Source organism: Paenarthrobacter sp. 10L420 (genome assembly GCF_056395385.1).
Genome location: NZ_JBFTJK010000026.1, coordinates 1 through 45,906, shown reverse-complemented (window position 1 = coordinate 45,906; position 45,906 = coordinate 1). Strand labels below are relative to the sequence as shown.

Sequence of the window (45,906 nt, the reverse complement as noted above, 5' to 3'; positions counted from 1 at the left end):
GGGAACGACCCTCTACGACCTACTCGAATTCGGCTCGTATTCCGCGGTTGCGGTGCTTGCCCTGATAATGGCCGCCGTTTCGCTAGTCGGGCTCGGTCTTGCCTTCCTGCTAGGCGGCCGGGGCGCCCTGAAAGGCCTCTAGAGGGAGACTGAGTATTAATCCGATGGAAATCCCAAAGAAAAGGGGACTTCACAATGGAGTGGAACGAGATCGACAACGGGCTCGTGGATCCGAAATTCTACCGCGGAACGGGGTATCGTGCGGCGTTCACGAAACTTCGGGATGAGGTCCGGTCCGGTGGGTTCGGGACGAACGCTATGGCAAGCAACATTGGGCGATCACGCGACATGCGGATATCAGCGAGGTTCTCAAGAACGCACCAGACTTCAGCTCTCGTTGGCATAGCCGAGTACCACTCACATCGAAACGGCTGACCCCCGAGGAGCGACACGAAGCGGGGATCGACGTCCGCATCACGGAACTGGCCCCCATTCATGACCTGTACCGGCGTCCGATCAACAAACACTTCACCGTGGGACAGACCGAGAAGTTGCGCGACGACGTCGAGAGGATCGTGGACGACATCATCGATGCCGTCGCGGAAAAGCGCGAGTGCGATCTCGTCGAGGATATCGCCGCGGTGCTGCCTACGAGGATCACCCTGGAGCTGATCGGCGTGCCTAGGGAGGACTGGGACTAGGTGACTGAGGCATCAGGCAGTTCATGTCGTCCGGCGCCCCACGCTGGATGATCGACAATGATCCTGTCAAGACTGCTGAGCACGGTCATCGGAAGCTCTTGGACTATTGGACGAAGCTAGCGCTGGATCGCCGCCAGAATCCGAAGGACGACTTCGCCACCATCATTGGTGAGCTCGAGATCGATGGTGACAGGCTGAGCATTCACGAGACGAAGAGATGGTCTGTCGCACTCATCGGCGGCTGCTTGGAGACTTCCCGTAACGCCATGGCGGTCGGAATGTGGGAGCTGATGCGGCAGTCCGAGCAGCGCGAGATGCTTCGGAACGATCCGAGCGTGACGCGTAATGCAGTCGAAGAGGTGCTGCGTTGGGTCACGCCGACTAAGAACAAATTGTGGATTGCGACCCGGCATTTTGAGTTCTGAGGAAAGCAGATCAAGCGCGGAGATTGGGTTGTCTGTTACCGGGTGTCAGGTAACAGGGACGACCGAGTGTACGAGAATCCCCAGGCTTTCGACATCCGGCGCAAAGATACGCCGCACCTTGCCCTCGGCGCTGGGCCGCATCTGTGTCTCGGCCGTCCGTTGGCACGCATGGAAATCGGAACACTCATTCCACGAGTATTGGAGGCGTTTCCGGACATGCACGTCACTGTGGACGATCCGGCCTGGCTTCCCGGCACCAGTGTTACGGGATTCTCTGAACTGCCCGTCAAGTACACGCCAAGGCGTGTGCGCACACACGCCTTGGCCTGAGGAGGACATACGCGGCCAGCATCAACTTCCGAATTTCGAGCGATAACGTCAGGAAGGTAGATGCCGAAGACGGGCAGTCCGTCATGCGGGCCGCGGTGGCCGCAGACGTACCCGGCATCATCGGCGAATGTGGGGGCGATCTGTCGCGTGCCACCTGCCATGTCCAAGTCGCCGCGGAGTGGTGGGACCGGTTGATGCCACCCTCTGGAGATGAAGAGGATCTGCTGGATGTGGTAGACCCGCGTACCTATCACACTAGGCTCAGCTGCCAGAGCTCCCTGCGCAGGGTCCGGTGCCAGCGTTCGATCTTCCCGGTGCTCCTGGGCGGGTACGGCTGCTTGCCATTGTCCGTGAGCACCTCAGCCGGCAACCTGGTGGACCCGCTTGTCCTGCACGAACGCGTCGGCCACCGCGCTGCCGGAACGCGCCGCGAGCACCTCGGCGATGACGACGAAGCGGGAGTGGTCATCGATCCCTGTGTGCATCTTGCACTCGCGCCCGTCCGCGAGGTAGATCCCGCCGACCAGGTCCAGCTGCCATAGGTGCATCGGCGCATCTTCGCCTTCCAGCCGCAGACGGATTGCCGGGACACCCCGTAGCGCTGTGCCACCTCGGCCGCCCGGTACCTCTGCTCGGCCAGCCAGTCGCCGCCCTGCTGCTGATTCGAAATCCGTCGCGACACGACGCTCTTGCGGACAGTCAGCGTGTCCGGCGCCGCTTTCTTGACATCGTATTCAAGCGTGGGTAGCGTCAGTCTTTGTCATGCGAACGAGTCGCGACCGCGATTCCTCGCGCACTAGATGGGCGCCCGCTTCGACGTGCGTCAAACTCGGAGAGGGCGGCAATCTAATGGGGCGATTGGCAGACAAGGTGGCGATCATCACCGGCGCCTCTGGTGGCGTCGGGGGGGCCCTTGTGAAGCTCTTTGCCGATGAGGGCGCGAGAGTCCTCGCAACCGGACGCAACGAAGCGCGGCTAAATGAGTTGGTGTCGGACGTTAATCGACAGTTGAACAGCGAGCGAGTGCTCGGCGTCACGCATGACATTACAAACGAAAACGACTGGGCCAGCGCCGTCGCCCAGGCAGTTGATGCCTTCGGCCGATTAGACATTCTCGTGAATAACGCGGCGATCCCCGGCCGCGCGAGCGAGGAGCCGTGGAATTTCGACGCCGAAAACGCCACGACGGTTCTGACGACCAACATCATGGGTGCAATGCTCGGCATCAGGGCGGTCATGCCCGAACTGACGAAGTCCGGCGCGGGCTCGATAGTCAACGTGTCTTCTGCTGCCGCATTCGTGGGCGGGGTCAGTGGTGGATCGGCGGCCTATGCGTCGTCGAAAGCCGCAGTAGGTGCACTCTCTCGAGAGGTTGCTCTTGGCGTTGCCAGGGACGGCGTTCGAGTCAACACGGTGTATCCCGGTCTCGTTCGCACGCCCATCCTCGAGAACTTCCCAGAAGAGAGAATCGCTCGCACGCTGTCGAAGATCCCGATGGGATTCGCTGCGGATCCCATCGACATCGCGTATGGCGTGCTTTACCTTGCCTCGGACGAATCGCGTTTTATGACGGGCGCGGACCTCGTTATCGACGGTGGACACACCGCTCAGTAGCGGGGCGGCGACCGATCCGTGCTGCAACGTCATCCGTCGCCCTTGCATACTCGCGCGGCAATCCGTGCCTCTAGAAAGGAAAATATAGGAATGTTCGGCCTGAGCCAGGACCAAGTGGACCCAATCGCTACGAGTCGCACTTTGGGGCTCGAGAACTTCACAGCAAAAGCGATGCAGTGGCACCGTACTCAGGAGTACCCGGCGGAGAACATCACCCTTTTACGATAGGCGGGGCTGCTGGGGATCTGCGCGCCCAAAGAGTTCGGGGGGGTGGAAGGCGTCCCGAACTCGATGCATTGCTGGTGCCGGATGCGATCGGAAGCGTATGCCCGACCACTGCTGCGGCCATGAACGTCTTCGACGTGGGCCCCTGAGCATCATCACGAAGCACGGAAGCACGGAAGTCTTGACGATCTTCAACACCAGGGCCTCCTGCAGAGCGGCACGCGCGTAGTCGCGATACCAGCCGGCCAGCTCAACCAGCTCGGCCAGGATCCGGGACTTCCGGCACGATCGGCGTTCTTGTAGGCGAGGGCTTTCGTCTTTGTCACAGCTTGCCGTTCGGCCATCGTTAGTTCCATGAAAACGGGCATAACCAACATGCGCCGCCCGAGCCGTCCAGGGGCCTAAATAGATGCAACGTAATGCTCAATTAGCTCGTCAAAAGTCAGGGTGTCAAACTGGCCGAGGGTTCGGACGCTCTCGCCGAGTCCGATCATTAAGGCAGTCGCTGTTGCTGCGAAGCGGCGATCGGTTGAGTAATCACCAATGATATGCGAAATCGCGGCCAGGTACCGTTCACAAGTGTCTGCCCGACAGACGCGGGGTCCGGGGAGTCGCGCACTGCGACGGAAGTGTTGGCCCAGTGCTCCTGCATGCCGCGTTCGCGGCGGATGAGCACCCGAAACTCCGGCTTCTGCGGCTATTTCACGCACTCTGACGGCACGTTATCCGCGTTCACAGAAAAGGTGCGATGCCGAGCGGAGGACTGCGTCGCGGCTCGGGCCGCTCACGCTTCCACCGGGTCTTCCGAGCTTTGCTCGACAGCGGGCGCGGTGAAGTCCAGGGTGACCGAACGGTTGTCCACCGCGAGCTTTTGTGCCATCGCCTGCTCCGTCTGAGGTTCTAGCAGGGTCACGAGGTAGCGGCCCGCGGGGGGCAGCGGAAAGGCGTAGCCGCCGTCTTCGTCCGTCCAGGTGGTGGCGATATAGCCACCGCTGGCTTCGAGCAGGGTCACCACCGCTCCGGCGATCTCGTGACCGCCCGCGCTGGCTGTGCCGCTGATCATTAGCCGGTTCCGTAGCTGGAAGTTGTGCTCCAGGGTGCGGCCGTCGAATGCGAAGACCTCGGCCATCGGCGTCCAGCCAGCCGTGTTGGCTACCATAAGGTATTTTCCAGCACCACCAGGCAGGGCCACGGAATAGTTTCCCTCTGCATCCACGCGGCTCCAGTCCACAGGCTCCCCGCCAGGGTGGAGGACCGTAACTACGGCTGGGGTAAGGGGTGTCCTGTCGGGGGCCAGGACACGCCCTCGGACGACGAGCTCACCAGGAGCGCCAACAGGGACGGAAGGCCCCTGGGGCACAGCAGCATGTGGGATGAAGACCGCCGCCAGCATGGAGGCGGCCGAGGCAAGGGCGGCCATCAAGAACATGTCCTTGAAGGCATCCAAGGCGGGGAACCGACCAGCTCCGATCGTCATGGTGACCGAGGTGAGAACTGCGGCAATCGCAGCGCTGGAGGTCGAGGTACCGATAGACCGGACCAGGCTGTTCAACCCGTTCGCGGAGGCAGTTTCGGTGATGGGCACCGCAGCCATGATCAGGGTTGGCATGGCAGCAAAGGCGATAACCGTGCCCACACTGACCACCGTTGAACCGATGATCACCCAAGCTATGGAATCGTAGAAAAAGACGCGGCCCACATAGCCCACAATCATGACGACTGCCCCGGACATCAGCGCAGTCTTCCCGCCGAAGAGCCGGATGATCCGCCCCGAAATGGGTGCGAACAATACCATTGCAAGCCCGGACGGGACCATGCACAAGCCAGCGCTGATTACGCTCAACTCCAACCCGTAACCGGTGGAGGCCGGCAGCTGCAGCTGCTGCGTGGAGAGGAGCATGTTGGCGAATCCGGCGAACCCGATGAGCAAGGACGCCACGTTGGTCATCAACACCGGGGGGCGAAGAGAGGTCCGCAGGTCCACCATCGGCTTGCTGACTTTACGTTCATAGGGAACCCAAACGGAAAAAAGTATTGCGGCAGCGGTGAATAGCAGGAGAACCGGCTCCGAGCCCCAGCCCCAGGAACCGCCCTTTGACGCGGCCAACAACATGGCGGCCAAAGCCGCGGACAATAACAACGCGCCAACAAAGTCAAATCGGCCCGGCGTGCGGACCCTGGACTCAGGGACCACCAGGACCACGGCAAAGAACAGCAGCGCTCCGGTGCCGGCGCTCACCCAGAATATGGATGCCCAACCGAGACTCTCGTATAGGACCCCAGCAAGGGGCAGACCCAGGGCACAGCCGATTCCCATAGTTGCGCTCATCAACGCGATTGCCGTACCCATCTTCTCCTTAGGCAGCTCATCGCGCAGGATGCTTATGCCTACAGGAATCAGGGCCGTGGCGAACCCTTGGAGAATCCGCCCGATGATCAGCCATACAAACGAACCGCCTATGGCCGCCAACACCGAACCGGACACCATGATGGCCAGGCACACCCCCATCATCTTGCGTTTGCCGTACATATCCGCGGTACGCCCGAGAATGGGGGTTGCTACGGCGCTGGCGAGCAGGGTGGATGTCACCAGCCAGGAAGCGTCATCTGCAGTGATGCCCAGGATTCCGGTGAAATCTGGAAGGAGTGGAATCACCAAAGTTTGCATCAGCGCAACGACGGTGCCACTGAGGGCAAGGACTGTCGTGATGGATGAGGGGGATGGGTGTCTCGGTGTCAAGGCGGTGGGGTGCGGCATCTGTCGCTTTCGACTGTGGCAGGTTCTACCATCGGCGGTGAACGTGCGTTTTCTTTCTCCAGAGGATCATGATTTACCCGTAAGAATCAAGGTTTTTTGCTGTTCGTTCACGGCTTCTGCCCAGCCTGCGCGGATCACTTGTGAACGTACGAGGCTGCCATGTTCAGAAGGAGCCGCAGCTTGGGCTATGCCCGACTCCTCCGCACTTTGGATTGCGGCATACGCCAATGACCCGCGTCAAATGTTTGAAGCATCCGGGGGGCTCGAGGTATAGGTCACGCCCCAGGACGGCCGGCGGCCTCCGCCACCGGATGGCCATAAACAACATTTCCCGACTACCTCTACCCGGAATACAAAGGTGCCTTCACCTCCCTTCTAAAGGCTTTGTTCCAAAAGGCCGACTCAGCGTCAGTTGACCTCAGGTCTTATCCGAACCGTTGCGCCAAACCATGGAGGTCTGGCACACTCGTATTGTGAATACGAAACCATGGGGAAGCCAGGGTCTTGAGGCCAGCGTCGAGGGACTCGGCGCAATGGGCATGTCCGCTGCTTACGGGCGGCGTGACGATGCGGAGTCGGCTGCGACGCTACACCGGGCGCTCGATCTCGGCGTCAGCCTAATCGATACCGCCGAGATGTACGGGCCATTCCTCAATGAGCGGCTGATCGGTGAAACAATCGGCAGCCGCAGCGATGAGTACGTCCTTGCGACCAAGACCGGTTTTGAGATCAGCGATGACGGGAAGCGCGTCGGGCCGAACGGTTCGCCGGCATATCTACGCAAGGCGCTCGAGCGTTCGCTGCGTAACCTTGGCCGCGAGACCATCGACTTGTACTACATCCACCGGGTCGATCCGAGCATACCGATCGAGGAGACATTCGGCACGATGGGGGAGTTCGTCGAAGAGGGCAAAGTCCGCTACCTCGGGATCTCGGAGGCATCCCCAGAGACGATCCGACGCGCGCACGCGACTTATCCACTAACGGCCGTCCAGACCGAGTATTCGCTGTTCGAACGGGCCCCTGAGGTCAACGGTGTCCTTGACACTACCCGCGAGCTCGGCATCGAGTTCGTGGCGTACTCGCCGCTTGGCCGTGGTGTCCTGACCGGTGCGATCTCCTCGTGGGACGACTTGGAGGAGGGCGATTTCCGTCGTGTCAGCCCACGCTTTGTCGACGGCAACCTAGCGGCCAACCTGAAGGTCGTCGAGAAGCTGCGCGCGATGGCCGCGCGGAAGGGCATCACTCCGGGGCAGTTGGCTTTGGCATGGGTGTTGCAGCAGGAGGATGTCGTCGCGATCCCCGGTACCAAGCGTCGTACGTACCTGGAGGAGAACGTGGCCGCCGCCGAAGTCGTACTGACAGCCGACGACTTCTCGGTCCTCGACGAGATATTCCCCGTCGGAGTAGCCGCAGGAGAACGCTATCCGGATTACGCCCTCAAGGGCCTGACGATCTAGCTAGGGCGTGCGGATCGCAATCGTCTCGGCGTCCTCGTCCTAAACTACCCAGACCGAAATCGGACCCTACCTCGACCGATAAACTAACGGCCCTGTTACACAAACAACTTGACAGGTTCAAAACCATCAGCTGACCTGCGGAAATGCTGAATACGCCAAGAGCCGGGAGTTCTGGCAGCCACTTCTACTCCCCTTATGTAGAACGCCGTAATGAAGCTTTCGTCAAGCTCTAGACCACGGCGGGGAAGAGGTCGCCATTTACTAGTAAGGCGGTGGGGCCTGTAAAAATGGGGCTATGGACAAACTGGGGGCGGGGATGCGTATTGACAGGATTCCGTCTTGGAGGTTCGCGTGGCGTTGATCGACAGCGAGCCCGAGATTTTGGCGACGATTCGAGCTCCGGGACTCCCTGACTTTGAGCCAGACACATCAGCTCCTGCAGGCAGCCTTCGGGTAGGAGGACGCCCACTTGCACCGGTTTCTAACCGCCAACCCCTTCGCTCCGCTGCGGCCGCTCGACGGCGAATTCCTGGAAGTCCCGCAGTGGCTTCCAGGGCAGCAGTGTGAAGAGCTGGACGACAGGCCTGAGGAGGACTGCTCCCTGGCCAGCTCCTCGCACTGGGCCCTGGCGGAGGTTTCTACGAATACGACTTCGGTGACAGCTGGGTTCACGGGCTTGAGCTGGTGTCCCGCCGGCCCGCGGACGACGTTACTCCGCCGGCCCCGCTGATCGATGGAGCCCGGCGCGGCCCACGGAGACTCCGGAGGTTTTCCCCGGTTACGAGGAGATCATGGATGCCTGGCCGACCCGTCGCATCCCGGCCACGCAGAACACGCAGCATGGGTGGCTGACATGACCGTTCCGTTGAGCCCTTTGATCCCGCCTTCCTGGACATTGCTGCAGTGAACCAAGCGCTGGCTAGCAGTTCTGACGTTCCGTCTGCGGCAGGAAAAAATGCAGAACGATAGGCGCCGTCGATGAAGGAGGAGTTGTGCTCAATCGGCTGCATCAGTAAACCTTCTCGATGGTGTTGCCGGCAAGCTTGTTCTCGAGCAATCCCTTGACTCTCCTTCGAGTTCTACTCATGATCCGCGTCACGCTCACGACCGCTGACGCAGTTCCCGAACTCGACAAATTGGCTTGAATCCCTGCGTCTTTGGAATCGTAGTCAAGAATGATGCAAGAATGCTAAGGGTAGATGGAGAGGACTCCAAGACGGGTCCGGACGAAAGGTCAATTGTGGCGTATGAGCTTGAAGGAACGGTTGCACTCATCACGGGCGCCAGTAGCGGGATCGGGGCGGCAACGGCAAGACGCCTTGCGCGGGAGGGAGCGCAGGTGGCGCTGGTGGCCAGGCGGCGTGAACGTCTTGAGCAGTTGGCACAAATTATCAGGGGTGAGGGTGGTCGGGCCCACGCAATTACTGCTGACATAACATCCCGGGCTGGCGCAGAGTCCGCTGTCGAGCAGGTCGTTGCCACGTACGGTCGGCTCGATATCGTCATCAACAATGCCGGGGCAATGCTTATCGGCCCCTTCGCAGACGCACCGGAGGGTGAATGGGAGCGAATGATCGATGTGAATGTTCTTGGTCTCCTGTACGTCTCGAAGGCCGCTTTGCCGCATTTGATCAAGGCGGCGGCCGAGGAACCGCGACATACGTCGGATTTAGTCAACATCAGCTCCTCGGCCGGCAGGGTCGCCCATGCAGGCGCCGCTGTATACAACTTGACCAAATTTGGTGTGAATGGTTTCAGCGAGGCACTTCGCCAAGAGATGCGGCCCCTGCGAGTAAGGGTCAGTGTTATCGAACCGGGCAATGTTGACACAGAGCTTGCCTCGCACACCCGGCAGGGGTTGCGTACAGGAGTGCAGTCCCAATTATCTTCCATCGAAAGGCTCCAACCCGAGGACATTGCTGATGCCGTCGCCTATGTGGTCACCAGCAAACGTCGAGTCGCTGTCAATGAAGTCTTCGTGCGTGCCGCCGACCAAACCTGGTAAGCGAATCCCGACCTGAACTAGGAGATTAATCGTGTCTCCTAGGCGGCGCGTTTCGTCAACGTGCTGGGACTACGGCAAGCGGCTTGAGAGTATGGAAATGCATGGAAAAGTTTGCGGCTGCGAACCTCAATGATGGGGACCTACTTCTGGTGGTCCGCTTGGAGCTCGTCGACAGTGTGCCTGCTCTTTGGTGCCACCTTGAGATACACGTTTCCCTGGCCCTGAACCAGATACATGCAGAAACGCAATCTCGCTATTGCGCTGGGCCCGGGGTGTGGCTGGCGCCGCTGGCTGCTTTTGCCCAGCAGCCAACGGCGACCTTGGCTCAGCGCTCTAGCCGGAACCCAAGCTTTATTGTCACCTGCCCGTCCGCGACCTCGCCATCCTTCAAGTGCCCGCGGATCTCTTTGACCTCGAACCAATCAAGGTTCCGCAAACTCTTGGAAGCCTCATTTAACCCACTGCGAACTGCTGCATCGACACTGTCTCGGGACGTGCCAACAATTTCGGAAATGCTGTACGAGTGACTAGACATCAAGGCTCCTTTGACTTCTTCGATGCCCGGCTCTCGGGTGGTTGGAGGGACGCCGCGGACCTCCGTTGGGAATGGCGACGACGGTTGTCACTTGTGCCGCGCCATGCGAGTCAGGTCTCCCTTTCTGTGTTGGTGCCTGGCTGCTGTTTGCCGCGTCCCAGCCTTTCTAAACGGTCAATCGCATTTCAGGGACGGCGTCGTAGAGGGCTTGGGTGTAGGGGTGTGTCGGGTTTGTGAAGAGTTTCGCGGTTTCGCCGTGTTCGACGACGTGTCCGTCTTTCATGACGATTGCGCGGTTGGCGAGGTTTCGTACGACTCCGAGGTTGTGGGTGATGAACAGGAGCGAAACGCCGTCCTGGCGCAGGTTGTCGAGGAGGTTGACGATTGTGGCCTGCACGGAGACGTCAAGTGCTGAGGTGACTTCGTCGCAGATGATGATGCTGGGGCGGGCGGCGAGGGCTCGTGCGATTGCGACGCGTTGTTTTTCTCCGCCGGAGAGTTCGCTGGGGTATTTTCCGAGGACCTCGGATGAGAGTTGTACTCGTTCGAGTAGTTCGGTGAGTTCGCCGGTTGTGGCGCGTGTACCGCCGAGCATTTCCAGGGGACGGCTGATGATGGTTCGGATGGTGTGTGAGGGGTTGAGTGAGCGGTCGGGGTTCTGGAAGACGATTTGCACCTGCTGGAGTTGTTCTCGGGTGCGGTATTTTGCCTGTTTGGGAAGGGGCGTTCCGCGGAAGAGTACCTGCCCGTCCGAGGGCGGGTGCAGACCGGCGATGCACCGGCCGGTGGTGGATTTCCCGCTGCCTGATTCTCCGACGATTGCCACGCATTCGGCTTTGCCGATGCTGAAACTGACGTCGTCAACCGCGATGTTCTGGCGGGATCCGCCCCCGTATTTGGCGATGAGGTTGCGAACCCCGAGTTCGGGCACCCCGATGTCGGGGCGGTCCATCTCCTCACGGTTTCTCACTTCTACCCGAATGGAGTGGGGGTGGAAGCATCGAATGTATCCGTCGCCGTGGGCGGGGGCAGCTGCAGGAAAGTGTTCGCCGCACAGTTCCGTCGCGGCCGGGCAGCGGGTGCGGAAGAAGCATCCGCTCGGGCGCTCGCCCGGCTGCGCAGCTGTGCCTGGGATACCCTTGATGACGCGGCGAGTGATGACGCTGGGCACCGAATTCAATAGTTCGGCGGTATAGGGGTGGGTGGGATCGCGGAAGATCTGAGTGCAGGAGCCTACTTCGACGAGTCGCCCGGAGTACATGACGCCGACCCGGTGTGCGATCTCTTGGACCACCGCGAGGTCGTGGGTGACGTAAACGAAAGCGGATTCGCGTCGCGCGGCGAGTTGGGCGACGAGTTCGATGATCTTTTTCTGGGAAGTGGCGTCGAGCGCGGTCGTTGGTTCGTCGAGCACGATCACGCTGGGTCGTCCCACCAAAGCCATCGCGATCAGGATCCGCTGCTGCTGGCCTCCGGAAAGCTCGAACGGGTAGCGGTTGATGAAGCTTTCATCGGCGGGGAGTTCCACGTCGCGAATCGCTTCGATGCATCTGGCACGCGCCTCGTCTGCGCTGCCGCCGTGCACGGTGAGTGTTTCGACCATTTGCGAGATGATTGTGCGGCGCGGGCTGAGGCCCTTGCTGGGGTCTTGTGGCACGTAGCTGATCCGTGAACCGCGAACGGTCCGCAGGCGCTGGGGGTCGAGGGTGGGCATATCGATGTCGCCGACTCGGATTTCGCCGGCGCTGATCCTGGCACCAGCGCGTGCGAAGCCGAGAAGCCCCATGGCAACACTGGACTTACCGCAGCCTGATTCTCCGACGAGTGCGAAGATTTCACCTCGCGAGACCTCGAAGCTGATCTGATCGACGATCTCGATGCCGTGATCGGTCTCGATGCGAAGGTCACGCACCTGCAGAACGGGGTCTTCCTCAGTGTTCACCGGGCATAGTGGTAGGGATGCGTGAGCGCTCATTATCGGGTCCTTCCGCCCACGGAACGGGCGATTGAATCGGAAACTGTGGTGACGGATACGGTGAAGAGCGCGATGGCTATTGCCGGCACCACTACTGCGATGGGCTGAGTAAGGAGGCCGATCCGGTTTTCGTTGATCATGAGGCCCCAGTCCGCTGCCGGAGGCGATTGGCCGACACCGAGGAAACTGAGTCCTGCGTAGATGAGGGCTGCATAGCCCACCCGGGCACCGAAATCGGCGGCCAGTACGGAGCGGGTGTTCGGCAATATCTCCCGTACCGCGATAGCGAGTCGGCTCTCGCCGCGTGCCAGCGCAGCTTCGACGTAATCAGTCGAGGCCGCATCCAGGGTCGCCGCGCGTGCCACCCGGATCGCGCCGGGCACGAGCACGACCGTCAATGCGACAAGCGACGGCCCGGGGCCGGTACCAAGGCTGGCCAGGACGAGCAACGCGAGGATCAGGGATGGCAACGACAGCACGACATCGACGATCCACGTTATGACGAGATCGACTCTGCCGCCGATGGAACCGGCGAGGGTGCCGACCAGGCCTCCAACCACCAACGAGATAAGAGGAGCCAGCAAGGACAGCATGATCAGGGTGGCTCCGCCGCGCAGGAATCGGCTGAAAACATCGCGTCCGAGGTAGTCGGTGCCCAGCAGATGCGTGGAGTCCGGAGGGCCGAAAGGAACCCCCGCCACATCCGTGATGCCATACGGTGCCAGCAAGGGACCGACGATGACAACGATCAGGATCACCGCCATGCCAGCTACACCGAACCGTCCGCTCACCGTTCCGGTGGCGAGCCTGGGCACATTCCGCAACGCCCGCCATGCCTGCCGCAATGGTGTGTGACTGGTGCTGCCCGGTGTGGGCGCGTTCTTGGATAGGGTCGTCATCAGAAAGCACCTCCCCGGCGCAGTTGCGGGTTGAGCACCATCGCCACCAGATCGGCGGCCAGGTTGCTGAGAATGTACGCGGCGCTGAGCAGCATCGTGAGGCTGGCCACGGTCGTGATGTCGCGGGTGGATACTGCCTGGACGAGCATGGTTCCCACCCCCGGATAGTTGAAAACGGTCTCGATCACGACCACACCGCCAATGAGAGACCCCATCGCCAGACCGAGCACCTGCACCGAGGGTCCGAGCGAGTTCGGCAATACGTGACGGAGGAGGAGGGTGCGGGGCGGCACCCCCCGGAGCACGGCCATTTGTACGAAGTCGGACTGCAGTACATCGATGGTCGACGCCCGCACCAGGCGAGTCACCTGGCCGGCGCCGACGATCAGCATCGTGAGCACCGGAAGCACGAGGAGGTTCGGTTGCTCGAGCGCGGTCATCCTTGGGTTCAGGAGCGAAACGCTCGGCAGGATTCTGAGCCAGCTCGCGAAGATGACCACCAGGAACGTCCCGACGACGAATTCCGGCGTAGACAAGAGCCACATGGTGCCCGCGCCCACGACACGGTCGATCATCGTGTCTTTCCGCATTGCGGACCAGGTGCCCAGCGCCAACGCCACCGGGATGAGCAGGATTAACAGGCACCCTGTGAGAACCAGAGTATTCCCCAACCGCGATCCCACAAGATCCGCGACCGGCTGATGAGTTACCATCGAAACTCCTAGATCCCCGTGGAGCAGCCCCGTGAGCCACGCCCAGTAGCGCACGACGACAGGCTGGTCCAATCCCGCAGCCTGTAAGGCGGCCTGAAGCGCGGCCGGATCGCCCGCGTTAACCCCCAAAGCAACCTCCGCCGCGTTCCCCGGCAGCAGATTCGCACCGAGAAACACCAGAGCAGACACCGCCAAGAGGGTGATCGCGCCAGTACCGATCCGCACCAGCACATAACGCACCAGCGGAGGCAAAGGCACCGGGCCGCGCCGCCGCATCCTCGTCACCGGGGGCTTGGTCGCAGGCGGTGTAGTCACCGTGGCCGTCATTTATTAACCGTCACGTCGGTGAAGTCGTAATCGCCGAACGGAAAACGCATATTGTTTTGGAGCCCGGTGACACTCTTCGAGCTGGCGGTGACGATGTTGTAGAACGCGGGAATAATGTAGGGGTCCTCGTTGTACATTTTGGTTTGAGCTTCGATGAGATGTGTCCGCTGGGCAGCGGGGTCGCTTGTCGAGATCGCCGCCTCGTACGCACTCAGGAAGTCAGAGTCCCCCCAGCTTGTTTCGCTCGTTCCGGCGTCGATCGCCTGCCAGCTCATATGACCGTTGATCTGGGCGCTGATCGACCGAGCTCCCCAGATCGTCGGTGACCACTGCCTGTCATTCTGGGGGGTTCCGTAGAACTCAGCGGCCGGCATCTGCTTAATGTTGATCGTGACTCCTGCCTTAGCTGCTGACGCGGCAAAGAGCGTGACCATTTCGTTGGTACCCGGGCCGATGTTCGACGTCGGCAACGTAAGGGTCAGGTTTTCGTAGCCGGCTTCCTTGAGCAGTTGTCGAGCACGATCGGGGTCATAGGCGCGCTGGGGCAACCTTGCGAATTTCGGATCGAACCAGCCGAACAGGTCATTTCCGATCGTTGCGTTGCCGCCGTAAGCGTTGCTCACAACCTGCTGACGATCAATCAAGAGGCCCATCGCCTCCCGCACCCTAGGGTCATCGAACGGCTTGAGGTGGGTATTCATACGGATACCCACCCACGATCCGGATGGTTCGTTGGAGACCGTGAGCCCTGCGCCTTCAAGCTGCGCGATCCCGCTGAACGGAACCCCGGAGACCGCGTCGACCTGGCCGGACAGCAGCGCGTTAACACGCGTTGTTTCATCGTTGATGGAATTAATCTCGACCGAGGCCAGCTTGGCCGCACCGCCCCAATAGTCGTCGTTGCGCACGAACGTTGACTGCTGGCCCGGCGTGAAGGACTTGAACTTGAACGGCCCGGTACCCACCGGGTGCTCAAAACTCTTCGTGCCGCTCTTGATAATCAGTTCATTGACGTCGACAAGTGTCTCGGGGTAAAGGAAGTTCGGTACCTTGAGCGGGATCTCCAGGGTCAGATCATCGATCTTCTTCAGCTTTGGCCGGTCCACGCTCGACCACACATTGCTGGCCCAGGTCACCTTCTCGACGTTATAGTTCATCGTGTAGATGACATCGTCGACAGTGAGGGGCGTGCCGTCATGCCACGTCACGCCACCCCGGAGCTTTAGCGTCCAGACTGATCCGTCCCCGTTTGGAGTGAGCGACTCAGCCAGCATGTTCTCGACGATCTTGTCGCCGGCGCCCATCCGCACCAACGGCTCGAAGATCTGCAAGTCTCGCGCGATGCTTGCTTCGGCGTCCATATGTGTGGGATCCAGGGTTTCCATTGTCCCCGTGCCGAGTACTCCAACCCGGAGTATGCCATTACTTCCAGCCGACGTGGATGTCTCCGAACCGGATGCGCCCGGGGTGCACCCCGTCAGGGCGCCCACCCCCGCGAGCACAATGACGCCCGACACGGCCACAACAGCTAAGCGACGTCGGCCAACAGAAATCTTTGTCAGTGTAGATGAACTAGTCATGATTATCTTTCAGGTTTGATTGGTGCAATGTTTCGGTGAAGCCTCTACGAGAGGTGGCTGCGAGAGATGACCGGGCGTGGTCCGAACCCCCAGCAGCCGGCCCTCACGACCGCGCCGCGAGTGGCGTCAGCGTGGTTTGCGGTTTCGCTGTCTGGGCGACTCGGTAGTCCGGGCCGTATTGGTCGCGAGCTCCGAGATGTGCGCGGAGGGTGGTGCCTTCATAGTCCCGGTGGAACAGCCCGCGATCCTGCAGGATCGGGATGACCTGGTCAACGAAGGCGTCGATGCCGTCCCGGTACACGTCGATGCATAGCCAGAATCCGTCGACGGCACCTGATTCGAACCATTCCTGCATGTGATCGGCGGCTTCGGACGCGGTTCCGACCTTCGTGGGATGCTCGGCGAAGACACCTTGGGCGAGGATGTCACGCACGCTCCACCCCTCGCTCGCGAGAGTGTGCGCTCGAATGCTGCGCGCCTGAATCCAGCCTGGCGCGTCGGGGTTCGGCGGGCGGAGTGCGCCGAGTTCTGACGGTTGCAGGACCCGGTCCAGGTCTGCCATGGTCAGCGGCACCCCAAGCAGTTCACCCAGCTGCGGCACCCACTGTGGCAGGCGGGAAGCTACGAGCGATGCACGCCGGTCAAGAGCCTCACGCTTCGTCGGGGCGATGGTGGGACTAAACCCGGCCACGTACTTCACCTCGTCGGGGTCCCGTCCCGCTTCGGACGCGTACCGGCGGATCGTTTCCCGGTAGGCCCGTGCCTGCTCGATCGAGGACGCGAGGCCGACGGCGAGATCCGCGTAACGTCCGGCGAGTGCGAAGGAGTTATCTCCCAGACCGGACTGCACGATGACGGGCTGACCCTGTTCAGAGGGTGGGATATAAAGAGGCCCCCGTGAATTCACGTACTTGCCCTCAAAGCTGATCGGCGCGACCTCACCTGGCTTGGTGTATTCCCCGGTCTCCTGGTCGTGAACCCACGCCTCGCGACCCCAACTGGCCCACAACGACTGAACCAGCTCAATACTCTCCCGGGCCCGCCCATAGCGGTCCTCACCAGACAGCACCTCGGACCCGTGGTTCGCAGCGACATCAGGATAACCGGATGCCACCGCATTCCAGGCCGCGCGCCCATGACTGATGTAATCGACGGTCTTCAGCTGCTGCGCGAGAGAATACGGGTGGTTATACGTCGTCGATGCGCTTGCCACGAACCCGATATGCTCGGTCGCCCGCGCAAGAATAGCCATGTGGATCATAACGTCCGGTGTCATATCAGGCCCATAATGCTCAAAGTCTTCTACTTGGTGGTAAGGACCGTTAGGGAAGAAGAGGAACTGAAACTTTCCCCGCTCCGCCGCCCGGGCATACCTGATCCGTGTGTCATAGTCCAAGTACTCGACGGGGTCCACTCCTGGTGCACGCCACGAGTCAGGCTGGGTGCCGGACAAGTTGCCTAACTCCATACCAAGAATCATCTGTTTTGCTGTCATAGAAAGTCCTTTCCGCAGACGCGGCAGAGCGCTGGGCACGCGACCTAGCCACGCCAGCGGGTCATTGAGGGCCGCCGGGAATGTGAGATCCCCAGGCGACGGGAGATCTCGTAGTAGGACTGTATAGAGACATGGCCACGCAGCGTTATCGCAATGATGTCGTTTACTTTGTTCAATCGCGCCAAAAAGTTTCGATAGTTCCATCGGGCGGAACAACAGGGCGCAACAGAGCCTGTTACCGTGTCCTTGCAAATCCCATAATGCTGGTTTGACTTAGAAATCGATTTCACTGACAGCGGAGCCAGACCGGAACTCACTAGGGCTATGGCCGGTCCAGCGGCGGAAGGCATTGCTAAAGCTAGCGACTTCGCTATATCCGACCTGTCTTGCGATCTCAGAGACGGTTAGATCGGTGAAGGAGAGCAGGTCGCAACCTTCACGCATCCGCACCTCATCCCGAAGAGCGCGGAAGCTGATACTCTCCTCGCTGAGGTGGCGCTGCAAGGTCCGCGCGGGGATGGCCAACTTTGCAGATATCTGCCCGAGATTTAGACCGGCGTTGCCGGGCTGTCGGAGTAGCGCAAATACTTTGTCATGGAGCTGTACCGGGTTTGTCCAGCTCAGCCGGGACCGCTCGAGTCGCGTTACGTACTCTTGATGGACCATCTGGTTGGAACGCGGCAGAGGAGTGTCCAGCAGGCTTGTGTGCCAGACCCAACGGAGACCAGATCCGCGGCGTGATACCAGGGGCGCCTTCACAGCCTTTGTGAGGGCGACAGGCAACGGGTCAATGGGGACCTCCACTCGCTCGAAGGGGAGCGGCCCTTGCCAGATGTCGTTGTAAAGCATTACTCCGGTGATGATCTCGTTGATTATGGTGAAACGAAAAAACGCGGTCGTTGGGCCAATATGATGCGGCAGCCTGAATTCATAGCCTGTCCAGAACGGATCGATGTCAAATGCGATATAACGCCCGACTCCGTATCCCAACTTTGTACCTAAATTGCGGAAATGCCTCAAAGTCGGCGCCGTGATCATAGCCAGCCCGAACTCTCCCAACATATGGTACGTATACCGTCGGGCAGCCTCGACCCATATCTCAGGTTGTTCCGATGTTCGTGAGGCGAAGTGTTCCTGGAATACCAGTTCCTGGTTCCAGCCAATTTTTCCGCCCGGCACATCGATCACGTGCGGGGACAGGTTAGCGGCACGCAACGAAGGAGCTGGATCGAGTCCATACTCCATTAACACTTCGCACAGCTGTCGAACGTTCAGAGAGGCAACCTTGTGGGGTGATCCACTGGCAACCTGTCTTCCGGTTGAGGCCCGCTTAGGCAAGGTGCTCCGTTCCGGTGTGTTCGGTAGTTTCAGCTAAACCTCCGATGGAACGCGTTGAGGGGGAACATGCGCCGTAGTTCAGCGCCAAGCTGTCCATTACTCTCGTTTTGTGCACATCAGAGGAAACGGTGGCACGCATCAGGGGATGACGGCCGCTTCCCCCCCGGCCTACCGTAGCATCATTCTTGACTACGATTCCAGGAACGCAAGGCCTCGCTCGTCGTGCTTACGCCTGTTGTGAAGAGGACTGCCACTTTTGCCGGGGGTCGGGCGTCGGTGGTGGTCCTTGAACCGGCCGTTGAGCGCTTCGGTGAGTTCCGGGATCTTGTCGCGCGGTTTCCGTTGGCCAGCTGCGCAAGCACGGCGGGGTTGTCCTGACCATCGATGAGGGCTTGGAGCATCAATCGTCCCGAGACGCCGTTGATGTTCGAAGCCACTGACGAAAGCTTGATGCAGGCGTCCTCAAGGAGCTTCTCCAAGCGTTGTATCTCGCAGGTCCGTTCGCGGGTGATGATTGTCCGCGCACGGGTCAGGCACCGCAGTTCCCGCACCGGTGGCGGTGGCACAAATGATGCCCTCACGAGCCCGTGGGCTGCCAGATCCGCCAACCATGCGGCGTCTGAAACATCAGTTTTGCGCCCTGGCATGTTGCGGGCATCGCGGGCGTTGACCAGAACCACCTCCAGCCCGTCATCCTCGAGCAGGTAGTAGGACGGGCGCCAGTAATCGCTGGTGGCTTCCATCACCACCATGCTCACGCGCTCGTTGAGCAGATAATCGCGCAACTCCAGAATCCAGGACGTTACCGCAGCCCACGTCGTGACCGTGGTTCTCGTGGCATTGCTCGCGGAACCTTGGACCCTAAGGCAGACCTTCGCATCCTTCTTCGAAACATCGATTCCCGCGCAGCGGGGGTGGATGACTTCCACGCCCGATCACCTCCCTTGAACCGTTCTGTTGGGCAGGAAATGTCTTTGTTCCAGGGAGGGCGGGATTCAACAACAAGTTTGACATGGGTGCTCACCGCAACAGTCCACGGTCCCGCGGACAAAAGCTGTGCCCTCCACCACCAGATTGAGCGACAGGATCACAGGCACCACTAAACGGACGGGGTCAACCGAAACACACTCCCAAGTCTGCTCCGCCAACCCAACACCACGCCAGAGGCTCCCCGCGCACATATTTCCGTACCCACGGCGCGGCGAAGCCCCTGAATGACTGAACGGCCGTTACGGCACCCGGGCGGTGCAAGAGCCAGGGATTGCCTGGTTTGAAAGACGGGCAAAGAACGACTAGCCACAAACTCTCGACCACCTAAGATGTGTAAAACGAAAAACAAACAAAGCGCACTAAACGACTCAATGGGAACGCCGTGGCTATGAGCGCCGGGCAGAGAGTGGTCCGACCCAGGCTGGTATGGGCGGGAACGGCGGTGAAAGTCACTGCCTGTCCGTTCCGAGGAGCTCGACGCAGTCGCGCTCGAAGCTGTTGAGGGTGTTGGTCATCCTGCGGTGGGCTCGCGGTCAATCTGTCGAGTCGTGTCATGAGGCGTTTGTACGGTCGGCTTCGGCGATTCAGCCTCGTTGTTCGGCACCGCGGGTGAGTGCATCTGCATTAACGCGTTGCTCAACAAGGAACGGCGGTGAGCTGGTCTCGCGGTGGAAGCTTGGGCAATGCTCACAAATACTTGCGTAGGCGCAGGTGCCCTGGGCGGGTTCCCACAGGTAGAACCGTCCGGCCAGGGGGATTTCAGCGGCGGGGTGTCCTTCCGCTCTCTTCCGCCTGTGTGATACGTGTGAGAGGCAGGCTGGTCCTGCCGGTCGCTGGTGTGGGTGCTGTTGTTTGGCCAGACCAAGGGCCAGTTCGTAATCTTTACGCCCGGTGGGGCAGTCAGTCAAGGCCAGCAGCAGTACCTCAAGAATGCTCCAAGGTCGCTGGCGCAACGAACTTCCATGCGCATCCATTTGAGCGCTCAACGGCGCACCAGGCCTCCTACACATTTTGAGCGTTCAATATAGAGGAGTAAAGTGATGCGGGTCTCTTGTCAACGTTCTCTTCTCTCGGCCGCGGAAGTACGTGGCGGCCACGGCGCCACGACGGATGCGCCGCAGGTCCTGTTGTCACCGGAGGCAAGGTGGGACGGATGTAGGACCGCCAACATAATAATCGATTAGTTAATCGTGCGACGTCAGAACTTTGATGTGGCGCAACGAAGGGATTTACATGAAGATCGGAATTCTCGGGGCAGGATCCATCGGTGCTACGCTCGCTAGCAGGTTGAGCGAAGCCGGGCACAAGATCAAGGTTGCCAATTCCCGCGGTCCAGAATCCATCAACCCCGACATCGTGGCAGCAGGGGCCCGGGCGGTAGAGGCCCCCGACGTCGTCACCGACATCGACGTCCTGATCATTTCCATACCACTCATTCGAGTGCCGGAGATCAAGCCCCTCATCACAACCCTCCCTGCCGAAACGGTCATTGTCGACACCTCGAATTACTACCCTCGTCGGGATGGAGGGGTTCAGGCGCTCGAGGCGGGGCAGGTCGAAAGCCTCTGGGTCACCGAGCAATTGGGCCGTCCGGTTGCTAAAGCCTGGAACGCTATCCCTGCGGAATCCTTCGCGAAAAATGGGAAGCCGGCTGGGGATCCGGATCGCATCGCGATCCCTGTCGCCGCTGACCGTGATCGCGATAAGCAGGTAGCCATGGCTCTCGTCGAGGAGACCGGGTTTGACGCCGTTGATGCCGGTTCCCTCGCGGACTCCTGGCGGCAGCAGCCCGGATCGCCCAGCTACTGCACCAACCTGACGCGGCAGGAGATTCCAAACGCCCTTGCTGCGGCCGAAAAGGCACGGCTGCCACAGCGCCGGGACCTTGTTATTGCAGCCGTCACAGAACGTGCCGGGAGCCACCTGGCTGTCGGCGCCGATTACATGGTGCGTCTGAACCGAGTTATCTTCAGCTAAGCCGGGATCATATACTTTGACGTGCTTGGTAATTCCGCCAGCGTCGACGATCCAGTACGTCCAGGGATATCTGGCTCATGGCGAGTTCGAATGTTCCCGCCATGGGCCTCTTCTTCGTACCGCCGATCACCGGCCTTGGTTCTTGTCATCAAACGAGAGCACGACATTCGAGTTGAGTCCATCCATGGCTGGTCGGATACACGAACTTCGACCGCGGCATTGGCGCCTCATTCTTCCCCTAACGGCGCACGAGTTGCCTGTCAGTATGAGTTCGAAGGAAACCTTTAACCCACGTGTTCCCCAGGTGCGAGCAGCCGACAGTGGCCCCTCAGTGGACTACCGGATCATGGCCGCGGCCCGGGCACGGGATCCCGTGAATTCGCTCACACTCCCTTGGAGCATCCTCATCACCACCACAGAGCCGTTCTTGCTCGCCGCGCAGAGCGGGGGAGCGTGCGCCCGTCGCTCGAGGCTTCGATTTTGTTCTGTCGGCTTGTTCCATTGCGTGGGTCAAAAGCAACCGGGCTGATGAGGAGTCGTTGAGTCGTCTGCGCTAGCTCTTCGCGAGCGGCTACCGCGAGCGGGCGAGGAGTGTTAACCCTTTGGACGCCGTGGGCCAGCTGGTTCTGACCCGCTGGCGTCCTGACCGCAAATTTCATCAAGGAGGAAATGCATGGATAGTTCACCAAGAGTGCTGCCCGCCGATGCCCGCCGTGTTGTGGCGAAGGGTGATCTCGGTTATCTCGAGGGCGCCCGCTGGCACAATGGGGCGCTCTGGTTCTCGGACATGAGCCGTCGAAAGATCTGTCGCCTGTCCCCTGACGGGTTGGTCGAGGATGTCGCTGATGTACCCGGCCGACCCTCGGGCCTCGGTTTTGGCCCCGACGGGGCGCCGATGGTTGTTTCGATCGAGGATGGTCGGCTGCTTCGCGTGGGAAGCAGCGGGCTGGAGGAACTCGCCGACCTCGCGCCGGTCGCGTTTCATCCGAACGATATGGCCGTGGACCGAGAGGGCCGCGCGTACATCGGTCCGCAGGGCTACCCTTTCGGAAGCGATCCTATTGGCGTGGGCTTGATCATCCGCCATCCGGACGGCCGAATCGACACCGGCGGCCAGGATCTCATATTCCCCAACGGCATCGCCATCTCAGGCGACGGGCGAACCCTCGTGGTCGCAGAGTCGTTCCGGGCACCACGGGTGAGACTCACCGCGTTCGATGTGGCGGACGACGGTGCGCTGCTGAACCAGCGTGTGTTCGCTGAGTTCGGGTCACCGGACACAGAGTCTGTGGATGGTATCGGCATCGACAGCGAGGGTGCGGTATGGGCAGCCTTCCCGTGGATCGGAGAATTTCGGCGTGTCTGTGAAGGCGGCGAGGTCACCGACATCATCCGGATTGAGCCGGACACCGTCGCATATCCCGACGGCGGTGCTTTCGCTGTCGATGCGGTATTGGGAGGACCGGAAATGCGTACACTCTACCTGCTCATCTCGGATACAAGTCCCGAGCGACTCGTTAGTGGCTTCGATGCCACGGGCCGCATCGAAGCCATCGAGGTAGAGGTCGCAGGGATCCGGGACTAACGACGCACTCCTGAATATCAGCACAATAGCCCGAGACAGCGCACCGACGCCGTGGTTCGTGGACGGCACGACTGCTCCTCGATCGCCCTCAGCGGCTTCGACGCGTTGACTGTGAAGCGGTCCGAGCCGCGCAGCAAGCCGCCACTTCCACGAGGGCTTTGAGGATATGGCCGGGTAGGCCGGCAGTAATGTGCGGCCAAAGCACCTCAGCCGAGGGCGCACAGGCAGCCCAAGCCTCGTGACATACCCCCAGCGCTCATTCGGCACCGCCACCTGACCACAGGCCGTCCTGCGCACGGCATTACGTGCCTCCCACCGCTTTCATAGGGCCTAACAGCAAGGAACAGACCCATAAAATGTTAGCTCGACGAGCGGGTAGACGTCAGTCCCGGCGGTGAAATGCCGGGGTACCGCCGCCGGTTTGCACCAGATCTCGACCATACCCGGCCCGGCCTGGCCGCCGAACGCGGGAACGGTGAGGCTAACGGAGAGGGCATCGAGCGTGGCCTTCTCTGTCTCGCCAACGTTGGTCAGGAACTTGGCACCGGTGGCGAGGGCTGCGAGGGCCACTGCGAGCACAAACACGAACATTAAGCGCCAGGCGAAGTGCTCCAGGATCAGGCCCGAAACGGTGGGCCCATGGCCGGGGCCACCGAGATGGCGATGCTGTCTGCCCATCACAGCCCTGCGCTTGGCGATCGGAACCAGCGTGAGGATGGGTCATCAACAGCGGCAGCATTGATGGCGGTTCCGCCCGCCTGGACGATGCTCGCCAGCAACAGCCATGGTCAGCATAAACCCGGCGGAGAGCCACTGGACGATGGGTGCGTCCGCCATGAGCCGCTGGAGGGCGACGCGCATGATGGTCTCGTTGAGGATCACCACAAACGTCTCCGGCGCGGCGGGCTTGGTTGCTTAGGTGCTGACAGACTGACCATTGCCGGACGGAGAGACTTCGGTTACATGGGTGTTCCCCCAGGGAGTCTGGTTGAGCGCGTTTTGGTGGATTGATTCTGGCAGCTTTGGTAGCTGGACCCTGCGCGCAGGAGCGCGATGTATTGACCATGGACGTTAGGGACACTCGGCGTGGTTAGGTGACAAGAAGAAGACCTCCGAGTGGAGTGGGGCTTGTCTAAGAGTCCGCTTCACAAGGAGGTCTTCAATGTCCCATGCTAACGCGATCTTGAATCCGAAGGGCCGGCTCCGGCTGGCTCAGTGCATTGTCGATGGGAAGTTGCCGCTGCGGCGGGCCGCTGAACGTTTCCAGGTATCGGTCACGACAGCGGCGCGGTGGGCAGCCCGCTACCGTGAGCACGGTGAGGCAGGCATGCAGGATCGTTCCAGCCGGCCGGTCAATTCCCCGCAGCGGACACCGGCGCGGCGGGAGCGGCGGATCATCGCGATCCGGGTCAACCGCCGCTGGGGACCAGCCAGGATCGGCTTTCTGCTGGGCATCCACCCCTCCACCGTGCACCGGGTCCTGTCCCGGTTCGGGCTGGCGAGGTTGTCGTGGCTGGACCGTGCCACCGGCAAGGTGATCCGCCGTTACGAGCATGCCCATCCCGGGGACCTGGTCCACGTCGATATCAAGAAACTCGGGCGGATCCCTGACGGCGGCGGCCACCGCAGCGTCGGCAGGAGCCTCGGAAACCGAAATAAGACAGGTGCCGCGGCGAACCGGCGACCGGGCTACGCGTTCCTGCACAACGCCGTCGATGACCACTCCCGGCTGGCCTACACGGAGATCCTGGCCGATGAGAAGAAGGAAACCGCTGCCGGGTTCTGGGAACGCGCCAACGCCTACTTCGAATCCTGCGGAATCACGGTCAAACGCGTCCTGACCGATAACGGCTCCTGCTACCGCTCTTACGCGTTCAAGGACGCCCTGGGCCCGGAGATCAAGCACAAACGCACCCGGCCCTACCGTCCCCAAACCAACGGCAAAGTCGAGCGCTACAACCGCACCCTGCTCGATGAATGGGCCTACTCCCGCCCGTACCGATCAGAGACCGAGCGTGTTGCCGCCTTCGCGGACTGGCTCCATCACTACAATCATCATCGAGGCCACACCTCACTCAAAGGTCAGCCACCAGCCAGCCGCGTCACCAACCTCCGTGGGCAATACACCTAGACGATATGTAGGGGGGAGGTAGAGGCTCCCGCTACATATCCGTCCAGAGTCGTGCGTTAGGGCAGTGTCAAGCCAATCGCCGCGCTGAGGAGCAAGCCTCAAGCTACGACCGTCGGAACCGAGCAGCTCTGGCGGCGGACTCCACCAGAGCTGCGTCAGCCAGCAGCGCGGCGGCTACTATTACACTTCTACTTCGTGAATGCGTTCAGTTGAAATCATCCATCAGGGACATAAGGATTTCCAGACGAGCTAGGTCCCCTTGATGTTCGAGCGATGCCTGCGCCTGAAGATCCACCAGGGTAGTAGCGCCGGAAGCGAGTCTGGCGAAGTCGAGTTTGGCCATGCGCAAGCTCAGATCACAGTCGTTGGGACCTGTTACTTGCCGATAAGTCAACACGCCGCGCCCGACAGACACTCTGAAGCTTTCCTCGGAATCAGTGAGGGACAACGCAATAGTAAGGGCGAAGTCCTGCGCTTTTGGCCCATTGAGGCGAATCGCCATGTAGTCCAGAGACATCTTTGTACTAATAGCTGCAAGTAGCTCGTCCCTGGCGTGCCCCGCGACGGGACGCTGCCGGGCTAATGGATCTCCCAGTTCACGCGCACCACTGAGATAGAAATTCCTCCAGACGCCACTTTCCGACAGGTATGCCAACCTCTCGAAGACCCTGGCCTGTAATGCGCGTCCTGCGGAGTGCGAAGGGGCGGCAGCTAGTAGTTGTTTCAGCAGCTCTGCGGCCCATCGCAGGTCTCCGGCCTCCAGGGCAGTCTCCGCCTGTTCCAGAACTACGGCAGCACCACCTATAGCGTTGACATACTTCTGGCCCATCGCTGCTGGCGGTAGTGAGTGCAAGTTTGCCGGATTGCCGTCAAACCAGCCCAAGTATCGTTGCCAGACGCCTTTGACGTTCTGATTCAGTGCGCCGTAAGTGCCCCGATTGGGGGAGAACTCTCCCAGCGAATCCGGCAGTTCGATCATCTCTGCTGCATCGAGCATGCCATAGCCGTGATTGGCAAGCCTCAGAGTTTCATCATGGATATAGCGGTAGAGATCACGCTGCAGCTCAAGGTGTTGGACGACTTTAGCCGTTCCCCACACCGGCCATTGGTGAGTGAGGAACATGACGTCCGAGCGATCCCCGAAGCTGGCTAGGGCGTCGTCAATGGCCCGACTCCAGCCCAGAGCGTCACGAACTTCTGTACCACGCAGGGTATAGATATTGTGCATCGACTGACTGACGATCTCGGCCATGCACAGCGCCCGGTGCCGGGGAAGATAGCAGATCATCTCTGCTGGCGCTTCCGTGTCTGGAGTGTAATGAAACTCAAACGGCACACCGTCCAGAGTCATCTCGCGCACGTCGTCAATAAAGACGGTTGGCTCTATGAGCGTCATGGTCCCTGTGGACGCTCCTGCCCCCAATCCTGTGCCCACACCCCCCTGCGGACCGCGCGGCAGAGAAAAACCAGCCTGATGTCCGGCGCGGCGGAACATGGCTGGGCCTGCATATAGGCTTTCGCCGACTGCATGCTCCCAGAAGCCTGCGGGAGCCACTAAGGGGATTTGGCCGCTCTCGACCTCATCGGCCTTAACAACGCCTCTAATACCACCGAAATGATCGGCGTGGCTGTGTGAAATGATGACTGCCGTCACAGGCCGGTCCCCGAGGTGGGAGCGCGTGAGGGCAAGTGCAGCTGCAGCTGTTTCCACACTCATCAGTGGGTCGATGATGATGAATCCAGTGGCTCCAACCACAACCGTCATATTCGCTGCATCGAATCCGCGCACCTGAAATATGCCGTCTGCGACTTGATACAGCCCATGCCGCGTGTTCAATTTGGAAACACGCCAAAGATTTGGGTTGACACTCGCTGGTGGCTTTCCCTCTAGAAATGCATAATCGTCCACTCTCCAAACAACACGACCGTCGGCCGCCTTAATTATTGGCGGATCGATGGTTCCGATGAATCCCCTGTCCGCATCCGCGGTCGCGTCATCTTCGGTCGGCCATCGTACGTCTAGGCTCCCTGCTCGGATGTCGTCGGAGATTTGATTAGCCACTGGCTTCATTCCTATCTGTTCGGGCGGTATTGCAATGCGCAAGTACATCTAGCTCGAGACGAACGTCAGGAGCTAGATGTACTTGCCTAAAGTGTTCTTGTTGTTCGGATATCAGCGGTCTTCGAACTTATGCCAGTGAAGAAGGCGCTTCTCGATGCGTCGGATGGCGGCAGTCAGCAGCGTGGTGAACGCTGTTAGGACCACCAGTACCGCAAAGAAATTGTCTGCCTGGAACAGGTTTGCGTAATAGGTCATTCGCGAGCCGAGACCATTGCTGCCGGATACTATCTCGGCGGCGATGACGCCGAGGAAGGAATAAATGAGTGCCAGCTCAAGCCCGGAGATAATCACTGGGACGGCGCGCGGCAGCTCAAACTTGACCAGCCTTGTCCGCCTTGAAGCTCCAAGGCTCCGTGCCAGCAGCATGGAGTCGCGGTCCGGTTGGGACATTGCCGTCAGCACCGTGGTCACCATCACGAAGACGACGACGGTAACGGCCATAGCAATCCGGGGGCCCATCCCGAGCCCGAGCCAGGCAACAAAGAGCGGCACAAGTGCGATGCGCGGCACGGAGTTGAGAGCGTTGAGTACCGGCTGGCAAGCCTCACGCAGGAGCTTCGAGCTGCCGAGGGCAACTCCAATAAGCACTCCTAAGGTGACGCCGATCGAGTAGCCGATCCCAACTTCAGTGAGCGTGTAGCCGGCATCAGTCCACACCTGTGACGTTGGCAGGATGCGCTGGAGTGCCTGGGCGACGTCCGTCGGCCGGCTGGCAAAGAGCGGATCGACCCATCCGTTGGCCGCACTCAACTCCCACGCGGCCAGGATCAAGGCGATGATCAGAATGCGGAGTGCAAGGGGCGACTTCCAAAGCGGGCGTGAATTATTGGGGGACTTTGCCGAAACTTGCTCGGTCGGCGTAGCAGTACTGATACTCATGCCTCCCGCACCTCCTCTGCGAGAGTCTGCCAGATAGTCTCATGCAGCTCGTTGAAATGGCTATTGGCCCGAAGGGCCACCGCGTCGCGCGGGCGCGGAATATCGATCCGATATGTTTCACGGATAGTGCCCGGTCGGCGCGACATGAGAAGGATCACGTCTGAAAGGGCAATTGCCTCAGCGAGATCATGAGTCACCATGACCGTCGTGACAGGTTCCTCCTGAGCGTCCAGCATGCGAAGCAGCTCTTCCTGGACGAGCACACGGGTCTGTGAGTCCAGTGCGGCGAAAGGTTCGTCCAGAAGCAGCAGCTTGGGACGGGTCACCAGTGCCCGGGCCAGGGCTACGCGTTGACGCATGCCCTGCGACAACTGGCCTCGGTAGGCATGGAGGTAGTCCCCGAGCCCGACTATCTTGAGCATTTCGGCTGCGCGGGCCCGCCGCGCGGCTTTTTTGACGCCTCGGAGTTCCAGCGATAGGGCGACGTTGTCGGTCGCGTCCCGCCATGGGAGCAGTGCATCTCGAGCGAATGCCATGGCGATCTCGGGGCGACCGGCCGCGGGTGGCTTGCCCAGCACCGAGATGGTGCCGGATTGCTGTTGTTCCAAGCCCGAAATGACGTTCAGCACAGTCGTCTTTCCACACCCGCTCGGACCCACAATGCTGACGAACTGGCCTGGCGCGATATCGAACGATACGTCGTTGACCACCCGCATCGCGGCACCGTGAGCGTTAGGGAAGGCGTGGAAGAGATTGGCCACGCTGATGGCCGCCGTCGACGCTCTGGGCTCGACCGTCTGAGTGTCCATGTTCCGATTCTCTGCTTGAGCGGATCCCACTTCAAGACTCATTTCTCCGCCACCAACTTTTCGACGGCAGCATCGTCCTGCGGCACCACCGACGCAAGTACCGCGGAGGCTGTCAGCGGCTGCGTTCCTTCGGGGAAGAGGCCGTTGTAAACCTCTACATCTCGTGGGCTCACCACTGGGCTGAGCGCCTTGATCATGGGAGCGAGGTCCCCTTCTGCTACCTGTACTCCGGCGATTTCGCTGAAGTATTTGCCGGCCTCGGCCTTATTCGCCGGATTCTTAATCCACGCGACCGCCTGCGCGATCGACCGGGCGAAGGCCTTGGCCTTTTCGGGTTTCTCTTCCAGGAACTTGTCGGACATCCATGCTTCGCTGGTGGTCGCGCCAATCAACTCTTGTGGACCGGTTGTCTGGAAATCCCACAGGATGTGACCGAGTCCCTGCTTCTCTGGACCGTATGATCCTGCGAGATCGGACTGCATGACGTCAATCTTCCCGGCCTGCATCGCGGCACGCTGGGGTGGCACACCCGGGAGCGTCTCGTACTGCATCGGGGCGCCCGCACCATCGACATACCGCTTGAAGAGGCGATCCGTGAAACCGCCAGGGGCCGCAATTGCCGCAGTCCTCCCTTTGAGTACTTTGGCCGATTCGGGATACGGCGCACTCGATTGCGGTACGCGATTGCTGACAAGCACCGTGCTGCCGCCTCCTGCGGTGAGTCCGACGACCGCCTTGGCCTTGACGCCAGAGACCACGGACTGTGTGCCCAGGAACATCGGAATTCCGACTGCGTCAATCTTCCCGGAGGCAAGGGCTGCGAGCATTGCCGGGGCAGCAGTCCCGTCGCTAACGGTGACCTTCAAGCCGTTGTTCTCGAAGAATCCTTGGTCCTGCGCGACTTTCACGGGGATAGTCTGCATGGTCTGCGGGAATGTCTGGAACGAGAAAGCGGTGGGGCCATCTGCCGACGCCTTATCGTTGCTCGGGGCGCATGCGGCAGCCGAGAGCGCCGTGGCCGCAAGTGTGACCGTGAGCGTCAGTAGATTCATTACTTTTCGGGTCTTCATTAACCCTCTCCTCTGGTCTGAATTTGAGTCGCCCCTATCGAATAGATCGCCGCGAAGATGGAATTGGGGCGGAAGCTCAGTCAGGCGACTTTGGCACTTTGACGAGCAATTGGGCGTTCAATATAAAACGGTAAAGTGACCCAGGTCTCTTGTCAAGGCTTCTTGTTGCCTCGTAGCAATTTTCGAGAAGGAGCCGCTGTCTCTTAGCACTCCTGCGGCAGTGGAGGTTGGCCGCGTGGTGGATGTTCAACGATGGCTTCGGCCGGAGTATCGCATCCTTTTCACGCCCTCCGTACAACAAGCATTACATCGTGGAGCAGAAGAACTCTTCCAGATTCCCGCGAGCGGGTTGGCTGTCGCCCTGCACTGCGATCGCGGACCGGGGATGTTCAACCGGGCGTGTGAGCCAGGTCGGGCCTCGGCGGAAAGCAGCACTAATTGAACGCGCAATATGTCAGACTTAAGTCTGCGGAGGCGAGCGAGACGTGCTCAAATGCACAGTGAGGTCCGCGCGTCTTACTTGCGCAGCTAACGAAGCTCTCGTCAGGCCGATCAGTGTTGGCACTGTTATGAGCGATTGAAGTCAAACTCGCTGCATGGTGAAGCCCATGGAACCCGGGGGGGTGAAGGGCAACTTGGTTCCGAAGCGCCGTGACGGTATCTTCGCTTGATGTGAGGATCAGGAACTCAAGGAGAATTTCCTCTCTTGGGAACAATGACCGGAATGGCACCTGAGATCGTCTTGCTCCCGCCCTTGCCGGTAGGCATCAAACAACGGGTAAACATGGTCATGCGGCCTCCTGGCCAGCGGTCTGCCTGTTGCCCCTCGAGCAAAATAAAGCGCCAGTACTTACGCGGAGTTCAGGATCGATGGTGATCTCCTGGGCGACTAACGAAGACTTGGCCGGAGCCCTTGGTCCGACGCCATGGGATACGATGGTTTTTGCTTGGATTGGGCCAGCGACGTGCGGACTAGGCCGCCGCGTCCAGAACGCTTCGTATCTTGGAGAAGAAGATGGATCGCACTGCTGACAAACGCCCTCACCTTTCCCTTCGCTGCCGGACTTCCTGTGTTCCTCTCAGGCCTGGCGGGGATCAGGCGGGTGTGGTGTGACGACACGCCCTCGTACGGCATCGCGTAAACGACGACCTGGCCGCCCACAGGGCGCGGTTTGGGAAGAAACTCGTCGCCATATCCTCGAAACCTCACTCTTACGCTTTTCCACTGGAGGATTCGGGGACACTGCAGTGAGTGCTCTGGCGGGCGACGCTGGTGTCGCCTCTGCGCTCATCTACTATTACTTTGGCTCCAAGAGTGGGTTGTTTCAATCTGTCGTTGAGACCGCGCGGATGAGACTCAAAGAGAGGGTGATCGCACCCATCCTTGCCGTTGTCGCCCACCAGGGATCCTTGGAGGCGCGCCTGACCACGCTCGTGAGCGTCCTCGCTCATCGCGGAGGCGACGACATCGGACTTCACCGGCTCATCCTCGCCGGGGATCTTGAAGCGGATATCCCCGAGGTGCTCGCAGTCCGCGAGACCATCGGTGAAGACATTCAGCGTCTGTATTGGGCGGTCGCCGGCCTCCAAGAACACAGCCCAGAAAACGACGGTGAGCGCCAGCTCGTCGGCGCGATCGAACTACTGGTCCTCGGCATCTGGTTGTTTGGGATGCGCAGGCAGGGCGTAGAGCGACTCCCGATTGTCGTCCAAGCGTTCAAGGACCTCCTTGCCGGGACCCTCTTCGAGGCTGACCACGAGGACGAGCCGCGGGGGAGCATGGAAACGCGCGAGGAGAGGCGGAGGTCATCCGAAGCACTCGATGATGACGCAGCACTTAGGGAGCGCCTAGCATCGATCGCACTGCAGCGGTTCGCATCGAGCGGCTACGGGAAGACGTCCCTGAAAGAGATCGCGACATTGGCCGGCGTGACCAGCGGCGCAATTTTCCATTACTTCGGCTCGAAAGCAGGCCTCTATCGAGCGGCCGGCGCCCTCGGGATCCAGCGCATGGTGGACCGATCTGCATTTTCAGCCTTGGCCGATGTACGCGGCGTGGGCAGCCAGCGCGGGCGTGTAAAGGAGCACTTCCAATCGATAGGCGCGACCGTGGAGGACCTCGTCGACAACCACTGGATGGGGTTGCGCGTTCAGATCGATGCTGAACTTTATCCCGCATTGGTTGAGATGCGGGACGAGTGGGCAGACGCACTTGAGCAGCACTACCACTCGGTGACCGGAGGCCGTGAGCCCACCTCGGGTTCTGGAGAGAAAGCGCCGGCGCAGGAGCCTTTGCCGGTACTCCTGGACGTGCTTACTCTCGGGACATCCTGGTATACCGTTCGCCACGGGACTGATGCTGTCAAGTCCGCGCTACTGGGCCTCGAGCGACTGATCGGCGGGGAAGGCTGAAGTTCCCTTCGCGCGACACTGCGGCGGCATAGGACCGGCAGCCAGCAGTCCACCGTCTTGCCTGAACAAGCACTATCAGGCAACGTATCCGCGCGTTATTAATGCACCGCCCGCAAGGGGCTGGATTCATTTGGCTGGGGGAAACCGGCTGGATATACACGCTTCTGGCCAAGTAATACCAGCAATTTCTAGTACCAGCAATTTCTGTCCCGCGGCTCAGTCGTCGCGGGTTCAACGTCGAGTACCTCACCCATAGACATCGCGCCTATGTCACCTACCTAGCCACTGGGCCAGTCTGAGTTTGGCGGTCATGACTCGGAAGGCGAGGGTTCGAGCGCTGAGCCGAGGGATCCAAACCCGAAGACGAAGCATCCAGCTACCAGTGCTGCGGCACTGCTCTTGGCCTTACGAGTGACTGGCAATACTGACTTTCGTGGGATCGCTTTCTGTGTCGATTGCGTGCCGATCTGTGAGGCGCTTCGGGGCAAGGGAGGCCCAAATGAGGACAAACACGGCTACAACCAGGGCGGCCCCCACAAAGATGCCATCAAATGTTTCCTTAGGAACGAATCCATCGGCACCGGGTACTAGTACGTTCAACACAATTGCGGTCGGTATCGTTCCGGAGACGTACTGGATAATGCTTTGCATGCCAATGGTCACCGCCATGTTGTCCTGGCGCCCGGCGGCCGCGACGAGTGAGTACCCGGTGGTCAAGCAGCTCAGTGTTGCGAGGGCATAGCCGAAGACCCACACCCAGGACATCCAAACCGGGCCGTTAGCGAATGCGAAACCGAGAAAGACACCAATCGAGGCGGTTCCGGAAATGATCAGAACGATCTTCGGACCCAGCCGGTTGAGTCCCCATCGAGTCCAGAGGTATCCCAGCGCGGAGCCGGGAATGATCGCGAGCAGCACGTACGTAGAGTCGAGGGCAGACAGACTGTGGCCGTACCCAGAGGACATTGGGGTCTGCAACTTAGCCGGCAGCGCGAGAAAAATGCTCACCCCGACCACGCTTACCAAGAAGATCCCGGAATATCCGATGATGGCCTGACGTCGGTCCATGTTGCGGAACGACATCAGGGGGTCCTGGCTGCGTCGCTGCTGAATCGACCAGAGAGTCAACGTCACGGCGCTCACGCCAAACGAGCCGACCACGGTGGGTGAAGTCCAGCCCAGGGCTGGTCCCTCGCTGATTCCGACCAGCAGCGCCGTGACCCAAATGCCGAGCCCCAGCGAAGCGAACCAGTTCAAGCGACCGACATAACGGGAAGCAGCGGGCGTTTCAGATGAGACAAGGGCAAGCACCAGCAGCACCGCGTACAGGGCGAAACTCACCCAGAAAACGCTCTGCCACGGCAATCCCAACCCAACAACAAAGCCGCCCACAACGAGTGCGATCGGTGAAAAGATCGCCATCACGAATGAGAGTCCTAACGAAACAATTCGGATCTGCCGAGCGGTAGCCCGTGGGCGCAGGAGCCCCCAGCTCAGAGGAAGGGTAACAGCGAAGCCCAAAAGGAATCGGCCCGCCACGAGGGGCCAAAAACCATCACCAGTCGCAGCCAAGGCGCATCCCAGCAGTGCTAGGAAGCTCAGTGCAATAAGGACCTTGCGATGCCCATAGATGTCGCCCATACGTGCAGTGAGGCCGACAGAGATGGCACTGCCGACCATCATTGCGTTAAAGACCCACCCGATTTCCGACCCCGAAAGGCCGGACTCTGCCGCTATCACCCCAACCAGCGGAGGGAGGGTGCCCCACTGGATGTCTACGGTTACGCCGCCGAGCCATACTAGTGCAACTAACGAAGTGAATCGACCGGCAAGAGCCTGGGCCGATAGAAATTGTGTCATCTTTGACCACCCGTGTTTTTGGACCCAGTAATCTCTGGAGTCATCATTTTTGAGTCAGTTGCGCAACGAAGCGAACCCCATGCGCGTGCAATTTGAAGTGTTCAGTGGAGCAACGGACTTCGGAGCGCTTACACTTCCCGGCCCGGCGTGACGCAGGTACTGGCAAGCCGTCTCGCGGCTCATCCCGTAGTCACGGGCAAGGACGGCTTTCGGTACACCGCGACCGCTGAAGAAGTTCGCGCCGGAGAGATTCCCTCGACTTTGGCATCGTAGTCAAAGGCGGTGCTCCAATGCAATACCCGCGTGGGTGCATCGATCTCACATCTGACGGCTACAGCTGGCAGGCTTGACACTTGCTTGCGCGCCGACGTCAGGTTACGATTGTCTGAATTCGATTCCATGATGACTAGTCGTTGACTTATTCGCCGCGCTTCGAGGAATGGTTCGCCATGCGGGTCTTGATGCGAATGATAAGACAGGGCTGAGGTAAAAGGCATGGGCTTGCTCAAGAACGACGTCGCATTTGTGACGGGAGCTGCTCGCAGTCAATGGCGTTTGCACGCCGTCGGCAATGTGTCAAGACGCCGTTGATCATGAACCGGGCGCTGTTCAACGTGGTCGCGCCGTACATTGACAATCCTGGCGTCGACGATGTGCATGGTGCCTTCTCCTCCCTCAACGCATTCTGACCTGCCGTGGATCGAGTCCAACGAGGTGTCGGACGCGGTCGGGTGGTTGTCATCGGATCACGCCAAGTTCATCACCTGCGTCGCGCTTCCTGTCGACGCCGGCAACATCGTCAAGAAAGGCAACTGATCTATATGATCGAGCGCGATTCCTTCTTCATCGACGGCGCCTGGCGCGCCGCAAAGTCAGACCGTAGCTTCGAGGTGATCTCGCCGCGCTCAGAAGAGCTCGTCGGACGTGTCCCTGCCGCCTCACGGGAAGACATCGACGACGCGGTCGCGGCAGCGCGCCGGGCCTTCGACGACGGCCCGTGGCCCCGGATGAGTCCTGCCGAGCGCGCCGACTACCTCATTCGCATCGCCACTGGCATCGAGAAGCGTCAGCATGAGCTGGCACCCCTGATCTCCGAAGAGCTGGGTTGTTCCATGCTCCTCTCGCAGTACTACATGACGGTAGCGCCCGTGATGAGCTTTAACTATTACGCTGAGGTGGGGCGGACGCTAGAGCTCGAGGAAGTCCGGATCAGTGATCTCACGAGATTCACCGGGGGATCAGCAGGCGGCCCCACGGTCCCGATGGCCGGCAACAGCCTCGTCGTGCGCGAGCCCGTTGGCGTGGTGGCGTCGTTCCCCGCCTACAACTTCGCGATTCCGGCGATCGGACAGAAGCTGGGTCCAGCACTGATCGCGGGCTGCACCGTGGTGATCAAGGTCCCTGAGCCCACCCCGCTTGCCACATTCGTCTACGGGGAGATCTTCGAGGAAGCAGGTCTGCCGCCCGGCGTCGTGAACATCGTTGCTGCCGAGGCGGCCGAATCGGCGTACCTGGTTGAGCACCCCGGCGTCGACATGGTCAGCTTCACCGGATCGGATGCGGTCGGCGCCAAGATCGCGGCAGCCTGTGGTGCCCTGGTGCGGCCGGTCCTTCTGGAGCTCGGAGGCAAGTCTGCAGCAATCGTTCTGGACGATGCGCGGCTGGAGGACGTCGTACCTGCGCTGGTCGGTGGCAGCGTCGGTGCCAACTCGGGACAGCACTGTGTTGCGCGGACCCGGTTCATCGTGCCGGCCGAGCAGTACAACGCGTACGCCGAGGCGCTCGCGCAGGCGTTCTCGTCCCTCAAGATCGGCGACCCTATGGACCCGGACACGGTGGTTGGCCCGCTCGTAACCTCTCGGCAGCGTGATCGCGTCGAGTCCTTCGTCGAGGAGGCCCGTGGTGAAGGAGCCACCGTGGCTACAGGAGGCCGTCGCCCCGCCGACATGTCCGTGGGCTGGTACTACGAGCCCACGCTGATCACCAACGCTCACAACGACATGAAAATCGCCCGCGAAGAGGTCTTCGGCCCCGTCGCCGTCCTCATCCCGCACGACGGCGAGGAAGACGCCATCCGCATCGCGAACGAGACCCCCTACGGCCTCGCGGGATCGGTGTTCACCGCCGACGACGCCCATGGCTTCGAGGTGGCACGGCGCATCCGGACAGGGACCTTCTCTGTTAACACCGTCACCGCCGATCTGGGTTCGCCCTTCGGTGGGTACGGCAAGTCAGGGATAGGACGCGAACACGGCCCGACCGCCGTGGACGAGTACCTCCACAGCCGCACGATCTCGATGGAGCCTGGCAAGCAACTGCCGGATGCGGTGACAAATGGGGTGCGCCGCGGTGACGGACCGGGAAGCCCTGAAGTGTAACCACACCCGTTCGGAACAGGACGACATTGGGAGGCAGAGTGGTAGAACCAACCCTAGCCACCCGAAGCCCTGTCCGTCCCCAGCCAATACTTCACAGATCAAGTCAATTCCGCCTCAGCGGGCCAATCGAAAGGGCCACCAGTGGCAATCTTTTTTAAAGCAGCAAACCTGAGCGTCTCTCCGGAGGCCGCCTGGGACATCGTGGATCGCTTCATGCGGGCCGACATCCGTGTGTTCAGCTTCATCGAAGAGAATCGCATCGAGGGTCCTGTGCGAACCGTAATCTCCAACGGGGGAGGCCTCGAGCAGCCGGAACTGAACATCACGATCGATCCTGAGCACATGTACGCTTCTTACACGGTGCTCGAATCGTCATTCTGGAAAGGCACCTATCACCATGGGTCCATGCGGGTCTTCGACACCGGTGACGGTCGCTGCCGGTTCGAGTGGATCACTGACATCGCTCCGGATTCGTGGGCGGCGGAACTCGGCGGTGAGTACATGGACATGCTGTGGTCTGATCTGGTCAAGGTCCTGGAGACCGGTGAGGAAGCACCGCAGCCCGAGGTTGCCGGCGCCTAGGTGTACTAAACCGGTTGGTTGGGACGCGGCTGGCGGGTGAGGCGCTTTTGAGTGCGGTTTGAGGCCTGGCCCGATTGTTGTGCTCGATGAAGTCCTTCTGAGAGGAAGGGCCAAGCGTAGGCCCACTCTTCCAGGAGGATGCGGTTTGGGGCTGAAGCGAGTTACGCGGTCTGCGGCGGGGAAGCGTTGGGGGCAAACCGATTTTCGCGCTGGTTCTCGGAATTAAGGACAACATAGGCCTCCGGGTGCCGACAGCCACCAGCGGGAACCGCAGTTCGCTTGTTAGAAGGCGTGGCCCGTTCAAGAATTCTGTGCAGGACAAGGCTCGGCCGGGCCAGCACATGCTCGACGCTTACTCCTTTCCGCGCATGTTAGCCGTTTCCACGCTTTCCGTTACCCGCAGTTGGGTTCCGTGGTGGAACTGCATGCCCCTAGGGCAGCCCTTGAATGATTGCCTTGGTACCGGAGATGTCAATAGTGATCAGGCTTTCTGCCATGCGGACATTTGTGATTTGCAGGTCGCCGTAGGATTCGGGGAGCGCGGGACACAACCAAAGGCCACCGCGAGAGACGTCGGCGTAATAGCCGATCAGCGCCTTGATCAGCATGATGGGCGTGGTAGTAGCCCAGGCATGGGGGAGCATGCTGTGGCGTAAGATATGCGTTCATCAAAGTGCTCGCGGCTGAATCCGCAACACAGCTCCGGCAGCCTCCTTTCCGAGTATTCGGCCGCCTCAAACAAGGCTGTGGAGATCCACTGCACCTGCTCGATGTAGCCGTAGCGAAGGAGTCCGGACGCGATGATCGCGTTCTCGTGGGGCCACACCGATCCGTTGTGGTACCTTGCGACGTTATAGGTCCCATGCTGGCCAAGGTTCGTAAGCCGCAGCCGCTGAACATCACCGGGGACATGTGCCGTTCAGCCAGCTGCGCGTTGTTCATCATCGATGATGCCTAACAGCAGGCATTGCCCCATGTTTGGAAGCACTCGCTTCAACCGGCCGCTTCTTCCGTCTACGGCGATGGCGTAGTAGCCGGAGGTCGGGCAACCAGAACTGCTCGTTAAACTGCTTCTTCAGCCGCGGCCCCGAAGTCCCGGTACTCGGCCGCAAGACCCTTGTCACCGGCGTCGTACGCTATCCAGGAGCTAGGTAAATAGGCGCCGTAGACGTAACCCTGAACTTCGCAGAGCGCACGCGGGGAATGAGGCCCGCGGTGGTATCGGTGGCATATCTCCGGCAGCTTACTTCACCGAACAACGCGACAAACTTCGGTGTCGCATCAACGCTGCCGTAGTAGGCGGACTTGCCGCCAAGCGTCAGCGCGTTGGAGACATCGAGCCTTACCTCGCGCAGGATCTTCCCTGGCACCTCCTCGCTCCGCTCATCCACGAGGCTGCCTTGATGGTCCGCCCGCAACTGAACGGTACTTAAAGCCAGAGACGGATCCACAGGCAATGCCATAAGTGCCTATAGTGAGTCCCAGCCGAACCGTGCCATAAACCACGGTTCACCGGCGGCGACCACGACGCTCTCCGGCTTGTGGGGATCCTCAAAACGGAGTGACCCAAGAACATCGTAACTTCGGGGAAGGGACCGCTCCATTGATTGGTTGCCCACGTGCACCATTGGAATTTTGGACACCCATTGCCGCCGGCGAAGGTCCCGTGGAGACAAACGGCTCTCATCAGGCGGAAGAATGCTTGCCACTGATCGGCTTCCTTGCTGCTGGAAGATCTTTCGGCAGGCGCTGGAGGTTGCCCTTCGCGGACAGGTTGCCCCAGTGGTTTAGGTAGTCACCTGCGTCGTAACCGATGACCCGGAGCATGGCCCTAGCCCGCGGTTGGGCGCGGTCGCTAACGACGAAGGTTGTGGAGCCTGAAGCCTCGATTGGGTCTGATCGAGGGGTGCCCGAAATCGTCCTTCCGTCCTCAACTCGCGATTCTCTCGACCTAGTTCGCTGCCTGGGCTTGTTCCTAAGGCGTCAGATCGGGCTCCTTCAATACTTATTCGAGGACCGCGGTCTTGAGGCCGCCATTAGTCCCACAGCAACACAAGCCAGAACCGCTGGCTGGGAAGATAGATTACGCCAGGCGTGGCGGGTCCCTCGTTGGACCAGACAGTCGCCACGAGTGAGCAGCTCGCGCCTTCCCTCGTCCAGTTCAAGCACAATCTCACCCTCGACGACGAAAATGTAGTCATAAGTGGAAGACGTGTGGAATGACGCATCACCATCAGTCTCGTGCGTATCTGCAATACCGAGAAGGTCTCCAGACGACTCACCCTCGCGGTCGGCTACATCGGTAACCGACGAATCAGGCGGAAGCGAGAAGACCGGGAAGCGCGTCCCCCGGGGCCTGGGAAGTTGGGGGAAGCCACTGGTTCCGCGGGATCGTGGAAGCCAGGGATACCGTCTGATGTACCCCAGACCTGCCACAGCGTTCCAGTGCGCTCCTTGCCCTGGTCCCCGACTGGAGTTCGTACGAATACGGGCTCTATCGTGTCGGTCGAACGGAACCTGGAAATACCGGCACTATCTACTTCAGTTATGAATGCCCTGATCGACTCAATCACGCTGAGTCTCCAATTTTAGATTCAATGCCTATTTCTGGACTTTCTGGGCGAAGCTGATGTCAACGGCGTCAGCGGCAGAGACAGTCAGTGTTCCTTGGGTGTTTGCGCAAGGCATCCGACGATGCGTCGGAAGTTAGATAGCTGTCCGGGAACAGGTGTTCCAGGCCGGAGATCGTTTCGTTATAGACCTTGTCGTCCATCTTTGGTCCGACAAGTTTCTTCAGCGATGCCGCATCCTCGGGCGACAAGCCCTTGAGCATGGCCTGCTGCGTTTCATGGAAGGCGTCGAGGAAGGACTGAATCATCTCTGGGTGATTCTTGATGGTGTCCGCAGTGGTCAGGATGCTCTGGTAAGGAACGGCCCGGAGGGCCTCGATGCCCTTCATCGCGGGCAGGTCCCAGATCACGCCGACACCCTGGGCTTTCGCTCCGGCCGCCGCTCCTCCAAGACTGCTGGCGATTCCATCCATGCTTCCGTGGGACAGCGCTGCGAGCTGGGACGCGACGTCGGTCATCGGCGATAGGGTGATGTTGTCTCGCTCAGGATTCAACCCGAATTCTGATAGCAGGTACCGGTACGAGGTCACGACGGCTGACCCGGAGCCGAATGTGGCCAGGGTCAGTCCCGCGACCCCTGTGATCTCCACCACGTAATGGTAGTACGGATTGGATACGATGTCAAAGACTAGTCAATACGAATTCAAATGCCCCTGCGTTTCGGTTAAGATGGCGCGTACGGCGTTCGCCGCCACATGCTGACCGGCTAGGATCGGGCGCACAGAAGGGACCGTAAACATGTCAGAACGCACCATCCGCACCATCGCGGAAGGTTTCACCTACCTTGAGGGACCTCGGTGGCACAACGGCGAGCTGTGGTTCGTCGATTTCTATACGAATAGTGTCAATCGCGTCGATGCCGCAGGCGCGACTCAGAAGATCTGCGAGGTAGAGGGGCAGCCTTCCGGCCTCGGATGGCTTCCTGACGGCCGAATGCTCGTTGTGTCGATGAAGGACAAGCGTGTCCTGCGAATGGAAGAGGATGGGGTACTGGTGGAACACGCCGATATTTCTGACCTTTGTCCCGGCCACGCAAACGACATGGTGGTTGCGCCCAATGGGAACGCCTACGTCGGTAACTTCGGTTTTGATCTTATGGCCGGGGCCGATCACGAATTCACGACTTTGGTCCTGGTCCGCCCCAATGGCGAGAGCGAAATTGTGGGGAAAGATCTTTCGTGCCCTAACGGAATGGTCATTTCCGCCGACGAGCAGACGCTCATTGTGAATGAACTCTTCGGCAACCGTATCTCGGCATTTGACATCCTTGATGACGGAACTCTGGGCGCGCGCAGGGATTTCGCCAATTTCGGGGACCTTGGCGGCGAGCCGAGCGTAGCCCGAAGACTCGAACTTTCGAGGATTGTCCCTGACGGTTTGGCACTCGATGCCGAGGGCGCGGTGTGGATTGCTGACTGCGTCAATCAGCGTGCATTGCGCATCCTTGAGGGCGGGGAAATCGTTGATGAGGTAAGCACCGCTCCCAACGGAGTTTTTGCCGTTGCCCTGGGCGGTGACGAAGGGCGCACTCTCTTCATGTGCGTCGCCCCCGACTTCAACTCAGCAAAGCGCAGCGCCGCGAGGGAGGCGTTCATGGCGGCCGTGGACGTGGAAGTCCCGCACGCTGGAACACCTTAAGGCCCAATACGCAAACCTGCATTCACAGAAACGCAAACCGGGACCATCAACCCAGGCACTGTTGAATACCTATTGGCCAACAGAAGGCCGGCACCCCAGTGAACCCACGAATGACCGCTATGTCTATCGTCGCTCATGCCCATCAATTTGTCGTGGGTGGCGATACGCATGCCCAAAATCATGTCTACGCCATCCTCGACGCGACAACTGGATAGGCAGTCATTCCCGATCACCGCAGCCGAGATCAATCGGGCCATCACTTGGGCTGCACGCCGTACCAACGCTGACGCGGACACCCTCTGAGTCATCGAAGGAGCCGCATCCTGCGGTGCGATCCTCACCTGCACCGTGGCTACCAACGAGTTCCCAGTTGCCGCGGCCCCATGGGATGTATGCCAATAGGAGCCGCGGCGTGGGCAAGTCAGATGTCCTGGACGCTCCCCGGATCGCCATGGCCGTTCTGCTCCTGCCGGTGGACTGGCTACCCCGACCACGCCTTCATGACGGCGTCCCAGAGCGTGCGGATCCTGGTCGCGGCGCTGGGATCCATGAGCAAGGGCCGGACCCGGTCGGACAACGCGCTCAAAGGCTGGTGCGCGGCAACGACTTGGGCATCGATGCCCGCCAAAAGCTTACAGACGCCCAGATCACCGAAGTCTCAAAGTAGCGTTCCCGCGAGGAAGAGCTTTCCTTGTCCATGGCCCGTTTCGAGGCCGTGCGGCCTGGCCAAAGACGTTCTGGCGCTGGATGAGCAACTCACGGCCAACGAGAGCCAGCTGGACGATCGGGCGAAGGTCAGCGAGGCCGCACCGCTGCTTGAGGAGACGGGGTTCAGGGCGATAAGAACTGCGAAGTGCCTCGGCGCGTGGCTTACGTGGGCACGCTGGGTCACGAGCTGGAAGCCCCCATCCATTGCCTTCACGATCACCTTCGAGAGCCAAATCAACAAACAAAGCCCCAGGCGGGATCCACCGGTAATCTGACACCCTCAAACAGCGCCATCACGATTCGAGTGTTCGCTGATCCAATCAACGCATCGGAGATAGCCGCGTCAGGCAGCAGCCCGGCGCTCGTCCAGGGCAACTCCGCGGATGGCTTCACTTCAAGAGGCCACCGCGCCTTTAGGTGTTGAAGACGCGGTGCAGTTGAACCATGTAGTCCTCACCTCTCACGGAGGTAGGGTCGTTCAGAATTTCACGGTTCACCTGGATCATCAGGTCACGTCGAAGGATAGACCGCGATTTGTCGGCTGCCGCAAGGGCCTCCGCGATCTTCTCCTTGGGGAAGTCCGTGCAGTAGACGGGAGTGCCTGGCTGCTGTCGCCACGATTGCTCGAGTTGGCCCGCGTCGAATGCATCGAAGCCTGTCTCCTCGACCAGCGACATGACCAAGGCGCGCTGGGCGTCGCTGTCGCTGGCGACGGGAATGGCAAGACGGTCTGGATGACCCACGGGCGCTTCTTTGGAGTCGAACGAGCCAGTGTTGATGGCGTTCCACGCCTTGTTCACCTTGCGGCCGAACTGCTCGCTGACCCAGAGACTCTGCACCTGCCCCTCGTCGACCGCGGCGATGTTTCCGTCGCGATGGGGGTAGTAGTTCGAGGTGTCGATGACCACTGCATCGTCGGGAAGCTGTTCGATCAGCGGCCTGAGGTCAGGTATCCGCGCAAAGGGGACCGAGGTGATGAGGACGTCGACTCCATCGACGACTTCGCTCGCTGTGACGGCCGTTGCGCCGCTGTTCAGCGCGTTGGGCGGCACCGTTTCGGGGCCACGGGAGTTGGCGACCTTGACCTGGTGACCCGCCGCGGCGAGACGGTGGGCCAGGGTCGTGCCGATGTTGCCGGCACCCAGAATTCCTATACGCACTTTTTTCTCCTTGCTAGTGATCACTCTGATGAAGAGATACCGATTACGACGCGGATCGACGCCGCAAAGTTATTTGGTGAAGAGCCAAGATCGCCCGGACGGTGAACTCGTCGCGCCACAGAAGGTATGAGCACCACTACCCTTGTGGCGTTCTGTACCTTCTATGTGGTCCCAATCCTGGAAGTGCACTCGCGATCGCTGTACACCAACGACGACGTCTTGATCCATGAGTTTTCTATTTGGTTGTGCTTAATTGTTGGGGTCCAGTTGTGTGACTTGATTGCCAGGCGCCACAAAAATCTTGGAATCGCATCCACCAAAATATGGTATCGTATCCAGAAGCGAAAATCGAGCTCCTGATCTATGGGTTCGACCGCGCCATCCTTCACCTGTTGGGCGCCGCGCAGGCGGCGGCCGGGGCGTGGACTCCGGTGGCCGAGATGGACGCCAAGTACGTTAAGTGACTGCCTGGTGATCATGGATTCACTGGCAGGCAAGAACCTCGCTGGGCCGGGGCGGCAGCAGAGCTTGGTCTGGTTGATGCCGTACTCCCGGAACACGGGTTCCTGGCGGCGTCGCTCGTTTCGCCGCACGCGTTCTCGCTACCGTTCAAGGAGAAAAATGAATCGCAGTACTGATGTTGTCATCGTCGGGGCCGCTCGTACACCACAAGGCAGGCTGATGGGCCAGCTCGCTGCACTGTCCGCCGTTGAACTCGGCGGCGCTGCGATCGCAGGGGCGCTGGACAAGGCGAAGATCGGTCCTGACGCCGTTGACGCGGTCATCATGGGACATGTCCTCCAGGCGGGAGCCGGACAGAACCCTGCCCGGCAGGCTGCCGTGGCAGGAGGTATCCCGATGAGCGCTCACGCAGCAACCGTCAACAAGGTCTGCCTCTCCGGGCTGAGCGCCATCATCGATGCTAGCCGGATGCTCCGGCTGGGAGAAGTCAAGATGGTAGTCGCCGGCGGCCAGGAGTCCATGAGTAACGCCCCGCACCTCTTGCGGGGTTCCCGAGTCGGGCACCTTTACGGTGACACTGCGCTGATCGACTCCGCGGCCCATGACGGCCTTACGGATGCCTTCGACCAAGAGGCAATGGGACTGGCGACAGACCGGGCCAACGATGCCTTGAGTATCCTTCGTGCCGATCAGGACCAAACCGCCGCCGACTCCCACCGCCGGGCCGCGGCCGCCCAGGCCGCCGGGCTCTTTGACGCCGAGATCGTCCCGATCAGGGTGTCCCGGCGTGGCGGAGAGGTCGAGCTCGTAGGAAGCGACGAGGGCGTGCGCGCCAACAGCACACCTGAATCGCTCGCCGGTCTGCGGCCGGCCTTCTCCCAAACCGGCACGGTTACCGCAGGCAACGCCTCCCCGTTGAACGACGGTGCCGCCGCCGTCGTCCTGACTACCCGCAGCTATGCAGAGAGCCATAGCCTCAGGATCCTTGCGACCGTCGGTGCCCCGGGACAGTGCGCAGGCCCGGACACCTCTCTGTCAGACAAACCTGCCCGCGCTATCAACAAAGCCCTTGAGACAGCAGGCTGGACCGTGGAAGACCTGGACTTCGTGGAGATCAACGAGGCTTTTGCCTCCGTAGCCCTGCACTCGGCCGAGCAGTTAGGTCTCACCATGGACAAAGTCAACGTCAACGGGGGAGCGATCGCCCTCGGCCATCCCATCGGCGCATCCGGTGCCCGGGTCGTCGTCTCCGCCGTGCACGAGCTCCTGCGCCGCGGCGCTGGTAAAACAGCCGTGGCGCTGTGCGGCGGCGGAGGCCAGGGCGAGGCACTGCTGCTATCCCGCTGACCTACTGCTTTTCCCCCTGGTTCATCGTGCTGGAACCCATCAAGCCGTCGGTCGTACAGCACATCAGTGTCCGCCCGTAGCGGTCGATGGGCAGGCAGCTCCAGGTCGAGATCATGAGTCTCCTTTGGTGACTTCGATCAGGTCCAGCAGTCGATGTCCTCACGTGTCAACGTCCTTGTTGACTGCCACTGGTACGTAATGCAGCAAGCCAAGGGAACGAGATTAGCTCGGCTGCTTCCTCAGGCCTAAGTCGACCTAATGGGATCTTCGCAATCACACCTCCAGGACATCTGGGTCAGCGTCGCGAAGACAAGCTCGATTTTCAGTTCTGGATACGATACCATCAAGCTCGTGGATGCGATTCCATTCGTTTATTGATGATGCAGCTGGTCGCGTGGTGAGTGACGTGTGATTGGCGGAGAGGAAGGCGCCCATGGCGTCGACAACTGACGACTGGTCAACGGACATAGCGGAAGTGCGAGACGACGACGTTCTCATTCGCGGCCACCTGCTGACCACGATGATTGGCAAGCGCAGCTTCGGTGAACTGGCATACCTCCTCATCAGCGGCCGGTGGCCAACGAATGGCCAGGCCCACGTCCTGGAGGCCATCATGGTTTCGGTCATGGAGCATGGCATCTCACCAACGACCACGGTCACGCGAATGATGGCCTCGTACGGGAATCCTATCCAGGTAGGAATCGCTGCTGGGATGCTCACCATCGGTGATCACCATGGCGGCGCCGGAGAACAGATCGCCGGGTGGCTCCGGGAAGCCGTAGCCGG

At 60.4% G+C, this 45,906-nt stretch carries 37 protein-coding genes and 3 pseudogenes; 18 read left to right on the top strand and 22 right to left on the bottom strand.

The genetic code is table 11. From position 1 onward, the window contains the following. Positions 1-533: 533 nt before the first annotated feature. Genes AC1DD5_RS23315 through AC1DD5_RS23305 form a run of 3 tightly spaced genes read left to right on the top strand, consistent with a single transcriptional unit; the run spans position 534 to position 1,456 of the window. On the top strand, positions 534-701 hold the full coding sequence (locus AC1DD5_RS23315; protein ID WP_477520187.1) for a hypothetical protein: 168 nt from the start codon (positions 534-536) through the stop codon (positions 699-701). A gap of 23 nt (positions 702-724) precedes the next feature. Further along, a complete protein-coding gene (locus tag AC1DD5_RS23310) occupies positions 725-1,126 on the top strand; it encodes a hypothetical protein (RefSeq protein ID WP_477520186.1) in 402 nt (133 codons plus the stop codon). A 9-nt stretch (positions 1,127-1,135) separates the two neighbouring features. Then, entirely contained in the window at positions 1,136-1,456 is a 321-nt protein-coding gene (locus tag AC1DD5_RS23305) for a cytochrome P450 (protein ID WP_477520188.1), read from the top strand. A 271-nt stretch (positions 1,457-1,727) separates the two neighbouring features. Here the strand turns inward: AC1DD5_RS23305 and AC1DD5_RS23300 are convergent. Beyond that, positions 1,728-2,013, bottom strand: a pseudogene (locus tag AC1DD5_RS23300) (DDE-type integrase/transposase/recombinase); the annotation flags it as partial. Between the two features lie 301 nt (positions 2,014-2,314). Between AC1DD5_RS23300 and AC1DD5_RS23295 the strand changes: the two are divergent. Next, positions 2,315-3,070 carry an SDR family NAD(P)-dependent oxidoreductase gene (locus AC1DD5_RS23295; protein ID WP_477522867.1) on the top strand — a complete coding sequence of 252 codons (756 nt, stop codon included), beginning with the start codon at positions 2,315-2,317 and terminating at the stop codon, positions 3,068-3,070. Between the two features lie 773 nt (positions 3,071-3,843). Next, positions 3,844-4,191 carry a ferredoxin-thioredoxin reductase catalytic domain-containing protein gene (locus AC1DD5_RS23290; RefSeq protein ID WP_477520184.1) on the top strand — a complete coding sequence of 116 codons (348 nt, stop codon included), beginning with the start codon at positions 3,844-3,846 and terminating at the stop codon, positions 4,189-4,191. Here the strand turns inward: AC1DD5_RS23290 and AC1DD5_RS23285 are convergent. Beyond that, positions 4,080-6,053, bottom strand: coding sequence for an MFS transporter (locus AC1DD5_RS23285; protein ID WP_477520183.1), 1,974 nt, complete (start codon positions 6,051-6,053; stop codon positions 4,080-4,082). The two genes, AC1DD5_RS23290 and AC1DD5_RS23285, sit on opposite strands and share 112 nt — an antisense overlap. 473 nt (positions 6,054-6,526) lie before the next feature. On the opposite strand from AC1DD5_RS23285, the gene AC1DD5_RS23280 reads away from it, so the two are divergent. Then, on the top strand, positions 6,527-7,513 hold the full coding sequence (locus AC1DD5_RS23280) for an aldo/keto reductase (RefSeq protein WP_477520182.1): 987 nt from the start codon (positions 6,527-6,529) through the stop codon (positions 7,511-7,513). A gap of 1,186 nt (positions 7,514-8,699) precedes the next feature. Then, entirely contained in the window at positions 8,700-9,518 is an 819-nt protein-coding gene (locus tag AC1DD5_RS23275; RefSeq protein ID WP_477522866.1) for an SDR family NAD(P)-dependent oxidoreductase, read from the top strand. Positions 9,519-9,843: 325 nt separating this feature from the next. On the opposite strand, the gene AC1DD5_RS23270 is transcribed toward AC1DD5_RS23275, so the two are convergent. The 8 genes and pseudogenes from AC1DD5_RS23270 to AC1DD5_RS23235 all read right to left on the bottom strand — a co-directional run. Further along, the gene (locus tag AC1DD5_RS23270; RefSeq protein WP_477520180.1) at positions 9,844-10,053 is read right to left on the bottom strand and encodes a dodecin; all 210 of its coding nucleotides are present in this window, start codon (positions 10,051-10,053) and stop codon (positions 9,844-9,846) included. A gap of 166 nt (positions 10,054-10,219) precedes the next feature. Next, positions 10,220-12,028: an ABC transporter ATP-binding protein gene (locus AC1DD5_RS23265; RefSeq protein ID WP_477522865.1), complete on the bottom strand. Its 1,809-nt coding sequence runs from the start codon at positions 12,026-12,028 to the stop codon at positions 10,220-10,222. Further along, entirely contained in the window at positions 12,028-12,927 is a 900-nt protein-coding gene (locus AC1DD5_RS23260) for an ABC transporter permease (protein WP_477520178.1), read from the bottom strand. Before AC1DD5_RS23260 ends, AC1DD5_RS23265 begins: the two co-directional genes overlap by 1 nt. Then, positions 12,927-13,967 carry an ABC transporter permease gene (locus AC1DD5_RS23255; RefSeq protein ID WP_477522864.1) on the bottom strand — a complete coding sequence of 347 codons (1,041 nt, stop codon included), beginning with the start codon at positions 13,965-13,967 and terminating at the stop codon, positions 12,927-12,929. The genes AC1DD5_RS23260 and AC1DD5_RS23255 overlap by 1 nt, the downstream gene beginning before the upstream one ends. After that, positions 13,964-15,352: an ABC transporter substrate-binding protein gene (locus AC1DD5_RS23250; protein ID WP_477522863.1), complete on the bottom strand. Its 1,389-nt coding sequence runs from the start codon at positions 15,350-15,352 to the stop codon at positions 13,964-13,966. The genes AC1DD5_RS23255 and AC1DD5_RS23250 overlap by 4 nt, the downstream gene beginning before the upstream one ends. A 298-nt stretch (positions 15,353-15,650) precedes the next feature. Continuing rightward, entirely contained in the window at positions 15,651-17,042 is a 1,392-nt protein-coding gene (locus AC1DD5_RS23245) for an NtaA/DmoA family FMN-dependent monooxygenase (RefSeq protein ID WP_477522862.1), read from the bottom strand. A gap of 273 nt (positions 17,043-17,315) precedes the next feature. Next, entirely contained in the window at positions 17,316-18,287 is a 972-nt protein-coding gene (locus AC1DD5_RS23240; RefSeq protein WP_477520174.1) for an AraC family transcriptional regulator, read from the bottom strand. 357 nt (positions 18,288-18,644) lie between these two features. Next, positions 18,645-19,309, bottom strand: a pseudogene (locus tag AC1DD5_RS23235) (IS110 family transposase); the annotation flags it as partial. Positions 19,310-20,603: 1,294 nt separating this feature from the next. On the opposite strand from AC1DD5_RS23235, the gene AC1DD5_RS23230 reads away from it, so the two are divergent. Further along, positions 20,604-21,347 carry an NADPH-dependent F420 reductase gene (locus AC1DD5_RS23230; protein ID WP_477520173.1) on the top strand — a complete coding sequence of 248 codons (744 nt, stop codon included), beginning with the start codon at positions 20,604-20,606 and terminating at the stop codon, positions 21,345-21,347. A 673-nt stretch (positions 21,348-22,020) separates the two neighbouring features. Then, the gene (locus AC1DD5_RS23225) at positions 22,021-22,932 is read left to right on the top strand and encodes an SMP-30/gluconolactonase/LRE family protein (protein ID WP_477520172.1); all 912 of its coding nucleotides are present in this window, start codon (positions 22,021-22,023) and stop codon (positions 22,930-22,932) included. A 456-nt stretch (positions 22,933-23,388) separates the two neighbouring features. Here the strand turns inward: AC1DD5_RS23225 and AC1DD5_RS23220 are convergent. Further along, positions 23,389-23,817, bottom strand: a pseudogene (locus tag AC1DD5_RS23220) (MFS transporter); the annotation flags it as partial. Between the two features lie 277 nt (positions 23,818-24,094). Here AC1DD5_RS23220 and AC1DD5_RS23215 point away from each other — a divergent pair. Continuing rightward, entirely contained in the window at positions 24,095-25,063 is a 969-nt protein-coding gene (locus tag AC1DD5_RS23215; protein WP_477522861.1) for an IS481 family transposase, read from the top strand. Between the two features lie 205 nt (positions 25,064-25,268). On the opposite strand, the gene AC1DD5_RS23210 is transcribed toward AC1DD5_RS23215, so the two are convergent. The 4 genes from AC1DD5_RS23210 to AC1DD5_RS23195 form a co-directional block, all read right to left on the bottom strand. After that, entirely contained in the window at positions 25,269-27,125 is a 1,857-nt protein-coding gene (locus AC1DD5_RS23210; RefSeq protein WP_477522860.1) for an alkyl/aryl-sulfatase, read from the bottom strand. A 111-nt stretch (positions 27,126-27,236) separates the two neighbouring features. After that, a complete protein-coding gene (locus tag AC1DD5_RS23205) occupies positions 27,237-28,064 on the bottom strand; it encodes an ABC transporter permease (protein ID WP_477518852.1) in 828 nt (275 codons plus the stop codon). Further along, entirely contained in the window at positions 28,061-28,873 is an 813-nt protein-coding gene (locus AC1DD5_RS23200; protein WP_477518851.1) for an ABC transporter ATP-binding protein, read from the bottom strand. Before AC1DD5_RS23200 ends, AC1DD5_RS23205 begins: the two co-directional genes overlap by 4 nt. A gap of 38 nt (positions 28,874-28,911) precedes the next feature. Next, positions 28,912-29,943 (bottom strand): ABC transporter substrate-binding protein, encoded by a 1,032-nt coding sequence (locus AC1DD5_RS23195; protein WP_477518850.1) that lies wholly within the window; start codon positions 29,941-29,943, stop codon positions 28,912-28,914. 1,110 nt (positions 29,944-31,053) lie between these two features. Here AC1DD5_RS23195 and AC1DD5_RS23190 point away from each other — a divergent pair. Beyond that, the gene (locus AC1DD5_RS23190) at positions 31,054-32,355 is read left to right on the top strand and encodes a TetR/AcrR family transcriptional regulator (protein ID WP_477518849.1); all 1,302 of its coding nucleotides are present in this window, start codon (positions 31,054-31,056) and stop codon (positions 32,353-32,355) included. A 405-nt stretch (positions 32,356-32,760) separates the two neighbouring features. Here the strand turns inward: AC1DD5_RS23190 and AC1DD5_RS23185 are convergent, their stop codons facing one another. Further along, positions 32,761-34,215, bottom strand: coding sequence for an MFS transporter (locus AC1DD5_RS23185; RefSeq protein ID WP_477518848.1), 1,455 nt, complete (start codon positions 34,213-34,215; stop codon positions 32,761-32,763). Positions 34,216-35,036: 821 nt separating this feature from the next. Here AC1DD5_RS23185 and AC1DD5_RS23180 point away from each other — a divergent pair. Beyond that, positions 35,037-36,593 carry an aldehyde dehydrogenase gene (locus AC1DD5_RS23180; RefSeq protein ID WP_477518847.1) on the top strand — a complete coding sequence of 519 codons (1,557 nt, stop codon included), beginning with the start codon at positions 35,037-35,039 and terminating at the stop codon, positions 36,591-36,593. 141 nt (positions 36,594-36,734) lie between these two features. Next, a complete protein-coding gene (locus tag AC1DD5_RS23175; RefSeq protein WP_477518846.1) occupies positions 36,735-37,175 on the top strand; it encodes an SRPBCC family protein in 441 nt (146 codons plus the stop codon). A gap of 431 nt (positions 37,176-37,606) precedes the next feature. On the opposite strand, the gene AC1DD5_RS23170 is transcribed toward AC1DD5_RS23175, so the two are convergent. The 4 genes from AC1DD5_RS23170 to AC1DD5_RS23155 form a co-directional block, all read right to left on the bottom strand. After that, the gene (locus AC1DD5_RS23170; protein WP_477518845.1) at positions 37,607-37,819 is read right to left on the bottom strand and encodes a hypothetical protein; all 213 of its coding nucleotides are present in this window, start codon (positions 37,817-37,819) and stop codon (positions 37,607-37,609) included. 492 nt (positions 37,820-38,311) lie between these two features. After that, positions 38,312-38,566, bottom strand: coding sequence for a hypothetical protein (locus tag AC1DD5_RS23165; protein WP_477522859.1), 255 nt, complete (start codon positions 38,564-38,566; stop codon positions 38,312-38,314). A gap of 607 nt (positions 38,567-39,173) precedes the next feature. Beyond that, on the bottom strand, positions 39,174-39,611 hold the full coding sequence (locus tag AC1DD5_RS23160) for a cupin domain-containing protein (protein WP_477518843.1): 438 nt from the start codon (positions 39,609-39,611) through the stop codon (positions 39,174-39,176). A gap of 205 nt (positions 39,612-39,816) precedes the next feature. Next, positions 39,817-40,395 carry a substrate-binding domain-containing protein gene (locus AC1DD5_RS23155; protein WP_477522858.1) on the bottom strand — a complete coding sequence of 193 codons (579 nt, stop codon included), beginning with the start codon at positions 40,393-40,395 and terminating at the stop codon, positions 39,817-39,819. A 148-nt stretch (positions 40,396-40,543) separates the two neighbouring features. Here AC1DD5_RS23155 and AC1DD5_RS23150 point away from each other — a divergent pair, with 148 nt between their 5' ends. Both AC1DD5_RS23150 and AC1DD5_RS23145 read left to right on the top strand, forming a co-directional pair. Continuing rightward, positions 40,544-41,443 carry an SMP-30/gluconolactonase/LRE family protein gene (locus tag AC1DD5_RS23150; RefSeq protein WP_477518841.1) on the top strand — a complete coding sequence of 300 codons (900 nt, stop codon included), beginning with the start codon at positions 40,544-40,546 and terminating at the stop codon, positions 41,441-41,443. A gap of 412 nt (positions 41,444-41,855) precedes the next feature. Beyond that, positions 41,856-42,110, top strand: a complete 255-nt coding sequence (locus AC1DD5_RS23145) for a hypothetical protein (protein ID WP_477518840.1) — start codon at positions 41,856-41,858, stop codon at positions 42,108-42,110. Here the strand turns inward: AC1DD5_RS23145 and AC1DD5_RS23140 are convergent. Together AC1DD5_RS23140 and AC1DD5_RS23135 are read right to left on the bottom strand one after the other, a co-directional pair. Next, positions 42,102-42,365 carry a hypothetical protein gene (locus AC1DD5_RS23140; protein ID WP_477522857.1) on the bottom strand — a complete coding sequence of 88 codons (264 nt, stop codon included), beginning with the start codon at positions 42,363-42,365 and terminating at the stop codon, positions 42,102-42,104. The two genes, AC1DD5_RS23145 and AC1DD5_RS23140, sit on opposite strands and share 9 nt — an antisense overlap. 199 nt (positions 42,366-42,564) lie before the next feature. Beyond that, positions 42,565-43,311, bottom strand: a complete 747-nt coding sequence (locus AC1DD5_RS23135) for an NADPH-dependent F420 reductase (RefSeq protein WP_477522856.1) — start codon at positions 43,309-43,311, stop codon at positions 42,565-42,567. 323 nt (positions 43,312-43,634) lie between these two features. On the opposite strand from AC1DD5_RS23135, the gene AC1DD5_RS23130 reads away from it, so the two are divergent. The 3 genes from AC1DD5_RS23130 to AC1DD5_RS23120 form a co-directional block, all read left to right on the top strand. After that, positions 43,635-43,775, top strand: coding sequence for a hypothetical protein (locus AC1DD5_RS23130; RefSeq protein WP_477522855.1), 141 nt, complete (start codon positions 43,635-43,637; stop codon positions 43,773-43,775). A gap of 157 nt (positions 43,776-43,932) precedes the next feature. Beyond that, positions 43,933-45,120, top strand: a complete 1,188-nt coding sequence (locus tag AC1DD5_RS23125; protein ID WP_477522854.1) for an acetyl-CoA C-acetyltransferase — start codon at positions 43,933-43,935, stop codon at positions 45,118-45,120. A 433-nt stretch (positions 45,121-45,553) separates the two neighbouring features. Beyond that, positions 45,554-45,906, top strand: a 353-nt coding sequence (locus tag AC1DD5_RS23120) for a citrate/2-methylcitrate synthase (protein ID WP_477522853.1), incomplete at its 3' end; no start/stop codon positions are given.

Excerpts from the sequence above, each read along its gene's own strand:
- AC1DD5_RS23215 (WP_477522861.1), top strand. The coding sequence starts at position 24,095 with ATGTCCCATGCTAACGCGATCTTGAATCCGAAGGGCCGGCTCCGGCTG.
- AC1DD5_RS23230 (WP_477520173.1), top strand. The coding sequence starts at position 20,604 with ATGAAGATCGGAATTCTCGGGGCAGGATCCATCGGTGCTACGCTCGCT.
- AC1DD5_RS23255 (WP_477522864.1), bottom strand. The coding sequence starts at position 13,967 with ATGACGGCCACGGTGACTACACCGCCTGCGACCAAGCCCCCGGTGACG.
- AC1DD5_RS23275 (WP_477522866.1), top strand. The coding sequence starts at position 8,700 with ATGCTAAGGGTAGATGGAGAGGACTCCAAGACGGGTCCGGACGAAAGG.
- AC1DD5_RS23270 (WP_477520180.1), bottom strand. The coding sequence starts at position 10,053 with ATGTCTAGTCACTCGTACAGCATTTCCGAAATTGTTGGCACGTCCCGA.
- AC1DD5_RS23170 (WP_477518845.1), bottom strand. The coding sequence starts at position 37,819 with ATGCTCCCCCATGCCTGGGCTACTACCACGCCCATCATGCTGATCAAG.
- AC1DD5_RS23195 (WP_477518850.1), bottom strand. The coding sequence starts at position 29,943 with ATGAAGACCCGAAAAGTAATGAATCTACTGACGCTCACGGTCACACTT.
- AC1DD5_RS23180 (WP_477518847.1), top strand. The coding sequence starts at position 35,037 with ATGATCGAGCGCGATTCCTTCTTCATCGACGGCGCCTGGCGCGCCGCA.
- AC1DD5_RS23290 (WP_477520184.1), top strand. The coding sequence starts at position 3,844 with ATGCGAAATCGCGGCCAGGTACCGTTCACAAGTGTCTGCCCGACAGAC.
- AC1DD5_RS23150 (WP_477518841.1), top strand. The coding sequence starts at position 40,544 with ATGTCAGAACGCACCATCCGCACCATCGCGGAAGGTTTCACCTACCTT.
- AC1DD5_RS23185 (WP_477518848.1), bottom strand. The coding sequence starts at position 34,215 with ATGACACAATTTCTATCGGCCCAGGCTCTTGCCGGTCGATTCACTTCG.
- AC1DD5_RS23225 (WP_477520172.1), top strand. The coding sequence starts at position 22,021 with ATGGATAGTTCACCAAGAGTGCTGCCCGCCGATGCCCGCCGTGTTGTG.
- AC1DD5_RS23130 (WP_477522855.1), top strand. The coding sequence starts at position 43,635 with ATGGTATCGTATCCAGAAGCGAAAATCGAGCTCCTGATCTATGGGTTC.
- AC1DD5_RS23245 (WP_477522862.1), bottom strand. The coding sequence starts at position 17,042 with ATGACAGCAAAACAGATGATTCTTGGTATGGAGTTAGGCAACTTGTCC.
- AC1DD5_RS23260 (WP_477520178.1), bottom strand. The coding sequence starts at position 12,927 with ATGACGACCCTATCCAAGAACGCGCCCACACCGGGCAGCACCAGTCAC.
- AC1DD5_RS23240 (WP_477520174.1), bottom strand. The coding sequence starts at position 18,287 with ATGGAGTATGGACTCGATCCAGCTCCTTCGTTGCGTGCCGCTAACCTG.
- AC1DD5_RS23205 (WP_477518852.1), bottom strand. The coding sequence starts at position 28,064 with ATGAGTATCAGTACTGCTACGCCGACCGAGCAAGTTTCGGCAAAGTCC.
- AC1DD5_RS23310 (WP_477520186.1), top strand. The coding sequence starts at position 725 with ATGTCGTCCGGCGCCCCACGCTGGATGATCGACAATGATCCTGTCAAG.
- AC1DD5_RS23125 (WP_477522854.1), top strand. The coding sequence starts at position 43,933 with ATGAATCGCAGTACTGATGTTGTCATCGTCGGGGCCGCTCGTACACCA.
- AC1DD5_RS23250 (WP_477522863.1), bottom strand. The coding sequence starts at position 15,352 with ATGGAAACCCTGGATCCCACACATATGGACGCCGAAGCAAGCATCGCG.
- AC1DD5_RS23265 (WP_477522865.1), bottom strand. The coding sequence starts at position 12,028 with ATGAGCGCTCACGCATCCCTACCACTATGCCCGGTGAACACTGAGGAA.
- AC1DD5_RS23200 (WP_477518851.1), bottom strand. The coding sequence starts at position 28,873 with ATGGACACTCAGACGGTCGAGCCCAGAGCGTCGACGGCGGCCATCAGC.
- AC1DD5_RS23285 (WP_477520183.1), bottom strand. The coding sequence starts at position 6,053 with ATGCCGCACCCCACCGCCTTGACACCGAGACACCCATCCCCCTCATCC.